Source organism: Streptococcus sp. 22.1, assembly GCF_016648645.1.
GTDB lineage: Bacteria > Bacillota > Bacilli > Lactobacillales > Streptococcaceae > Streptococcus.
Window position 1 is genome coordinate 1 of the sequence record NZ_JACLQK010000009.1, and the last position, 57,671, is coordinate 57,671.

General features: G+C 40.3%; 56 protein-coding genes, 1 tRNA gene and 2 pseudogenes (1 of these 59 running past the window's edge). 6 read left to right on the forward strand and 53 right to left on the reverse strand.

All coding sequences use genetic code 11. The annotated features are described in order from the left end of the window. From H7U04_RS05870 to H7U04_RS05885, 4 genes and pseudogenes are all read left to right on the forward strand, one after another. Window positions 1-216, forward strand: a pseudogene (locus tag H7U04_RS05870) (hypothetical protein); the annotation flags it as partial. A 252-nt stretch (window positions 217-468) separates the two neighbouring features. Then, a complete protein-coding gene (locus H7U04_RS05875; protein ID WP_201059403.1) occupies window positions 469-786 on the forward strand; it encodes a hypothetical protein in 318 nt (105 codons plus the stop codon). Between the two features lie 355 nt (window positions 787-1,141). After that, window positions 1,142-1,786 carry a recombinase family protein gene (locus H7U04_RS05880; RefSeq protein WP_201059405.1) on the forward strand — a complete coding sequence of 215 codons (645 nt, stop codon included), beginning with the start codon at window positions 1,142-1,144 and terminating at the stop codon, window positions 1,784-1,786. A 311-nt stretch (window positions 1,787-2,097) separates the two neighbouring features. Next, window positions 2,098-2,508: a hypothetical protein gene (locus H7U04_RS05885; RefSeq protein ID WP_201059407.1), complete on the forward strand. Its 411-nt coding sequence runs from the start codon at window positions 2,098-2,100 to the stop codon at window positions 2,506-2,508. A 537-nt stretch (window positions 2,509-3,045) separates the two neighbouring features. On the opposite strand, the gene H7U04_RS05890 is transcribed toward H7U04_RS05885, so the two are convergent. The 17 genes from H7U04_RS05890 to pbp1b all read right to left on the reverse strand — a co-directional run bounded on the left by H7U04_RS05890 (window position 3,046) and on the right by pbp1b (window position 22,029). Next, a complete protein-coding gene (locus H7U04_RS05890) occupies window positions 3,046-3,708 on the reverse strand; it encodes a CPBP family intramembrane glutamic endopeptidase (RefSeq protein ID WP_013991258.1) in 663 nt (220 codons plus the stop codon). Window positions 3,709-3,820: 112 nt separating this feature from the next. Next, the gene (locus H7U04_RS05895) at window positions 3,821-4,267 is read right to left on the reverse strand and encodes a hypothetical protein (RefSeq protein ID WP_013991259.1); all 447 of its coding nucleotides are present in this window, start codon (window positions 4,265-4,267) and stop codon (window positions 3,821-3,823) included. 77 nt (window positions 4,268-4,344) lie between these two features. After that, on the reverse strand, window positions 4,345-5,001 hold the full coding sequence (locus tag H7U04_RS05900; RefSeq protein WP_064523497.1) for a CPBP family intramembrane glutamic endopeptidase: 657 nt from the start codon (window positions 4,999-5,001) through the stop codon (window positions 4,345-4,347). Between the two features lie 11 nt (window positions 5,002-5,012). Next, entirely contained in the window at window positions 5,013-5,210 is a 198-nt protein-coding gene (locus H7U04_RS05905; protein WP_013991261.1) for a helix-turn-helix transcriptional regulator, read from the reverse strand. Window positions 5,211-5,460: 250 nt separating this feature from the next. Next, window positions 5,461-6,654 carry an acetate kinase gene (locus H7U04_RS05910; RefSeq protein WP_073689934.1) on the reverse strand — a complete coding sequence of 398 codons (1,194 nt, stop codon included), beginning with the start codon at window positions 6,652-6,654 and terminating at the stop codon, window positions 5,461-5,463. A 56-nt stretch (window positions 6,655-6,710) separates the two neighbouring features. Further along, window positions 6,711-7,667: a class I SAM-dependent methyltransferase gene (locus tag H7U04_RS05915; RefSeq protein ID WP_073689935.1), complete on the reverse strand. Its 957-nt coding sequence runs from the start codon at window positions 7,665-7,667 to the stop codon at window positions 6,711-6,713. Between the two features lie 44 nt (window positions 7,668-7,711). Next, on the reverse strand, window positions 7,712-8,029 hold the full coding sequence (comGG, locus tag H7U04_RS05920) for a competence type IV pilus minor pilin ComGG (protein WP_060973072.1): 318 nt from the start codon (window positions 8,027-8,029) through the stop codon (window positions 7,712-7,714). Further along, entirely contained in the window at window positions 8,007-8,444 is a 438-nt protein-coding gene (gene comGF, locus H7U04_RS05925) for a competence type IV pilus minor pilin ComGF (RefSeq protein ID WP_037600123.1), read from the reverse strand. Before comGF ends, comGG begins: the two co-directional genes overlap by 23 nt. Next, complete coding sequence (gene comGE / locus H7U04_RS05930; protein WP_073689936.1) at window positions 8,431-8,721, reverse strand: competence type IV pilus minor pilin ComGE; 291 nt, start codon at window positions 8,719-8,721, stop codon at window positions 8,431-8,433. Before comGE ends, comGF begins: the two co-directional genes overlap by 14 nt. Beyond that, window positions 8,693-9,121 carry a competence type IV pilus minor pilin ComGD gene (comGD, locus tag H7U04_RS05935; RefSeq protein ID WP_253183867.1) on the reverse strand — a complete coding sequence of 143 codons (429 nt, stop codon included), beginning with the start codon at window positions 9,119-9,121 and terminating at the stop codon, window positions 8,693-8,695. The genes comGE and comGD overlap by 29 nt, the downstream gene beginning before the upstream one ends. Next, on the reverse strand, window positions 9,081-9,407 hold the full coding sequence (comGC, locus tag H7U04_RS05940; RefSeq protein ID WP_070576715.1) for a competence type IV pilus major pilin ComGC: 327 nt from the start codon (window positions 9,405-9,407) through the stop codon (window positions 9,081-9,083). Before comGC ends, comGD begins: the two co-directional genes overlap by 41 nt. After that, entirely contained in the window at window positions 9,404-10,504 is a 1,101-nt protein-coding gene (gene comGB / locus H7U04_RS05945) for a competence type IV pilus assembly protein ComGB (protein ID WP_142236643.1), read from the reverse strand. The genes comGC and comGB overlap by 4 nt, the downstream gene beginning before the upstream one ends. Further along, the gene (gene comGA, locus H7U04_RS05950) at window positions 10,386-11,327 is read right to left on the reverse strand and encodes a competence type IV pilus ATPase ComGA (protein ID WP_002885658.1); all 942 of its coding nucleotides are present in this window, start codon (window positions 11,325-11,327) and stop codon (window positions 10,386-10,388) included. Before comGA ends, comGB begins: the two co-directional genes overlap by 119 nt. 80 nt (window positions 11,328-11,407) lie before the next feature. Then, complete coding sequence (locus H7U04_RS05955; RefSeq protein ID WP_002887019.1) at window positions 11,408-11,770, reverse strand: DUF1033 family protein; 363 nt, start codon at window positions 11,768-11,770, stop codon at window positions 11,408-11,410. A 155-nt stretch (window positions 11,771-11,925) separates the two neighbouring features. Continuing rightward, on the reverse strand, window positions 11,926-15,564 hold the full coding sequence (rpoC, locus tag H7U04_RS05960) for a DNA-directed RNA polymerase subunit beta' (protein ID WP_070437474.1): 3,639 nt from the start codon (window positions 15,562-15,564) through the stop codon (window positions 11,926-11,928). Between the two features lie 100 nt (window positions 15,565-15,664). Next, window positions 15,665-19,246, reverse strand: coding sequence for a DNA-directed RNA polymerase subunit beta (gene rpoB, locus H7U04_RS05965; RefSeq protein WP_002885744.1), 3,582 nt, complete (start codon window positions 19,244-19,246; stop codon window positions 15,665-15,667). Between the two features lie 359 nt (window positions 19,247-19,605). Continuing rightward, window positions 19,606-22,029: a penicillin-binding protein PBP1B gene (gene pbp1b, locus H7U04_RS05970; RefSeq protein ID WP_156685145.1), complete on the reverse strand. Its 2,424-nt coding sequence runs from the start codon at window positions 22,027-22,029 to the stop codon at window positions 19,606-19,608. Between the two features lie 101 nt (window positions 22,030-22,130). Here pbp1b and tyrS point away from each other — a divergent pair, with 101 nt between their 5' ends. Beyond that, window positions 22,131-23,387, forward strand: coding sequence for a tyrosine--tRNA ligase (tyrS, locus tag H7U04_RS05975; protein WP_003092098.1), 1,257 nt, complete (start codon window positions 22,131-22,133; stop codon window positions 23,385-23,387). Between the two features lie 154 nt (window positions 23,388-23,541). Here the strand turns inward: tyrS and ilvC are convergent, their stop codons facing one another. From ilvC to treP, 14 genes and pseudogenes are all read right to left on the reverse strand, one after another. Beyond that, window positions 23,542-24,564, reverse strand: a complete 1,023-nt coding sequence (gene ilvC / locus H7U04_RS05980; RefSeq protein ID WP_002885764.1) for a ketol-acid reductoisomerase — start codon at window positions 24,562-24,564, stop codon at window positions 23,542-23,544. Between the two features lie 75 nt (window positions 24,565-24,639). Beyond that, window positions 24,640-25,116 carry an acetolactate synthase small subunit gene (ilvN, locus tag H7U04_RS05985; protein ID WP_002892046.1) on the reverse strand — a complete coding sequence of 159 codons (477 nt, stop codon included), beginning with the start codon at window positions 25,114-25,116 and terminating at the stop codon, window positions 24,640-24,642. Further along, window positions 25,109-26,809 (reverse strand): acetolactate synthase large subunit, encoded by a 1,701-nt coding sequence (locus H7U04_RS05990; protein WP_080610978.1) that lies wholly within the window; start codon window positions 26,807-26,809, stop codon window positions 25,109-25,111. The genes ilvN and H7U04_RS05990 overlap by 8 nt, the downstream gene beginning before the upstream one ends. 133 nt (window positions 26,810-26,942) lie before the next feature. After that, window positions 26,943-28,664 carry a dihydroxy-acid dehydratase gene (gene ilvD / locus H7U04_RS05995; protein ID WP_037599310.1) on the reverse strand — a complete coding sequence of 574 codons (1,722 nt, stop codon included), beginning with the start codon at window positions 28,662-28,664 and terminating at the stop codon, window positions 26,943-26,945. Between the two features lie 168 nt (window positions 28,665-28,832). Then, on the reverse strand, window positions 28,833-30,500 hold the full coding sequence (locus H7U04_RS06000) for a DAK2 domain-containing protein (RefSeq protein WP_014635125.1): 1,668 nt from the start codon (window positions 30,498-30,500) through the stop codon (window positions 28,833-28,835). Continuing rightward, the gene (locus H7U04_RS06005; RefSeq protein ID WP_002885694.1) at window positions 30,500-30,865 is read right to left on the reverse strand and encodes an Asp23/Gls24 family envelope stress response protein; all 366 of its coding nucleotides are present in this window, start codon (window positions 30,863-30,865) and stop codon (window positions 30,500-30,502) included. Before H7U04_RS06005 ends, H7U04_RS06000 begins: the two co-directional genes overlap by 1 nt. 111 nt (window positions 30,866-30,976) lie before the next feature. Then, window positions 30,977-32,263 carry an MATE family efflux transporter gene (locus H7U04_RS06010; protein WP_201059409.1) on the reverse strand — a complete coding sequence of 429 codons (1,287 nt, stop codon included), beginning with the start codon at window positions 32,261-32,263 and terminating at the stop codon, window positions 30,977-30,979. Between the two features lie 60 nt (window positions 32,264-32,323). After that, complete coding sequence (gene thrC, locus H7U04_RS06015) at window positions 32,324-33,808, reverse strand: threonine synthase (RefSeq protein WP_201059411.1); 1,485 nt, start codon at window positions 33,806-33,808, stop codon at window positions 32,324-32,326. A 159-nt stretch (window positions 33,809-33,967) separates the two neighbouring features. Next, window positions 33,968-34,945 carry a hypothetical protein gene (locus H7U04_RS06020; RefSeq protein ID WP_080610986.1) on the reverse strand — a complete coding sequence of 326 codons (978 nt, stop codon included), beginning with the start codon at window positions 34,943-34,945 and terminating at the stop codon, window positions 33,968-33,970. Between the two features lie 29 nt (window positions 34,946-34,974). Further along, the gene (locus H7U04_RS06025; protein ID WP_107372406.1) at window positions 34,975-35,817 is read right to left on the reverse strand and encodes a hypothetical protein; all 843 of its coding nucleotides are present in this window, start codon (window positions 35,815-35,817) and stop codon (window positions 34,975-34,977) included. 160 nt (window positions 35,818-35,977) lie between these two features. Then, window positions 35,978-38,590 (reverse strand): annotated as a pseudogene (adhE, locus tag H7U04_RS06030) (bifunctional acetaldehyde-CoA/alcohol dehydrogenase); the annotation flags it as partial. A gap of 115 nt (window positions 38,591-38,705) precedes the next feature. After that, the gene (locus tag H7U04_RS06035; protein ID WP_201059413.1) at window positions 38,706-40,601 is read right to left on the reverse strand and encodes a M13 family metallopeptidase; all 1,896 of its coding nucleotides are present in this window, start codon (window positions 40,599-40,601) and stop codon (window positions 38,706-38,708) included. A gap of 81 nt (window positions 40,602-40,682) precedes the next feature. Continuing rightward, window positions 40,683-42,308 (reverse strand): alpha,alpha-phosphotrehalase, encoded by a 1,626-nt coding sequence (gene treC / locus H7U04_RS06040; protein WP_201059415.1) that lies wholly within the window; start codon window positions 42,306-42,308, stop codon window positions 40,683-40,685. Between the two features lie 62 nt (window positions 42,309-42,370). After that, the gene (gene treP / locus H7U04_RS06045; RefSeq protein ID WP_201059417.1) at window positions 42,371-44,350 is read right to left on the reverse strand and encodes a PTS system trehalose-specific EIIBC component; all 1,980 of its coding nucleotides are present in this window, start codon (window positions 44,348-44,350) and stop codon (window positions 42,371-42,373) included. A 156-nt stretch (window positions 44,351-44,506) separates the two neighbouring features. On the opposite strand from treP, the gene treR reads away from it, so the two are divergent. Then, window positions 44,507-45,217 carry a trehalose operon repressor gene (treR, locus tag H7U04_RS06050; protein WP_201059420.1) on the forward strand — a complete coding sequence of 237 codons (711 nt, stop codon included), beginning with the start codon at window positions 44,507-44,509 and terminating at the stop codon, window positions 45,215-45,217. A 53-nt stretch (window positions 45,218-45,270) separates the two neighbouring features. Here treR and H7U04_RS06055 read toward each other — a convergent pair whose 3' ends face one another. The 22 genes from H7U04_RS06055 to rplE all read right to left on the reverse strand — a co-directional run. Continuing rightward, a complete protein-coding gene (locus H7U04_RS06055; RefSeq protein ID WP_084915223.1) occupies window positions 45,271-45,831 on the reverse strand; it encodes a TIGR01440 family protein in 561 nt (186 codons plus the stop codon). Between the two features lie 15 nt (window positions 45,832-45,846). After that, a complete protein-coding gene (locus H7U04_RS06060; protein WP_201059422.1) occupies window positions 45,847-46,185 on the reverse strand; it encodes a hypothetical protein in 339 nt (112 codons plus the stop codon). A gap of 32 nt (window positions 46,186-46,217) precedes the next feature. Further along, the gene (locus tag H7U04_RS06065) at window positions 46,218-46,574 is read right to left on the reverse strand and encodes a hypothetical protein (RefSeq protein WP_002892073.1); all 357 of its coding nucleotides are present in this window, start codon (window positions 46,572-46,574) and stop codon (window positions 46,218-46,220) included. Window positions 46,575-46,874: 300 nt separating this feature from the next. Further along, on the reverse strand, window positions 46,875-47,756 hold the full coding sequence (locus tag H7U04_RS06070) for a class II fructose-bisphosphate aldolase (protein WP_002885816.1): 882 nt from the start codon (window positions 47,754-47,756) through the stop codon (window positions 46,875-46,877). A gap of 145 nt (window positions 47,757-47,901) precedes the next feature. Next, window positions 47,902-47,987: transfer RNA gene (locus H7U04_RS06075), tRNA-Leu, on the reverse strand. Between the two features lie 192 nt (window positions 47,988-48,179). Next, window positions 48,180-49,475: a gamma-glutamylcysteine synthetase gene (locus tag H7U04_RS06080; protein ID WP_110980795.1), complete on the reverse strand. Its 1,296-nt coding sequence runs from the start codon at window positions 49,473-49,475 to the stop codon at window positions 48,180-48,182. A gap of 248 nt (window positions 49,476-49,723) precedes the next feature. Further along, a complete protein-coding gene (gene rplQ, locus H7U04_RS06085; RefSeq protein ID WP_002885709.1) occupies window positions 49,724-50,110 on the reverse strand; it encodes a 50S ribosomal protein L17 in 387 nt (128 codons plus the stop codon). A gap of 17 nt (window positions 50,111-50,127) precedes the next feature. Then, a complete protein-coding gene (locus H7U04_RS06090; protein ID WP_002885793.1) occupies window positions 50,128-51,066 on the reverse strand; it encodes a DNA-directed RNA polymerase subunit alpha in 939 nt (312 codons plus the stop codon). Window positions 51,067-51,114: 48 nt separating this feature from the next. Then, a complete protein-coding gene (gene rpsK, locus H7U04_RS06095) occupies window positions 51,115-51,498 on the reverse strand; it encodes a 30S ribosomal protein S11 (protein ID WP_002885718.1) in 384 nt (127 codons plus the stop codon). Between the two features lie 26 nt (window positions 51,499-51,524). Then, complete coding sequence (gene rpsM / locus H7U04_RS06100; RefSeq protein WP_002885820.1) at window positions 51,525-51,890, reverse strand: 30S ribosomal protein S13; 366 nt, start codon at window positions 51,888-51,890, stop codon at window positions 51,525-51,527. Between the two features lie 17 nt (window positions 51,891-51,907). Continuing rightward, window positions 51,908-52,024 carry a 50S ribosomal protein L36 gene (rpmJ, locus tag H7U04_RS06105; RefSeq protein WP_000868345.1) on the reverse strand — a complete coding sequence of 39 codons (117 nt, stop codon included), beginning with the start codon at window positions 52,022-52,024 and terminating at the stop codon, window positions 51,908-51,910. 25 nt (window positions 52,025-52,049) lie between these two features. Further along, window positions 52,050-52,268 carry a translation initiation factor IF-1 gene (infA, locus tag H7U04_RS11390; protein ID WP_001040189.1) on the reverse strand — a complete coding sequence of 73 codons (219 nt, stop codon included), beginning with the start codon at window positions 52,266-52,268 and terminating at the stop codon, window positions 52,050-52,052. A 117-nt stretch (window positions 52,269-52,385) separates the two neighbouring features. Beyond that, window positions 52,386-53,024 (reverse strand): adenylate kinase, encoded by a 639-nt coding sequence (locus H7U04_RS06115; protein WP_048790850.1) that lies wholly within the window; start codon window positions 53,022-53,024, stop codon window positions 52,386-52,388. Window positions 53,025-53,155: 131 nt separating this feature from the next. After that, on the reverse strand, window positions 53,156-54,451 hold the full coding sequence (secY, locus tag H7U04_RS06120; protein ID WP_002892081.1) for a preprotein translocase subunit SecY: 1,296 nt from the start codon (window positions 54,449-54,451) through the stop codon (window positions 53,156-53,158). 16 nt (window positions 54,452-54,467) lie between these two features. Further along, window positions 54,468-54,908, reverse strand: coding sequence for a 50S ribosomal protein L15 (gene rplO, locus H7U04_RS06125; RefSeq protein WP_110980794.1), 441 nt, complete (start codon window positions 54,906-54,908; stop codon window positions 54,468-54,470). A gap of 127 nt (window positions 54,909-55,035) precedes the next feature. Continuing rightward, the gene (rpmD, locus tag H7U04_RS06130) at window positions 55,036-55,218 is read right to left on the reverse strand and encodes a 50S ribosomal protein L30 (RefSeq protein WP_002885773.1); all 183 of its coding nucleotides are present in this window, start codon (window positions 55,216-55,218) and stop codon (window positions 55,036-55,038) included. 14 nt (window positions 55,219-55,232) lie between these two features. Continuing rightward, window positions 55,233-55,727: a 30S ribosomal protein S5 gene (gene rpsE, locus H7U04_RS06135; protein WP_002885626.1), complete on the reverse strand. Its 495-nt coding sequence runs from the start codon at window positions 55,725-55,727 to the stop codon at window positions 55,233-55,235. A gap of 18 nt (window positions 55,728-55,745) precedes the next feature. Continuing rightward, window positions 55,746-56,102: a 50S ribosomal protein L18 gene (rplR, locus tag H7U04_RS06140; protein WP_002885810.1), complete on the reverse strand. Its 357-nt coding sequence runs from the start codon at window positions 56,100-56,102 to the stop codon at window positions 55,746-55,748. An 89-nt stretch (window positions 56,103-56,191) separates the two neighbouring features. Beyond that, window positions 56,192-56,728 carry a 50S ribosomal protein L6 gene (rplF, locus tag H7U04_RS06145; RefSeq protein WP_002887056.1) on the reverse strand — a complete coding sequence of 179 codons (537 nt, stop codon included), beginning with the start codon at window positions 56,726-56,728 and terminating at the stop codon, window positions 56,192-56,194. A gap of 125 nt (window positions 56,729-56,853) precedes the next feature. Beyond that, entirely contained in the window at window positions 56,854-57,252 is a 399-nt protein-coding gene (gene rpsH, locus H7U04_RS06150; protein WP_002885642.1) for a 30S ribosomal protein S8, read from the reverse strand. A 123-nt stretch (window positions 57,253-57,375) separates the two neighbouring features. Continuing rightward, entirely contained in the window at window positions 57,376-57,561 is a 186-nt protein-coding gene (locus H7U04_RS06155; protein ID WP_001085699.1) for a type Z 30S ribosomal protein S14, read from the reverse strand. A 17-nt stretch (window positions 57,562-57,578) separates the two neighbouring features. Beyond that, on the reverse strand, window positions 57,579-57,671 hold the 3' portion of the coding sequence (rplE, locus tag H7U04_RS06160) for a 50S ribosomal protein L5 (protein ID WP_002887058.1). It continues 450 nt past the right edge of the window; only the last 93 of its 543 coding nucleotides appear in the window; its start codon lies beyond the right edge, outside the window — the gene reads right to left on this strand; the stop codon is at window positions 57,579-57,581.

The window sequence follows — 57,671 nt, forward strand, 5'->3', positions numbered from 1 at the left end:
GTTAAAAGTTTCGCTTTATCTATAAAAGCCAGTTATGACTATACTGCTTCGAAAATGAAAGATATAATAACCTTGACAGAAAATGTTGTAAATTATCTAGAAAATAGAGCTTTCGCAAAACAAGATAAAATAGAGTTTACGGTGGGTTCAGGTGAAAAAATAAATAAAAATGAACTGGTATTCTTTTGTTTAATTGAACAAGTGTATGTTATTTGAAAAATATTGGGGCATTGACAACATTGTGTCACGTTATTTGACAAGAAAAAGATAATTTGTTATAATCAAGTTTACAGAAATATATAGACAGACATACTAGAGAGAAATGGAAGATGTTTAAGTTTAAAGCTTAGACTATAAGTTAACGAAAAGATTTAAGTTTTTACCTCCCTATTTCTTATGGTGTGGTCTGTCTATTATTTTTTATTCGTGATAGGTGTATTTTTTCAGTAAACACTGGAGGAATATATTATGAAGAATAAAAAAAATTCGTTCTGGAAGTATTTGGTTATCTTATTCTGTAATGTTTTGAAAATATTGGAGTCGTATAGTACTCCTGAAATAGGTTCAAATTTAGCGGAAGTACTGAAAAAAATCAGTCAGGACGTCAAAGAAATTTGCCTCTCTTATATTCAAACTCAAAAAGAGAATAGAACACAGATAATTAAAAATAAAGATTCAAAACCCATTTATCCACCCCCCATATTGTGGCGTGATAAATGTAAGCGAAAGCCAAACAAAAATAAGACAAAAAGAAAACGACGCAAGACTTACAAAAAGCGTCGTTAACAAATATTTATCAATACACCTATCACATCCGAATCATCTAAATATTGCAGTATTTAGATGATTTTTTATTTTATCAATTTCTTGAAAAATAAAATTGTAAATAAGTGGCAAAGAACTATTTTTATATAATATATAAAAATCCAAGTTATTTTAAATAAAATAACTATGATAGTATACCACACCCACGACACTGAGTCAACACTTTTATAGATTTGTATACGTTTTCAGTATATCGAAAAGTACTAATAATAGCAAATAAAATGTGGCTTTATTTAAAAATATTTCTCTTTTTTATTATTCTCTGAATTTTCTATAATTTATATACCTTGCTACAATAGTAAAGAAAGGAGAAATTTTGACAAATCATCACAAGAACAATTTAGAAAATATAAAAACCATAGCCATCGGATACGCCCGTGTTAGCTCAACAGATAATCGACAAGAATTAGGTCTATCTGTTCAAACTGAAGCTCTCAAATTCTGCGATAAGCTCTATATCGAAAAAGATTCAGGCGGAAATCAGGAGCGACAACAACTTGACAAAGCGTTAAAATTAGCCAAGAATTATGCTAAACAAGGGGTTGAAACAAATTTTGTCGTATATAAATTGGATAGACTTACCAGAAAGATGTTTCACCTCTCTGCTATTATTGAAGATTTAACCAAACATGGTATTCATCTTCAATCTATTCATGAAAATATTGAAACAGACTCTTTAACTGGGAAATTCTTTTGCTTGATGCTGGGTTATGTGGCAGAATGGGAGCTTCAAGCAATTTCTGAACGTACTAAAGACGGACTGCGTAAAGCGAAAGAAAAAGGTGTGAAGCTTGGCAATAAAGGGCTGTCTAAAGTTACCGAAAAACAAATAATCGAGCAATACCTACGAAACGAATTGCCTGTGCGCAAGATTGCGAATCAGCTGAATATTTCTACCGCAACTATTTATAATGTACTAAAGCGCAATGGTATTCAAATAAATAGAAAAAATCATCTATAATTGATTGACAAATCCTTAGAAAAATAGTAAATTTAACCTATCAACAGTTTTAGTAAACGGTCGTCAACTAAAACAATGAAAAATCAAAAAATGCCAACCTGACAGAGCCTATAAACCTTGTCAAATCAGCATTTTAAATATTTTTATTGGTAACTTTGATTGTTTTAATAAACGACCGTTCGCTAAAACAAACTCACACCTATTGTAGCAGGTATTTTTGAGTAAAAATAAAATAAGGAGGTTTTTCGTATTAAGATAAATACGATTTTTAATGTGCTACAAATGCTTAGAGGTTTTGTTAAGGAGAAAATATGGCTTTTTTGATATTGGTAATTGCGATTGTAGGTGGATTTTTTTGGTTTAAAATACAATCAAATGAGTCTGCTACAAAGGAATACAACGAAAAATTGGAACTAGCTAGAAGAGTGCTAGAAACAGCCCAAAATATCCGTTATGAACTTTTAGCTGACCTCAATGAAATTGGAGGAAAACTAGGTTCCGCAAATCGTGATGAATACAAGCAACTTTTTCGAGAAAAAGAAGATACCGAAAGATTTGTAAGAAGATTAGAAGTGGTCATACCAAACCTAGAGGAAGCTTTACGATGGAAAACGGAAGTCGAAGGGGGGCGTGAGAAAATAGAAATGGCTCTTTTAGATTTATCAACACAGAGTGGGCTAACTTTGGAAGAATGGGCGAAAAACTTTGGACTTAAAATATAAAACAAGGAGGAATCGTAATGGGAAACCCTAATGAATGGTATTGTGCTTGTGAACGAGCTTTAAGCGGTAATAAATGCGATTGGTGTAAAGAAGCTATTTACCACAATCTTTCTTACCATAACTGCAATTATGGAACTTGTCAAAAGAAATCTGGATGGTAATCATTATGATTAAACAAGTTAAAAAAATTCTTACAGCAACTATTGAATGCCCAACCTGCGGGCGAAAAACAAGCGACCGACCAGAACGGTGTTGTAACTGTGGTAATAAACTATAGGAGGACAAATATGACTGAAAGATGCACAAAATGTAACGAAGTTTTATGGTTTTATGCAGCAGATTATGCACGTGGTAAAGTTATAAAAGTTTGTAAAAATCCTAAATGTACAATGTATAATTTTCAAATATCCTTTAGTGAACGATAGTTGAATACATAAAAAAGACGGCTCATTTGAACCGTCTTTTAGCTTACATATAAGATGCGTGAACTCAGATTATTTTTAGAGTGCTGAGTGTCAGGCTGTCTGATTCCGAGCTTTATTTGATATATGGCGCTAAAAATTGTAAGAGTAACAACATTGAAACCGCAATGCTATTGTTAATGATATGGGCCATGATACAGTACTCTAACTTTTGAAACTTACGATATGCTATTCCAAGGGCAAGACCCATACCTGCATATACAATCCAAACACCGATACTATTCGGCATATGAACAAGGCCAAAAAGTAAACTACTAACAATCAAGCCAACAATAGAATATGGATTAAAGACGCGTCCCATGAGGAGCCCGCGAAAAACCAGCTCTTCCACAATCGGTGCCATAATTACCGTAAACGTTATGAGGAGGAAGGGATTCATATGGGCATTTTCTATGGCTGCCTGATTGGTGCTATTACTAACACCTTCCATCATCATGACCATAGAACCAATCCTAGTAACGATATAAATACCTAGGTAGGTCAAGCCAATCATACCCCAGGCCTTCAGGGAAGAAAGGGCCTTAAAGCCTTCGAAAAGCCCAAGACGTTTTCCTAAGAAAAGAGCTCCTGCGCTCATAAGAAGCAAGACAAAAATTAAGAGACAGACCAGCCTTATATCTTTGACACCTAAATAGATGGTTGGAACTTGATCAATAATTAGTATTAGGAAAGCTAGTAAAAAATAAAGAAAGCGTTTGAGAATTGACCCTTTGTTCATGAGAATCCACCTCTTTTCATCATTTATTTGTATCTTTATTATAATACAACAAAACTTACTTGACAAGACAAAAAGAGAACGAGAGGTGAATTTTTCAAGATAATATAGGCTCTTATCCTATTTTAGATAGGATGAGACGAATAAGAGCAAATCCCAATACTAAGCCATAGAGCAAGACTGATAAGACTGTAACATATGGCAACTGAATATTGACAAAGGCATATAGAGCAATCAAAGCAAAGATAAGCAAAAACTCTAAAATCAGAGTTGCAACTGCTGTCGCCATTAAAATCTGTTTATTTCGCTCATCATAGGCAGCAATATACATCTGGTGAAGACGTTTAGGATGAGTAAGCGTCGCAAAATAATAGATTGACAAGACATAAACCCCAATGGTAAGTCCTAAAACTAAGCCTAGAGCATAATCACTAAGACTGTTAGAGCGAATAATAAACAATCCCAAAACACCCAAAGACAAAAGAGAACAGGCTACTCGTGTAATGTATTTCTTAAACTCATCCTCTGTTTTTCTCTTTCCTACTAACATTTTTATTAACATATCTTAACACTCCCTTTATTATCCTTTATAAGAGCAATATAACTTTTTTCACTGACAACTTTAAACACTTATTCACCTTAAACGAAAAGACTGAGTAGTACACTTATGCTATTGTTTAAGATATGAACACCCATACTGTACTCGATACGCTTAGTCTTATAATATGTTATCGCAAGACCAGCTGACATAACACCATAGATGACAATTGTCTGAAGCGTAAATGCTGAGTGACCAGCCATAAAGAGAAGACTGGAAATAACAAGACCCGTCTTAAAGTATTTTCCAAAGAGCACCTTGGCTAAGAGTCCCCTAAAAATGATTTCTTCCATAATAGGAACGATAAAACCTACTACTGCAAACTTAAGATAGGTTGGTACGTGAATAAATATCTTATTTAAAGCATCTTGATTTTCCATAGTCGCATTGTGTGTTAACTGACCAACAAAATACCCTAGAAGATCACCTAGGAAAAAGATGACGAGATTAAGAGAAGCAATCGCAACGAGACGTCTCCAATTAATCTCTTTAAGCGATAAGAGTTTAAATCTATAAGCAATCACGATAAAAATAGCCAAACTCCCTAATGCCCAAATACCGTAACCTATTTGCTCCACAAGTGAAAACTTACCATCCTGAGTAAGTAGCGGGAAAGCACCTAATAGTGTTAAATCTAAGATTAGTAGAGTGAGCGCTAAAACAATAACACCAATTTTCTTCATTACCTGTTTAAACATATCTTTTCTCCTTAATCTTCCTCAAAAATAAAGACTTCTTCAATAGTCTTTCCAAAATACCTAGCAATTTTAAAAGCTAGTTCCAACGACGCATTATAGCGACCTTTTTCGAGTGAAATGATGGTCTGTCTCGTGACCCCCATCTCATCTGCTAAGTCTGCCTGACTAATCTTATTAGCCTTACGAAGTTCCTGAATTTTTGTTTCCATGTGGTACCTCAACTTTATCGTTTATTCTCAAATAGTTAAACTCCTTACTTTTCTTTGTTAAGTTTACTTTACATATATAGTATAGTTCACTTTACATTTTTTGTAAAGTCTCTTTTACATTTTTTATAAAGTTTTCTTTACTTATTGAATTACACATTTATAAACATAGGCGAATGATTCTGTCAGAGCATTCAAAAAAGCTGGCCAATCACTCAGCCAACTTTTCTGGTCTTATCAAATTTTTGATAACTTATTTAGTTTTAAGGCGCTCAACATCACGCGCAATCACCAACTCTTCATCTGTTGGGATAACAAATACTTTAACAGCTGACTCTGCTGTTGTAATGTCGCCTACATGTCCAAAGACATTCTTTTCAGGATCCACTTCAATACCAAACCAAGTGAGACCATCCAAGACTGAAGCACGAACTTCTGCAGAGTTTTCACCAATACCTGCTGTAAAGACGATAGCATCCGCTCCGTTCAACACACCGAAGTATTGAGCAATGTATTTACGCAAACGATCCACATAAAGATTATAGGCCAAGGCACATTTTTCATCGCCAGCATTCTTACCAGCAATGATATCACGCATATCACTTGATTTTTCAGAAATACCAAGGAGACCTGATTCCTTATTAAAGACGTGACGGATACGCTCTGCATCTGCCATTTCAGGCTCACGGTCGATAACAAATGGAATAATCGCAGGGTCAAGATCCCCAGTACGTGTTCCCATCATAACGCCACCAAGTGGTGTCAACCCCATTGACGTGTCTACTGATTTACCACCAGCAACGGCAGTAATTGAAACACCATTTCCCACATGGGCTGTGATAATCTTAGTTTCTTCAATTGGCTTACCTAACAACTTAGCTGCTTCTTGAGAAACATATTGGTGGCTAGTTCCGTGTGCTCCATACTTACGGACTTGGTAGTCTGTATAGTAACGATTAGGCACTGGATAACGGTAGGCCACTTCCGGCATAGATGTATGGAAGGCTGTATCAAAAACAGCAACACTGGTAATATCTGGGAGGAGCTCCTTAAAGGCCCGAATCCCTGAAGCTGCACCTGGATTGTGCAAAGGTGCTAAGGCTGACAATTCTTCAATCTTAGCCAAGGCATCTTCATCCACCAAGCTTGATTCTTTGAAATATTCTCCACCAGCAACCACACGGTGACCAACACCTGTAATTTCATCATAACTCTTGATAATATCAAAACGAATCAAATCATCAAGCAAGATTTTTACTGCCTGAACATGGTCAGCAATATCTAGGGTTTGCGATTCTGAACGGTCATCAAATTTTACTGTTGAAACAGAATCCTTCAAGCCGATACGTTCAATCAACCCCTTAGCAAGAACAACTTCATCTGGCATCTCATATAGTTGCCATTTCAAGCTTGAGCTTCCTGCATTAATTGCTATTGTTTTTGTCATAAGCCACCTCTTTGTAAAACGCTTTCAATAATATAGTCCTATTCTAACATGTTTTGCTAGAAAATGGAATTATCTGATTTCCATTTTTGGAAATTATCTGTAAAATCCTTGAGGATCTCTGGGTTTTGCAAATCGCTAAGTGGATAAACGAAGGTCTCTGGAGCATTTTCAGTTTGTTTTTTAAGCACGAAGATAGACTTCATGCTATGTTTATTGCCAAAAGCTGCTTCTGGAAGAGTGATAACGGCAATAATATCAGCATATCCTGATAGCCATTTCTTAAGCAAGTCACTTTGTGGGCTTGTCAAAAGATTAGTTGGTGCCAAAAGAATAGCAATACCATCTTTCTTCAGGTACTTGAGTGATTGCTCCATGAGAAGGTGATGGGCATAGGTGTGTTCACCAGTTGCTGCAACCTTGAAACGACTCGCAATCTCATCATTTGGGTAATACCCAACAGGTAGGTCACTGATAATAACATCACTCTCTTTGAGAATGTGTGGTCGAACAGCATCTTCTTGGATGTAAACTGCACTTGAATTCACCACATCAGCAATACTAGCTGACAAATCGATAAGGAGATCGTCAACCTCCATTCCCATATAATTAAGGGTTTTCTGACTATTATTTAGAAGAGTTTCAGCCAAGTTTCCTGTCCCTGAACCAATCTCCAAAATATCTAATTGGTCGTCCTTGGTCAAACCTTCGAGTAGGTAAAGAATGATAAATCCAATAGCATCTGGTGTAAATTGGTGATTGGCTTGTAAAGCTTCCAATTGCCCTAGTTTGATAAACAAGAACTGAAAAGCACGACGCCACTCCTCTTTACTTAGATCAAGAGCACGTAATTTCTCGTTGTTTTTGATGATGACTTCATTAGCTACCTCAGCCCCCAAATAATAGGAATTTTGCTCAATAAGTGCATCGTAAGCATGGGTTCCAAGATCATTTTCAATGGTTTGGACATTTTCTAACAATAGCTCAAAAGCTGTCTCAATTGCTTCAAAATTCATGATTTCCTCCGTCCTTCTATCATATCAAAAAGGGAAGAGAATTTCTATTTCTGCTCCTGTTTCTTCATATAACGATAGGTCTTGATTTGGCCTTTACTGGCAACTCTAACAATCACTTGTTTGTCCTTAACCTCATAAGTCGTAGTTCCCTGAGAAAAACTAAAAGCACCAGCTTCCTTGTCCGCCAAGTCCATGGTCATTTCTGCCATGAGATGACTTTGACTGGAAGTCATTTGCGCTTGGTTTTGTCTAGAGCTAGCAACCACCCGCTCCAGATAAACATGAAGAAGAAGTGTGAAAATGCCAGCCATAAAAAGAGCGTAGAGGAGAACGCCTCCCCTAACCTGTTTTTTCAAAAGCATAAACAAAACTCCTTTGTAGCCCATTTTTAAGAGTCACTTGGATAGTGACTATCTGGTTATTTTGACTAATCGTACTAGATTTTACATTGAAAAGCATTGGTTGGTAGCCTCGACCGTCAGCATTTGTTTTTCGAAAATCAGTAGCACTTGAAAGTCCAAAAGCCAGGTCTTGATTATCCTGCTTAACATAGAGTTTGTTCCCTTCTACCTTTACAAACTGACAACCTTCTAACTCTGCCTCCATTTGTTGAACAAATAGAAGCCAGTCTTGGTTTTCTTGTTGCTTGACCTGCTTAACATTGCTCACCAATACTGTGGTCAGACCTTGATAAACTTGAATTGAACCAGCAATCACCAACAAGGCTACTAGACATTCCAAGAGGGTAAAGGCGCGGACCTTACTATTTAGAGACATGAATAATCTCCTTTCCTGATTCATAAACCGCGATACCTTGCTTGCTACGTTTTACTGTCACTGTGATACCATTTAAGGTCAACTGATCCTGTTTGGTCTGAACTGCCATGGTTGCCACACTCAAAACCTCCTGTTGGTGGAGATTCCTAGCCATTAACCTACGATTGGTATTGATTTGATCTAATATAAGACCACTGACAAGCACTAAGACAGCCATTGCTACCAGGCTTTCGATAAGAATATAGCCTCTAAGAGACCGTCTTTTTATATTTACCACTGCCCATGTTAAGCTGATAGGTCACCACCTCCTTATCACTTGAAAAACGAATCTTGGTGAGGCTCGAGTTGCCTCCTTTGGCATCAAACATTAGCGTCTGCCCCTTATCAAGATGAATACTTTTAGGAATCACCAGACTGGATTTTCCGTTACTGATTTTATCCTTGGTCAACTGCAATTCAACATTGGCCCCTTCTGCCGCTGCCAAGCGCTGACTATCTCGGTATAGGTACTCAAAGCGCAGATAAAAAAGGTTAGTTTCAACCTGTTGAAAAATACCTGTCACTGAGCCTGACAAACTCAGAGTGAGAAAGGCAACCACTGCTAGTGTCACCAGACTCTCCAACAAGGTGAAGGCTCTAATTGGCCACTGAGCGGCTTTCGCCACCATGTTTCGCATAGTAATCATTGTATGAATCTGCCTGTTTTTGCGTGATTTGACCTTCTGAAACAAGAGCTGCTAAGCTAGCTGTCTTGTTATTCTTCATTTCATAAAGTTCTGCTTGAGAATCCACGACCTTGACCACAGCCGCATTTCCAGTCTCTTTAACAGAATCCTTCTGCTTACTCAAGTTAGGAACAAAAAGCAAGAGGAGAATACTGATAATGAGAAGCACGACTAGCATTTCAATTAACGTAAAAGCTCGTAGTTTAACGGCATTCAATTTTTTAAACATCATTTTCATGATATCATTCCTTCCATATTTTGATACATTGGTAATAGCATGGCTGCATAGATCATTACAATCACGACAGCAACAATAACAAAAATGAGGGGTTGCACAAAGGTTGTTGCCTTATTAAGACGGTTAAAGAAAGCCTGCCAAACCTCTTCAGCATAGACTTCTAACTCATAGCCCAACCTAGCATTAGCCTCTCCATAAGCAATAATCAAGGATAGTTCCTTAGTGAAAAAAGGGTGAGTAGCAATACGGTCAGGAAAACTCTGTCCTAGCATCAAGGCCTCTTCTAAATCAGCCCCCAGCTCACGAAAGAGCTTGGACTTTTGCTCTTGCATAAGAGAAACCAAGTCTAACAGGTCAATGCCTTGTCCTAAGAGATTTCCCCATTCCCTAGCATAATAGGCGGTCGTATATAGCCTGACAGTTTGGCCTATGAAAGGGATTTTTGCCATTCGTCGATAAAAGACAAGGGCTGGCTGGTGTTTGACCCATAGATAAAGAATTAAGCTTAATACAAGAAGTCCACACAAACCCACAAAGAAGAGCTGGGGAAAGATTTGAACCAACTGTACAGCCCAATTATCCTTACCATCACCCTCTAACAGTTGAGGCAAAAGATAATTTTTAAGTCCTAACATAATCAGAATCAGGAAACCCAGGAGTAGGATAGGGTAGGTCGCTACCTCCATGAGTTTCTTACGAACCTTGGTCATGCGAAGCATGTAGGTTTCAATCTTGGTTAAACTCCCTAGAAGATTACCGTGCTTATCAGCAAGGGCAATCTGAGTAACAATATTGTCCGAAAAACCCACTGACGCAAACATCTGGTCTAGCCTGTCGCCTCGCATTAAGCTTGCTTTCATAAGAGATAATGACGATTCTTTCAACAAGTGACTTCGCTCCAAAAAGGCTACGATTTCAGTTAAAGTAAACCCTGCCTTTAGAAGTTGTTTGAAAAGCTGGATAACCTTGACTTGCTGATTAATCTTTAATTTTTTCCCCTTGGATATCCCCTTCAGTGAGATATCCTTGTTGAACCAAGCCTTCCAACTGTTGGTTCCAGCTGGTTGACGAATGGCTTTGGAAATTTTCACTGGCAAAATCAATCACACCTCCTCCCTTAATCAAACGCATATAGGCAATCCCTTGAAGAGCATTATCCAACTCAGACTTATCTACACCAAGGTCCAGAAGACGCTCATAAACACCTGCCACACTCTTTGCGTGAATAGTTGAAAGAACAGTCACTCCTGTCAGACTAGCTCTAATAACCGCTCGAGCAGTCTCCTTATCTCGAATTTCTCCAATAATCAAAACATCCGGGCGGTGACGTAGTGATAGCTTAATCAAATTATCATAGGTCATGTCAATTGCCTGATTTACCTGGAGTTGCAAGACATTATCCTGTTTAATTTCCACAGGATCTTCAATCGAAATCACCTGCTGTCCCTTAAAACGCTCCTGAACCAATTCATGCATAAGCGTAGTCTTTCCAGAACCTACGGGACCTGCAAAGAGATACAAGCCACGATAATCCAAAGCATCCATAATCGGCTGGATTCCTTGATTCCAATACACCAATTCTCGACGTTCGGAATGTAGAACACGAATAACTAAACTTTCTAAGCCGCGATAATCCCCAACGGTTGATAAACGCAGAGAAACCCTTTGACCATCACCACAATCATAGTCACAGGAACCTAGTTGACTCCTACGCTTCTCACCCACCATCATTCCCGCCACAAATTTAAAGTGACCAATAAGACTAGCCATGAAATCAGGCCGATATACATCAATTAATCTCCTCTCCTGGCCAACTCGCATATAGAGCTCGTAATTATCCTGACGTGGAATGACATAGATGTCTTGAGCCCCACAACTATCAGCATTTTTGATCATTTCCTTAGCAAATTCTGTTACCATAAGGACCTCCTCATAGACCTATTCGTAAAAAGTTTAAGAAAATGAAAAGAAGCCCGAAAAAATTCGAGCTTCTGCATTGTTTAACGTTTAATTTTACAGTGGGCATGATTTGGAAGGTCATTTCGCTTTTCATATCCCGGACGGTATTTTTCCTCAGGAATTTCCTGCCAATCATCCAAAAGAGCAATCGATTGATAGACCTGCAGATATTCGTCACACTCCTCACACCAGTGTTTATCCTCTTGGTCCCAAAAAGCAGTCATGACACTACTACGGCTGATATAACTTGGCAAGGTTTCTTCCATGGCAAACCAAAGTTTTTTATAGTACTTGAGGGCATCATAAAAATTTTCAAATTCCTTAGTACTGATGATATCTTCTTGCCAGCCTTCTAAGAACCACCACGGTTCCAAATCCCCTTTCATTTCAACTACTTGGTACATTTTTCTTTCTCACTTCATCTTTGGTGTTCCTATTATACAAAATTTTCTGGAAAAGATAAAAAAAATGGTTTTATATTTATCAAAAATTGAAGAAATTCTAGTCATATAAATACGAAAAGAACTCACAATTCATTGTGAGTTCTTTTGATTTCGTTTTAGTCTTCAGATGATTCCACAATTGCTTCATCAACAGCAATGTTTTCAATAACTTCAACTTCGTTAACTGAAAGTGGTTCAATGTTACGGTAACGAGCCATACCTGTACCAGCAGGAATAGTCTTACCAATGATAACATTTTCTTTAAGACCAAGGAGATGGTCTTTCTTACCACGGATAGCTGCATCTGTAAGCACACGTGTTGTTTCTTGGAAGGAAGCCGCTGACAAGAATGAATTTGTTTCAAGTGAGGCTTTCGTAATACCAAGAAGGACTGGACGAGATGTTGCAGGAACACCACCAGAGATAACAATATCCTTGTTAGCATCTGTGAAGTCAGAAATGTCCATAAGTGTACCTGGAAGGAGATCTGTATCACCTGGATCCATAACACGTACTTTACGAAGCATTTGACGAACCATTACTTCGACGTGTTTGTCACCGATTTCTACCCCTTGGCTACGGTAAACTTTTTGTACTTCTGCAAGAAGATAAGTTTCAACTGACAAGGTATCACGCACTTCAAGGAGACGTTTAGGTTGGATTGACCCTTCTGTCAAGGCTGCACCACGGTGTACTTCGTCACCCACTTCAACTTTCATACGAGCTGTAAATGGAACAACGTATTCACCCATTCCAGTCTTACCTTGAACGAAGACTTTCTTAGTACGTGTTGCGGCATCTTCTTCGATTTCAATAACAGTACCTTTAACTTCAGTGATAACCGCTTCCCCTTTAGGGTTACGTGCTTCAAAGATTTCCTGAATACGTGGAAGACCCTGTGTGATATCGGTGTTTGAGGCTACCCCACCGGTGTGGAAGGTACGCATAGTAAGCTGTGTACCAGGTTCCCCGATAGATTGAGCGGCGATAGTACCAACTGCTTCACCAACTTCAACCGCATCACCTGTTGCCAAGTTGATACCGTAACAGTGACGGCAGACACCGTGACGTGTGTTACATGTAAAGACTGAACGGATAGTTACTTCTTCAACACCAGCATTGACAATAGCAGCAGCCATGTCTTCAGTAATCAAAGTATCTGGACCTACGATTACTTCACCTGTTGTAGGATTCTTAACTGATTTCTTAGTGTAACGACCTTGAAGACGTTCTTCAAGTGTTTCCGTAACTTCTTTACCGTCAGTAATCGCACGGATGAGAAGACCACGGTCTGTTCCACAGTCATCTTCACGGATGATAACATCTTGGGCAACGTCAACCAAACGACGAGTAAGGTAACCTGAGTCGGCTGTCTTAAGGGCCGTATCGGTCATACCTTTACGCGCACCGTGAGTAGAGAAGAACATTTCCAAAACGCTCAAACCTTCACGGAAGTTTGAAAGGATAGGCAATTCCATGATACGTCCGTTAGGAGCAGCCATCAAACCACGCATACCGGCAAGTTGAGAGAAGTTAGAGATGTTACCACGAGCTCCTGAGTCCATCATCATAACGATTGGGTTCTTAGGATCTTGTGTCTCAATCAGACGTTTTTCAAGTGCTTCTTTCGCTTCACGCCATGTTGTTGTAACAGCAACATAACGGTCATCATCTGTCATCAAACCACGACGGAAGGCCTTGTTAATTTCTTCAACACGGTGGTGAGCAGCATCAATAATTTCTTGTTTGTTATCGATAACTGGGATATCGGCGATACCCACTGTCAAACCAGCAAGTGTTGAGTGGTAGTAACCAAGGTCTTTCAAACGGTCAAGGAAGGCTGATGTTTCAGTCGTACGAAGACGTTTGAAGGTTTCAGCGATGATGTTACCAAGATTTTTCTTCTTGAATGGCGCATTAATTTCCAAACTATCAATAACTGTTTGGATATCTTGACCTGGTTCAAGGAAGTACTTATCTGGTGTACTATCTGTCAAGTTCTCATTTGTTGTTTCTTGAAGATATGGAATTTCTGCTGGAATGATTGAGTTAAAGAGAATCTTACCAACAGTTGTAACCAAAATCTTGTGAAGTTGGTTTTCTTTCCAAGGTTTATCAGGCATGCTGTCTACTGCGATACCGACACGGCTATGCAAGTGAACATAACCATTACGATAAGCCATAACTGCCTCATCAATATCCTTGAAGACCATACCTTCACCCTCACGGCCGTCTTCTTCCATAGTCAAGTAGTAGTTACCAAGAACCATATCCTGAGATGGCGTTACGACCGGTTTACCGTCTTTAGGGTTAAGGATGTGTTCAGCCGCAAGAAGGAGCAAACGTGCTTCAGCTTGAGCTTCTTCAGACAATGGAACGTGGATGGCCATTTGGTCACCGTCAAAGTCGGCATTGTAGGCCTCACATACCAATGGGTGAAGACGAAGGGCCTTACCATCAATCAAGACAGGTTCGAAGGCCTGGATACCCAAACGGTGGAGGGTAGGTGCGCGGTTAAGAAGTACTGGGTGTTCCTTGATAACATCTTCAAGAATATCCCAAATACGTTCATCACCACGTTCAACCATACGTTTAGCGGCTTTCACGTTACCTGCGTATTCACGCGCAACGATTTCACGCATCACAAATGGTTTGAAAAGTTCGATGGCCATCAAACGTGGCACACCACATTGGTACATTTTAAGTGTTGGACCAACGGCGATAACGGAACGTCCAGAGAAGTCAACACGTTTACCAAGCAAGTTTTGGCGGAAACGACCTTGTTTACCTTTAAGCATGTGGCTCAAAGATTTAAGTGGACGACTACCTGGTCCAGTGATTGGACGACCACGACGACCGTTGTCGATCAAAGCGTCAACCGCTTCTTGGAGCATCCGTTTTTCGTTTTGCACGATGATACCTGGGGCATTCAATTCAAGCAAACGAGCCAAACGATTGTTACGGTTGATAACACGACGATAAAGATCGTTCAAGTCAGATGCCGCAAAACGTCCACCATCCAATTGAACCATTGGACGAAGGTCTGGTGGCAATACTGGCAAGATGTTAAGCACCATCCATTCTGGTTTGTTACCAGACTTGTAGAAGGCATCAAGAACGTCCAAACGACGAACAGCTTTAACACGTTTTTGACCAGTTGCTGTTTTCAACTCTTCTTTGAGTTCAGCAATTTCAGCTTCCAAATCTACTTGTTTCAAGAGATCTTGGATAGCTTCGGCACCCATTTTAGCGACAAATGAACCATGTCCATACTCTTGCAATTTTTCACGATATTCACGTTCTGTCAAGAGAGATTTTGGTTCAAGTGGTGTTTCCTTTGGATCAATAACCACGTAAGCTGCGAAGTAAATAACTTCTTCAAGCGCACGAGGACTCATGTCCAAAGTCAATCCCATACGAGAAGGGATTCCCTTGAAGTACCAGATGTGTGATACTGGTGCTTTCAACTCGATGTGACCCATACGTTCACGACGAACCTTAGCACGTGTTACTTCAACACCACAGCGGTCACAAACGATACCTTTATAACGGATACGTTTGTATTTCCCACACGCACATTCCCAGTCTTTGGTAGGACCAAAGATCACTTCGTCGAAGAGACCTTCGCGTTCTGGTTTGAGCGTACGGTAGTTGATTGTTTCAGGTTTCTTAACTTCACCATAAGACCATGAACGGACCTTAGTTGGTGAAGCTAGTGTGATTTGCATACTTTTAAATCGATTTACGTCAACCACTAGTATTACCTTTCTTTTGTTCTATTGACAATAGCAGCGCTATTCTCACCTTTATCAGCTACCTTAGCAGAGAGAGTGAGCTCCCTCTCTAAAGCTTATTTTATTCTGTTTTATCTGAAGCTTCTTCTTTAGCTTTTTCTAATTCAGCAGCTTCTTTAGCTTGTTGTACACGTGCTTTTTCAAGATCATCAACGTGCATGACATCATCGTCTTCACCTTCATCAAGATCACGTAATTCAACTTCGTAGTCATCCTCATCAAGGACACGCATATCAAGACCAAGTGATTGCAATTCTTTAACAAGTACTCGGAATGATTCTGGTACACCTGGTTTTGGAATTGGTTTACCTTTAGTGATAGCTTCATAGGCTTTCAAACGTCCGTTAACGTCATCTGACTTGTAAGTCAAGATTTCTTGAAGGATATTTGATGCACCATAAGCTTCAAGGGCCCAAACCTCCATCTCACCGAAACGTTGTCCACCAAATTGTGCTTTACCACCAAGAGGTTGTTGGGTAACAAGTGAGTAAGGACCTACTGAACGAGCGTGAAGTTTATCATCAACCATGTGGTGAAGTTTGATCATGTACATGACACCAACTGACACACGGTTATCAAATGGTTCACCTGTACGTCCATCGTAAAGGATTGTCTTAGCATCACTATCCATACCTGCTTCACGAACAGTATCCCAGAGATCTTCTGAGCTTGCTCCATCAAAGACTGGTGTTGCGATGTGGATACCCAAGTTACGTGCAGCCATACCAAGGTGAAGTTCCATAACCTGACCGATGTTCATACGTGATGGCACCCCAAGTGGGTTCAACATGATATCAACTGGTGTACCGTCTGGAAGGTAAGGCATGTCTTCAACCGGAACAATACGAGAAACAACCCCTTTGTTACCGTGACGACCGGCCATCTTATCTCCGACCTTGATCTTACGTTTTTGAGCGATGTAAACACGAACAAGCATGTTAACACCTGATTGCAATTCATCACCGTTTGCACGTGTGAAGATTTTAACATCACGAACGACACCATCACCACCGTGAGGTACACGGAGTGACGTATCACGTACTTCACGAGATTTATCACCAAAGATAGCGTGGAGAAGACGTTCTTCAGCAGAAAGGTCTTTTTCACCCTTGGGTGTTACCTTACCAACAAGAATGTCACCTTCTTTAACCTCAGCACCGATACGGATAATACCCATTTCGTCAAGGTCTTTGAGGGCTTCTTCACCAACGTTTGGCAATTCACGTGTGATTTCTTCAGGCCCAAGCTTTGTATCGCGTGTTTCTGATTCGAATTCTTCCAAGTGAACAGATGTATAAACGTCATCTTTCACAAGACGCTCACTCATGATAACGGCATCCTCGAAGTTGTAACCTTCCCATGTCATGTATGCGACGATAGGGTTTTGACCGAGGGCCATTTCTCCACCTTCCATAGATGGACCATCAGCGATAAAGTCACCTTTTTCAACAATATCGCCAACCTTAACCAAAGTACGTTGGTTATAGGCAGTACCTGAGTTTGAACGACGGAATTTTTGAATAGTATAAACATCAAGAGAACCATCTTCACGACGAACTTCAACTTTATCAGCATCAGAGTAGACAACTTTACCGTCGTGTTGGGCGATAACTGCAGCTCCTGAATCGTGGGCAGCTTGATATTCCATACCAGTACCAACATAAGGTGCTTTAGGATCAATCAAAGGCACAGCCTGACGTTGCATGTTGGCACCCATAAGGGCACGGTTAGAGTCATCGTTTTCTAAGAAAGGAATACATGCTGTCGCAACGGCAACTACCTGTTTAGGAGAAACATCCACGAAATCTACAAGGTGTGATGGGTACTCTTGGTTATTACCTTGGTGACGACCCATAACGATTTCTTCTGCAAATGTTCCATCTTCGTTCAATTTAGAGTTAGCCTGAGCAACTGTGTACTCATCTTCTTCATCAGCAGTCAACCAAACCACTTCGTTGGTTACTTTACCAGTTGCACGGTCAACCTTACGATATGGTGTTTGAATGAAACCGTACTTGTTAAGGTGTCCGTATGAAGACAAGTTATTGATCAAACCGATGTTAGGTCCTTCAGGTGTTTCAATTGGACACATACGACCGTAGTGCGTGTAGTGCACGTCACGAACTTCATATCCGGCACGGTCACGTGTCAAACCACCAGGTCCCAAGGCTGACAAACGACGTTTGTGTGACAACTCTGACAATGGGTTGTGTTGGTCCATGAACTGTGACAACTGTGAAGAACCGAAGAATTCTTTAACAGCTGCAGTTACAGGGCGAATATTGATGATTTGTTGTGGTGTCAAGACTTCGTTATCTTGAACTGACATACGCTCACGTACGTTACGTTCCATACGAGCCAAACCAATACGGAATTGGTTAGCAAGCAATTCACCAACGGCACGGATACGACGGTTACCAAGGTGGTCGATATCGTCTACTTTACCGATACCTTCAGCAAGGTTGAGGAAGTAACTCATTTCAGCCAAGATATCCGCTGTTGTCAAAGCACGAACTTTGTCATCTGGGTTGGCATTACCAACAATTGTAACCACACGATCTGGATCATTTGGTGCAACAACCTTGAATTTTTGAAGAACAACAGGTTCTGTAACCACCGCATAATCGTTTGGTGTGTATACAAATTTGTTCAAATCACCATCCAAGTATTCTGCGATTGAATCAATCACATCACGTGTCATTTCAGTACCAGCTTCAACAAGGATTTCACCTGTTTCAGGATCTACCAAGTTTTCAGCAATTGTTTGTCCCAAAAGACGTGTCTTGATGTTAAGTTTTTTATTGACTTTGTAACGACCAACAGCAGCCAAGTCATAACGACGTGGATCAAAGAAACGAGCTACAAGCAAGCTACGTGAGCTGTCGGCAGTTTTTGGTTCACCTGGACGAAGACGTTCATAAATTTCTTTAAGCGCTTCATCAGTACGTGAATCTGCTGGGTTTTTGTGGATATCTTTTTCAATGGTATTACGAACCAACTCGCTATCACCAAAGATATCAACAATTTCGTCATCACCTGAGAATCCAAGCGCACGCACAAGCGTTGTGAATGGAATCTTACGTGTACGGTCGATACGAGTGTAGGCAATGTCTTTTGAATCTGTTTCAAGCTCAAGCCATGCCCCACGGTTAGGGATAACTGTTGATCCATAACCCACTTTACCGTTTTTATCAACCTTATCGTTAAAGTAAACACCAGGTGAGCGCACCAACTGAGAAACGATAATACGTTCACCACCATTGATGATGAAAGTACCCATCTCAGTCATAATAGGGAAATCTCCGAAGAAGACTTCCTGAGTTTTGATTTCACCAGTTTCTTTGTTAATAAGACGGAAAGTCACAAAGATAGGTGCTGAGTATGATGCATCGTGGATACGAGCTTCTTCAAGTGTATACTTAGGCTCTTTCAATTCGTAACCAACGAATTCCAATTCCATAGTGTCTGTGAAGTTTGAGATAGGAAGTACATCCTCAAAAACCTCTTTAAGACCAGTATCCAAGAATTCTTTGAATGAATCCGTTTGGATTTCAATCAAGTTTGGTAAATCAAGAACTTCTTTGATTCTTGAAAAACTACGACGGGTACGATGTTTCCCGTATTGAACGTCATGTCCTGCCAAGTCTTCTACTCCTTTTCTACATTCGAGACCTGCTTTGCAAGTCGTGCACTTTAAATATTTGTCTTCTGCCTTGTTCAGTCGCTTGTCCCATTAACAAGTGATTAAACACTAACATCCACTTATCTGATCAAGGATAAGCAAAACTCTTAGTATTTGAATTTTTAGAACCTTTAAATATGAGTTACAACACTTGAAAATCCTAAAAATAAGCACAAAAATAGCAGCTAAATCTGACCGAAAAAACGTTGATTTAACTGCTGTATCTCTTGATTGGACAATATTTCAACCAAGTAAGACGACAAATAGTTGTCTATATTATACCTAATTTTTTGCTTTTTTGCAAGTTTTCTTGGGAATTCCTAATGCCCTCCAAGAATGCTAGACCAGGCTTTTTGATAGTCACTGTCAGTTCCACCAATAGCAAATTTGTAGGTTGTATCTCCAGGCCCATTTTTAGCCCAATAAGTATCAACCATTTCACCACTTACAGAAACATTACGACCATTAACAGACACTGTTGCTGGTTTAAGGCCTGTTGATTTGAGCACACTTGCCTTAATAGCACTTGAATCGATATTAAACTTATCTCCCGTTTTAAAAATACCTGGATTGGCATTGTAGATGGCGGAAGTTAAACGAACCATATATTGCGCATTGTAGGTGTAACCCGTTTTAGAATTGGTTGGTGTATTATTGTCATAACCAGCCCAACCACCAAGAGTAATACCAGGCGTTGAGACGATCAACCAAGCATCCGCAAAGTTATCTGTCGTTCCTGTTTTACCCATCCAGTCAGCTGAGGCTGCTGCACCATTGACATTTTTCAATTCAGAATGAAATTGAGTTGTCGCTCCCTTAACCACAACTTCCTTGAGCAGGTTATCCATGATGCTAGCCGTAGCTCTTGAAAAGACTTGAACCCCTTCAGATTTATGCTGATAGATAACTTCGCCAGTCCGGTCAGTAATACTATCAATCATATGACCCTTCTCATAGACGCCACCATTTGAAAGCATCTGATAGGCATTTACTTGCTGGGCAACCGTGGTTTCAATTCCCCCGCCAAGAGGTAAACTCTCGATATTGTAGTTAGCAATCTTATAGCCCATCTTGGTCATGTAACCCTCAACGTCAACATCATGACGTTGAAGCATTTGATATGTCCAAAAGGCTGGAATATTCCACGAGGTATTGAGTGCCTCTTGTAGGTTCATCATAGCTGTCCCCTTATCACCATCATGGAGAATAGGCGTTCCACCCGTAAAATTAGTTGGGTAGTTAGAAAGGATACTTGAGCTACCCATCAAACCTTGATCAATAGCAATTCCATAAGCAATAATAGGCTTAATAGATGAGCCTGGGGAGCGTGCCGTATCAAAAGCATGGTTATTTTGATTATTTTCGTAACTACGACCACCAACAAATCCTAGAATTGCTCCAGTCGCATTATCCATGAGCACATTTCCGACTTCAACTCCACTATTTCCACCTTGGTCGAGGAGGCCACCATATTGACTCGCAGCATCTTGCATCGCATTATAAACTGCATTATCAATAGTTGTCTTAACGCTGTAGCCACCGGTTTGTAGCTCTTGTAGGGCCCTCTCACGATAGCTTTCCTTGGTCTTATCATTTTTCAAATCTTGACTCGATACCTTGTCACGTTTAACTAGATAATCATACATGACATCCTGAGCCTCAGACATGACAGAATAGTACAAATAGTCATGACTTACGGCATCAGACTTCTCACCAGCCTTGAAATCTTTAGTGATATCATAATCCTTATAGCTTTCATACTGCGACTTATCTAGATAGCCACCGCGATAAAGATTGTAGAGTACATCTTGCTGACGTGCTAAGCCATAAGAAAGATCCTCTGCATTTTTTAATTGACCGTCAGCTGTATAAGGTGAGTAGACAATCGGGCTCTGTGGCAAACCTGCCAGATAGGCCGCCTGAGGAACTGTCAAATCCGCTGCAGATACCCCAAAGATACCTTGAGCAGCCTCCTCAATACCAGCAATATTTTTCCCCTTGTTGTTACGTCCAAAAGGAGAAACATTCAGATAATCGGTTAAAATTTCATTTTTAGAAGCGCGACGCTCCAATTGTAAGGCATAGATAATCTCTGCCGCCTTACGTTTAAAGGTTGGCGCATCGCCTGTTACCTGTTGCTTGATTAACTGCTGCGTTAGCGTCGAACCACCACTTGAAGAGCCAACCCCCAAAACTGATGACACCAAAGCCCTAAAAACTGCCTTTGGTACAACACCCTTATGCTTTTTAAAATTTTCATCCTCAGTCGCAATGATGGCATTTTTGACATTGTTAGAAATCGCATCACTCTCAATAGGTGTTCTCAGCAAGTCAGTATCAATATCCGCAATCTTCTTGGAATCGGAATAGCTCATCGAAGATACCAAACTAACCTCACTAATCTGATTCAACAAGGTTTTGTCCTTAATCGATGGAACAGACTCAATTTGACTCCCCAGATAACCCAAACCAATTCCTGCACCGAATAAGGTAAGAACGATAATAACCACATAAAAGAAATCAGACAAGAGCTTTAAGGTTTTTAAGAAAACATCACCCATGTCTAAGAGTGTCATCCCATCCTCAGGCGACTTCCGTGCTTGCTTACGATTCCACTTAGATCCAGTCGTAGCTTTCCTTTCTTTAAAAGATTTATCTCCTCTTTTAGACCTAGAACCAGCGAACTTTGTACGAATAGTCTGCCCTAGTCGCCTAAAATAATTTATTATTTTTTCAAAATTCATAGAAATACCTCAAAGCCTATTATAACAAACTTTGACAAAGCTTGCATAGGGTTGCTTTCTTTTGGTATAATGGTCCAGAATATACTTTACTGGAGAATATCATGACAATTTTTGAAGAACTAAAAGCACGTGGCTTGATTTTTCAAACCACTGATGAAGAAGCCCTTGTAAAAGCCTTTGAAGAGGGACCAGTCTCATACTACACTGGTTATGACCCAACAGCAGACAGTCTCCACCTTGGACACCTTGTCGCTATCCTTACAAGTCGCCGACTTCAATTGGCTGGACACAAACCTTACGCCCTCGTTGGTGGTGCAACAGGTTTGATTGGTGACCCATCATTTAAAGATGCTGAACGTAGCCTGCAAACCAAAGAAACTGTTGAAGGTTGGGTTGAAAAAATCCAAGGACAACTCTCTCGTTTCCTTGATTTTGAAAATGGCGACAACAAAGCCGTTATGGTCAACAACTATGACTGGTTTGGTTCAGTCAGCTTCATTGATTTCTTGCGTGACGTAGGTAAATACTTCACAGTTAACTACATGATGAGTAAGGAATCTGTTAAGAAACGTATCGAAACAGGTATCTCTTACACTGAGTTTGCCTACCAAATCATGCAAGGTTACGATTTCTATGAACTCAACGATAAGTACGGCGTAACACTCCAAATTGGTGGTTCTGACCAATGGGGTAACATGACAGCAGGTACTGAGCTCTTGCGTCGTAAAGCAGATAAATCTGGACACGTCATCACTGTACCACTTATCACAGATTCAACTGGTAAAAAATTCGGTAAATCAGAAGGTAACGCTGTCTGGCTTGATGCTACTAAAACAACCCCTTACGAAATGTACCAATTCTGGCTCAACGTCATGGATGATGACGCCGTTCGCTTCTTGAAGATTTTCACTTTCTTGTCACTTGAAGAAATCGAAGAGATCGGTAAAGAATTTGACCAAGCTCGTCACCAACGTTTGGCACAAAAGGTTTTGGCTCGTGAAGTTGTTACTTTGGTTCACGGTAAAGAAGCCTACGAACAAGCTGTTCACATCACTGAACAACTCTTCGCTGGTAACCTTAAAGCTCTCTCAGCACGCGACCTTAAAGTTGCCCTCAACGGTGTCCCAACATATGAAATTTCAGCAGATGAAAATCTGAACATCGTTGAACTTCTTGTCAATGCAAAAATTTCACCATCTAAACGTCAAGCACGTGAAGATGTCCAAAACGGCGCTATCTACATCAACGGTGAACGTGTACAAGACTTGGATTACACTCTCTCAGATACAGATAAAATTGATAATGAAATTACTGTTATCCGTCGTGGTAAGAAGAAAAACTTTGTCTTGACGTACTAATTTATGGCTATTCTCACTCCTTAATGGAGTGAGTTTTTTTGTTGCACTATATTTTACAATTTATCTACCAAAAAAGAGCAGTAGGATTGATTCCCAACTACTCTCTTCAGAACACAAAAAAACCAGCACTAGGCTGGTTTTCGAGACTATCACATTAGTTATAGATTTTGAATGCGTCATCGTCGTTTTGACCAACGAATGGCATTGCTTTACGCAATTCAGCACCAACTTTTTCGATTTCAAGGTTAGCAGCTTCTTCACGGTAAGCAGTAAGTTTTGGACGTCCAGCCTTGTAGTCGTTAACGAAGTCGTTAGCGAATTTACCATTTTGGATGTCAGCAAGAACTGCTTTCATATTTTCTTTCACTTGTTCAGTGATAACACGTGGACCTGATACGTAGTCACCGAATTCAGCAGTGTTTGAAATTGATTGACGCATTTTCTTGAATCCACCTTCGTAAATCAAGTCAACGATCAATTTCATTTCGTGAAGCACTTCAAAGTAAGCCAATTCTGGAGCATATCCAGCTTCAGTCAAGACTTCAAAACCAGCTTCGATAAGGGCAGTCAAACCACCACAAAGAACTGCTTGTTCACCAAACAAATCTTCTTCAGTTTCTTCTTTGTATGTTGTTTCAAGAAGACCAACACGTGCTGCACCAACACCTTTACACCAGTCCATAGCGATGTCTTTAGCGTTACCTGTAGCATCTTGGTATACTGCGTAAAGTGCAGGAACACCAAAACCTTCTTCAAATGTACGACGTACCAAGTGACCTGGTCCTTTAGGAGCACACATGAAGACATCAACATCTTTAGGAACTTTGATGAATTCAAAGTGGATGTTAAATCCGTGTGCAAAACCAACAGCATTACCAGCTTCAAGGTTTGGAGCAATTTCTGCTTCGTAAAGTTCTTGTTGGATTTCGTCTGGAGCCAAGATCATGATAACGTCAGCCAATTTAGTTGCTTCTGCTACTGTGTAAGTATCAAAACCATCTTCTTTAGCTTTATCAAATGATTTACCTGGACGAACACCGATGATCACATCGTGACCTGTATCACGCAAGTTTTGTGCATGCGCATGACCTTGTGAACCGTAACCGATAACGGCGATTTTTTTACCGTCAAGTGCTGCTACTTTTACGTCTTTTTCATATTCCATTTGAACTGCCATAGTAATATGTCTCTTTTCTAAAAAAATAATTTATTGCCTTTTTAAGGCTGGGTTAACAAATTTAAGTTGGATTTTTTAATCACGGGTAAATCCAGTAGCACCCGTACGAGCGATATTTTTGATTCCGTAAGGACGAATAACTCGTAGAAGCGCCTCGCTCTTTTCAGCATCACCAGTCATCTGGATAGTGATAGAGCTTGGTGCCACATCAACCACCGAAGCACGGAAAGGTTGAATAATCGCCAAGATTTCAGCACGTTTAGAGGTTGGTGCTGATACCTTAACTAGGATAACTTCACGTTCCAAGTGTGGCTGATCCGTGATATCACGGATGCGAATCACATCAATCTGACGATTAAGCTGTTTGATGATTTGTTCCACTTCATTTTGAGTATTCACATCAATAATAATCGTAATACGTGAAACGTTAGGATCCTCAGAAGCCCCTACAGAGATACTTTCAATGTTAACTTGACGTCGTGAAAGAACACCTGTGAAGCGGTTAAGGACACCTGAACGGTTCTGAAGTTTAGCTGTTAACATTCTACGCATTGAACTTCACCCCCAACATTTCGTGATTACTCTTACCAGCCGGAACGATTGGCAAGACATGCTCTTTACGAGAGATATCCACCTCGATGAACATTGGCACGTCTTCCTTGATAACTTCCAAATCCTGATCAATTGTCTCTGGATTATCAAACTTGTAAGACTTAATGCCGTAAGCTTGAGCCATCAATTGGAAATCTGGAAGGGTATCAAAGACAGACTCTGATGTACGCCCTTCGTAGAAGGACTCTTGCCATTGACGTACCATACCAAGTGAGTGGTTATTCAACATAACAACCTTGATTGGCACCTTGTAAACATTTAAGATAGCCAATTCTTGATTCGTCATTTGGAAACCACCATCACCAACAAAGAGGATAACTTCTTTATCAGGATTAGCAATTTTAGCACCAATTGCTGCTGGAACACCGAACCCCATTGTTCCAAGACCACCTGAGGTCACCAATTGACGCTCATTTTGGTATGGATAATACTGAGCTGTCCACATTTGATGTTGACCAACGTCAGTAACAACAACCGCGTCACCCTTAGTCAATTCACCGATACGCTCGATAACTGCCTGAGGCTGTACCATACGTTCCTTCTTATCGTAAGAACGTACACGCTCTTTATCTTTTGTAACTTTTTCAATCCATTTTTCAGTGTTATTCTTAACCACTGGTTCTGCTAAGAGCATTTCAAGAGCTTGCTTGGCATCACCAACAACTGGAAGGTCCACTGCAATAATTTTACCAATCTCAGCTGGATCTACATCAATATGGACAACCTTGGCATTCTTGGCAAATGTTTTAGGATTACCTGTCAAACGGTCATCAAAACGACAACCAATGGCAATCATAAAGTCAGCATCGGTCATAGCAATGTTAGCTGCATATGAACCGTGCATACCACCCATACCCAAGAAGAGGGGGTGACTAGTAGCAATTGTCCCTTGACCTAAAAGACTTGTAACAACTGGGATTTGGTAGCGTTCTGCAAAAGCAACTAGCTCCTTAGCAGATTCAGAATAAGACACCCCACCTCCAGCTACAATAACCGGCTTCTTAGCTTTACCCAACTGCTTCAAGATTTTCTTGATTTGCATTTCGTTTGGTCTTAGCGTCGGTTGGTAACTTGGAAGATTAATTTCAGGATCGTTGATGAAAGCTGTTTCCTTAGCCACGACATCTTTAGGGAGGTCGATAACAACTGGACCAGGTCGGCCAGTTGTTGCAATATGAACCGCTTCCCTAATAATACGAGGAATATCAGCTGTATCGCGAATCTGATAATTGTATTTTGTAATCGGCATGGTAATTCCGACAATGTCAGCCTCTTGGAAGGCATCCTTACCAATACCTGGTGTTGCGACCTGACCAGTAAAAACTAGGAGAGGTACGCTATCACTCATAGCATCTGCAATCCCTGTAATAGCATTAGTGGCACCAGGACCACTCGTTACAAGAGCAACACCGAGTTTACCAGTTGATTTGGCATAACCTTCAGCTTCGTGCAGACTTCCTTGCTCATGACGAGATAAAATATGATTAATCTTGTCATTTTTGTAAATAGCATCATACAAAGGAAGAACCGCTCCGCCAGGATATCCAAAGATAGTTGAAATCCCAAGTTCAAGAAGTGTATCTAGAATCAAATCAGCACCAGAGCGTGCTTCTTCAAGTTCAATTTTCTTCACATGGACCTCCTTTAGTAGTTGTTTTTTTCGAATTGTCTAAAAATTCAAAACCTTGTATACTATGATAACATTTTTAACCAAATTTGCAAGGGTTTCGGAGAAAAATATCACAAACTCTTCGGAAAGAATGTTCTTAGTTTTTTTCTTGTGCTTGACGTTCTGCTTTACGTTCTTCGAATTCTTCGTCACTCATCAAAGTCCCGCCGACATTGGCTGATTTAGCAAAGGCTGTATAGCGACGCAACCAACCACTTGAAATTTTTGATTTGAAAGGTTTCAAATGTTTGCGGCGTTCTTCAAGGGTTGCTTCATCGACAAGCAGATCAAGGGTACGATTTGGTAGGTCAATCACGATTTCATCCCCATCTTCGATTAGGGCGATATTACCACCTTCTGCTGCTTCTGGAGAAACGTGACCAATAGCAATACCACGAGTAGCTCCTGAGAAACGACCATCCGTAATCAGAGCCACATCCTTACCAAGACCGCGTCCGACAATCTTAGAAGTTGGTGCCAACATTTCTGGCATACCAGGTCCACCCTGAGGACCTTCGTAACGAATGACAACGACATGGCCCTTCTTAACTGTTCCATTATCAATCAACTCAAGGGCCTGATCTTGTGAATCACAACAAATAGCTTTACCACGGAAAGTTTTAACAGATGGATCTACACCACCGACCTTGATAACAGCTCCATCCTGAGCAATATTACCGTAAAGGATAGACAAACCACCAACTGGTGAGATAGGATGCTCAATTGGATGGATAATTTCTTCATTCTTGATTTCAGCACCAGCTACGTTTTCTTTCAAAGTTTTACCAGTAACTGTAATACGATCACCCTTAATGGCTCCTTTTTTAATCAACTGATTGATAATGGCTGGAACACCACCAGCTTCATGGACATCATGCATAGTGTAAACACTTGAAGGTGCAATTTTAGAGAGGTAAGGTGTCTTCTTGGCAATCTCGTTAATGTCTTTAAGATCATAGTCAATACCGGCCTCACGCGCAATAGCAAGCGTATGAAGAACAGTATTGGTTGAACCACCCATGGCCATATCTAAAGCAAACGCATCATCGATGGCTTCTTTGGTCACAATATCACGTGGGCGAACATTATTTTTGATGTTATCCATCAATTTTGTGGCTGCTTGACGAACCAATTCACGGCGTTCATCTGAAACGGCTAGGATAGTACCGTTACCTGGAAGGGCAAGGCCCAAAACTTCCATCAAACAGTTCATTGAGTTAGCGGTAAACATTCCTGAGCATGAACCACAAGTTGGACAAGCATTTTTCTCCAAATAATCGAGCTCTTCCTTGCTCATATCTCCAGCCTGATAGGTACCTACAGCTTCAAACAAACTTGATAGCGTCGCTTGGTGACCAGTCATGTCAACGCCACCCTTCATAGGGCCACCAGAACAAAATACTGCTGGCACATTAGTACGCATGGCCGCCAAAATCATCCCTGGTGTAATCTTATCACAGTTAGGAATGTAGAAAACCCCGTCAAACCAGTGGGCATTAATAACTGTTTCTGCAGAATCGGCAATCAATTCACGAGATGGAAGACTGTAACGCATCCCAATATGCCCCATGGCAATCCCATCATCCACACCAATGGTATTAAACTCAAAAGGAATACCGCCAGCCTCACGGATAGCTTCCTTGGCAATATCTGCTAATTCACGCAAGTGAACATGCCCTGGAACAATATCAATATAAGAGTTACAAATAGCAATGAAGGGCTTTTGCATGTCATTGGCAGATTTAACTTGCCCAGTCGCATACAAAAGTCCACGTGCTGGTGCCTTATCAACACCAACTTTGATCATATCACTTCTCATGATGTTACCTTCAATCTATAAAATTTCTTACAACATATGTTACCACTTTGGAAAGTAATGTCAAGGAATTTTCAGAATATTTTTGTAATTTCAAAAAGATATCCCTGCTATATCAAAACTGACAAAACAAAAAGGAAGCCCTAAGACTTCCTAAATGATTATTCAAAATTATTCAACACTGAAGAGGTATGGATAAACTGGTTGGTCTCCTTGGAAGATTTCAACTTCGATATCTTCGTGAGCCTCTTCCAATTTTTCCGCAAGTGCTTGAGCTTGTTCTTGATTACCTTCTTCGCCGACGTAAATCATAACAATTTCACTGTCTTCGTCAATCATCTTGTCAAAGGTGTCAAGAAGGGCTTGGTCCATATCTGGTGTAGACACAAGAATCTTACCATCCACCATACCAAGGATATCATTTTCATGAATCTCAAGACCATCAATAGTTGTATCACGTACCGCCAATGTCACGCTACCACTTGTTACATCTGAAAGACTAGCTGTCATAGCTTCAACATTAGCTTCGATACTTTGGCTAGGATCAAAAGCGAGCAAACTTGTAAATCCTTGTGGAACTGTACGTGTTTCAACAACAGCCGCATTGACATCTACTACTTCAGCAGCTGATTGTGCTGCCATAAAGATGTTTTTATTGTTTGGCAAGATGATAACATTCTTAGCATTAACCTGCTCAATAGCCTTAACAATATCTTCTGTTGATGGGTTCATTGTTTGACCACCTGAAATCACATAGTCAACACCTTGTGATTTGAAGATATCTGCAAGTCCATCTCCGGCAACAACTGCAATAAGGGCAAAGTCTTTAGGAGCAGAAGGTGCAGCTTGGATAGCTTCTTCTTTTTGAACTTGTGCATCGTGTTGGTTACGCATGTTGTCAACCTTAACTTTGACAAGAGCCCCATATTTAAGACCTTCTTGCATGACAAGACCTGGATCCTCAGTGTGGACGTGAACTTTCACAATTTCATCGTCGTTAACAACAAGGAGAGAATCCCCAAGGTTGCTCAAGTAATTTTGGAACTCTTCATAGTCAAAGTCTTTCACATAAGTTGGACCTTGTTTGAGACCAATCATGATTTCCGTACAGTAACCGAAGGTAATGTCTTCTGTGGCAACATGACCAGCAACTGACTTATGATGTTCTGCATTGATCATCTCTGTCATCGTAGCAGGTGTCGCTTGGAAGTCCTCTGAAGCGATATACTCACCTGTGAGGGCTGACAAGAAACCTTCATAAATGAAGACCAAACCTTGACCACCTGAGTCTACCACACCAACTTCTTTCAAAACTGGAAGCATCTCTGGTGTCTTAGCCAAGGCAGCTTTAGCTCCATCGAGAGCTGCACGCATAACCTCAACAGCATCATTTGTAGATTCAGCTTTCTTAATCGCTGCTGAAGCTGCACCACGTGATACTGTAAGAATTGTTCCTTCGACAGGTTTCATAACAGCTTTATAAGCAACTTCAACCCCTGCTTGGAAGGCATGAGCTAGATCTTGGCCGTCAAGTTCCGTTTTATCCTTGATACTTTGACCAAATCCACGGAACAATTGTGACGTGATAACACCTGAGTTACCACGGGCACCCATCAAAAGACCTTTAGACAAAATCTGACCAACTTCACCAACTGTTGAAGCTGATTGATCTGCGACAGCTTTAGCTCCGTTATCCATAGTCATTCCCATGTTTGTTCCAGTATCTCCATCTGGTACTGGGAAGACATTGAGTGAATTCACATATTCTGCTTGCTTACCTAGACGTGTTGCTGCCGCTTGGACCATCTCCTGAAGCAAGCTTGTTGTAATTTTAGACACTAGTTTTCTCCTACGACTTTAATATTTTGAACGTAAACATTTACTGTTTCAGCCTTGATACCGAGTTGATTCTCAAGATTAAATTTCACACGTTCTTGAATATTTTTTGAAACCTCACTAATCTTAACACCGTAACTCATAACAGTGTATACATCCACAGTGATACCTGCATCAGTAGATTTCACGACAACTCCTTTTGCGTAGTTTTCTTTTCCAAGAAGTGCTTGAAAATTATCTCGGATAGCACTCTTACTTGCCATACCGACAACGCCAAAAATTTCTGTTGCTGAACCGCCAACTACTGTTGCGATGACATCATCTGACAATTCGATTTGACCATCTTTTGTATTGATTTTTACAGTCATAATTACTACCTCAAAAAGTTTTTATCAGCTTATTTTACCATATTCGAGCCTACTTGTAAAAAATAAGAAGAAGATACCCTTTGAATAAGAGTATCTCCTCAGTATTTATCCTTAAAACTTTCTCTTTACGAGATAACGACGGTACATCACGTAGAGGAAGATCGCACGCCATACATTATCAACAACGGTTGCAATCCAGACACCAGCAAGACCCATTCCCAGACTCACTCCAAGGAAGTATCCTGAAAAAATTCGGATGATCCACATCCCAATAGTCGTCGCATAGAAAGGCATCTTAGCCTTACCCAGGCCTTGCCAAACTGCTGTATAAACTAAAGTTCCCGAAGTCACAGGATTCCCAAGGAAAGAATAAAGAATAACTACCTGACTAGCCGCAATAGCTGCTTTATTATCTGTAAAGAGACCTGATAATCCTTGGCCAAAGAGCAAGATACTCCCTGAAACCAGAATCATCAAGAAGGTGGAAATCCAATAAGACTCTCGTATAATACACTTCATCTGCGTCTTATCCCCTCGACCCAGACTATTGGCAACCAAGATAACCGTAGCCGTAGCGACTCCCATACCAGGCATATAGTTAAACTGAGTGAGGTTTTCACCAATGGCGTTACCACCGACAACGGCTGTACCAAAGGTAACAATAATAGCCACGATGACCACATCTCCAGCACGCATCATCAGTCGCTCACCTGCTGCTGGCAGGGCAATGCCCAACAACTCTCTATTAAAAGGTTTGGTAATTTCAAGCTGCTTCACATCCAGTTTCATCGCTTGCCAGAGTATCACTGTCCCAACCAGACGAGAGAAAACCGTAGCTGTTGCGACCCCAATAATCCCCCAATGTCCCACAAAGATGGCTAAAGAAGATAAAATAGCATTAAGAACATTGGTCAAAAGACTGACGACCATGGAAATACGAGGTCGTCCCTTAGCTCGTAGGATGTTACCAAAAGTAGTCATCAAGGCTAGGAAGACCACCCCTCCACCGACAAGAGCAAGGTAGAGACTTCCAGCCCGGGTCACAGATTGCTCAGTACCGAGAAGATTGAGAATGGCTCCACCACCAAAAATGGAAAGTAGACCAAGAATGAGACTAAGAGCAAGGGTAATAATAATAGCATCCCAAGTGTCTCGGTTAGTCGCTTTAACATCACCTTTTCCTAAACTTCTGGCAATGACACTGGCACTTGAGGCTCCCAGAGCAATGAAGATAGCTTGGTAAATCGTGATTATATTATTGGCTACGGAAACCCCTGATATGGCGACAATACCAACCTGAGCCACTAGGTAAGAATCGACAACCCCCATCAACATTTGTAGAAGGTTTTCGGCCATAGCAGGCAAGGCTATGTTTAGAATTTTCTTTGTTTCTGTCATAATATTCTCTTCTATATTGATAAAAATAGGGCTGATTTCTCAGCTCCTATTTTTTTATTCTTATACACCAAGATAGCTTTCAACTGCTTTTTGCATATCAGCTGCCGCAACAACTGTTTTATGGCGGACTTCCGCATGTTCAAGTCCATTTACAGCAGCTGGGATAGCTACACCTGAAAGTTGGTGCAAATCTTCTACTGCTTTGAAATCATCCCCACTGTCTTTACCAGTGACAGCTGAAATAGCCACACGTGGGAATTTGTATGGGCTAGCTGTTGAAGCGATAACTGTAGGGGTGTGGTCATCTGTCTTTTGAACATATGCTTCGTAAACAGCTGAGGCAACCGCTGTATGAGGATCTTCGATATACTTGTTTTCATCATAGACACGTTTGATTTCAGCAGCTGTTTCATCCTCAGTTGCAAAACCTGCTACAAACAAATCAAGAATATCTTTATCTGCACCAGCCAAAGTATACTCGCCCTTAGTCACAAGTGCATCCATGAGCTCTTTAGTCTTAGCAGCATCATTACCAAGAAGGTGGAAAATCAAGCGTTCCAAGTTAGAAGATACCAAGATATCCATAGAAGGACTTGTCGTTACCTTGAAGTCACGTTTCTTGTCATAAGTACCCGTTGCGAAGAAGTCTGTGAGGACGTTATTTTCATTAGAGGCACAGATTAATTTGCCAACCGGAACACCAATCTGACGTGCATAATAAGCCGCCAAGATATTACCAAAGTTTCCTGTTGGTACTGTGAAGTTAACCTTATCTCCGTTTTGGATATGACCTGCCTTAACCAACTGCGCATAGGCATATACATAGTAAACCACTTGTGGTACCAAACGACCGACGTTCATTGAGTTAGCTGATGAGAATTGCGTATGATGAGCCAACAATTTCTCACGCAAGTCAACATCATTAAACATACGTTTCACATCGGTTTGGGCATCATCAAAGTTACCATCAATAGCAATAACGTGAGTGTTAGCTCCTGTTTGAGTGGTCATTTGCAATTCTTGGATTTTTGAAACACCGTCTTTTGGATAAAAGACAATAATTTCAGTTCCAGGAACATCTGCAAAACCAGCCATAGCAGCCTTACCAGTATCACCTGATGTCGCTGTCAAGATAACAATCTTATTATCAACACCTTGCTTTTTAGCTGATGTTGTTAGCAAGTAAGGCAAGATTGAAAGGGCCATATCTTTGAAAGCGATAGTAGAACCATGGAAAAGTTCAAGGTTGTAGTGGTTCTTAAGTTTAACTACTGGTGCAATAGCAGCTGTATCAAACTTGTCGTCATAAGCATTTGTGATACAGTAATCTAATTCCTCTTCCGTAAAATCATCCAAGAAAGCTGACAAGACCAATTTAGCAACTTCTTGGTAAGAAGCGTCTTTCAATTGATCAAAATCCAAAGCAACCTCAGGTGTTGACAATGGTGTGAACAAGCCACCATCTGTTGCCAAACCTTGAAGAATAGCTTGACTAGCAGTTACTTTATTATTTTCGTCACGTGTTGATTGGTATACAAGTGTCATGGTAAATCCTCTTTTTAGATAGTCTGTGGCTCTATTGTAGCATAATTGTCAGAATATTTCTACACGTATTGTGACTTGTGAGAAAATCATTCGGATATCACCTTATTCTCTTCCCTCAACGACATGAAAAAATCCGGAATAGCGATTCCGGATGTCATTTTAAAATTTATCTTTGGTGTCATTCTTAGTTGAGAAAGTAATATCTTTTGATTTACCATCACCACTAAGCGTTACTTTCTTGTCTTTTTTAGTCACTTTTAGCTCTTGGCCTTTTTTCACATTGAGACCATCGATATCAACATCTTTGTTGACAGAAGTAACAGTCATCTTATGTCCTAAACGACTAACCTTTCCTTTGAAAAGGGTTGTTGTTGTTTCGCCTGTCTTCGAATCATACTTTTGACCATTATCTTTCGCAGCTTTTTCAAGAGCTTCATCAAGTTCTTTTTCTATGGTTTCCTCACTATAATAGTTTTCAAAGGAATCTCCATAGAAGGCTTTAAATAAATCTCCAAAGGCTGAGAAGGACTTCTGAACCCTCTCACGATAGTCCTTGATATAGGTTTTCTTATCAAAAGTATAGCTAGCAGTCACCTTGGCATTGCTACCCTTTACTTTCATGGTTACAGCAGTATCTTTAAAGTACTTTTCAAGCTCCTTACTATCCAAGTCTGTCAAACTTTCAGACATGCTTGAGCTATACTCTCTACCTAGAGAACTACTGTACCATTTGCCATCAATATTACCTGTCACATAACGGTAAGTCATAAAGCCACCGATACATAAGAAGACAAGGACTACTGCTGACAAAACTGAGACTAGGATGCGTTTTTTCTTTTTGGGATCCATTGGTTTTTTAGGAGCCAAATTTGCCATAGCTGCTTGTCCTTCTGGAAAAGGAACTGTAGAAGGTGCAGTTGCTGTTACTACTGGTGCCGTTTCAGTTGGTAGAGGACTAGTACTTGTCTCGACGATTTCTGCCTCAACCTTAATAGGTTCAGTAGTAACTGTATCTTCAGTTTTAGCCGGTGCTTCATTAACAAACTCCCCAGCTTTCAAAGCATCCGCCATTTCCTGAACACTCGGCTTACGTCCGTTTACCGTTTCAAAATAGTCCAACCATTCTGCTCTTGTCATTTATATTCCCCTTTAATTTCCTTTTTTATTTATTTTTTTGTAAAGCTAATGTCACCAAATTCACTGTGTGCCTTAATAGTAAAGCCTCCATTGTTAGGCGTATAATCTAATACATCACCTTTTTTAAAAGCATCTGAATCTCCAGCCTTATCCACAGTGATTGTTTGCTCCCAACGGTTAATATCACCCGTAAAAGCAGTTGTTGTGACACGACCGGTTTTGGCATCGTAGGTATAACTCTTTGGAAGTTCTTTCTTCACTGTCTCATCAAACTGTTTATAGTAGTCTTTTTCTGACAATGAATAACTATCAAAAACCTCCGAGAACTCCTCGCCGTACTGACCTTTCAATTCAGTAACTCTACTCTGGTAAGCCTGATAAAGCCCTTTACGATTGTAAACAAAGCTCACTTTTAAGTGAGCCTTATTGTCAGTAATACTTATTACTGTATTGATATCGGTGATAAGATCTTGACCTTGTGGTAAAGCATTACTAACTTTATTCTTAGTATTAGCAGTATCTTTCAGAGTGGCTAACATTTTCTCACTAAAGGTTGGGCTTGTCCAATCGCCCTCAATGCTTGCGGCTCGATAACGGTATCCCATCACGAGACAAACAATCAAAAGTATGGTGAGTATCGCTGCAATCACACCTGATACCATCCCCACAATATTCTTTGAGGTTACTGGCTCCTTTGATTCTTTTACTTGTTGACTAGGATTGAATTGAACACTCACCATCCTATCAGCATTAAACTCTTTAAACTTATTAGTCGCTCTATTTCCTGCTGCAGAAGCCACTGGTGGCTTCAATTCACGAGACTTGAGAGGATGTGATGTTTCACCCAAACTAAGCCCTTCTTCTTTTGTCATAGGAATCTCCTTATCTCGCTGTAAGGTTATTATAACAATTCTTAAAGCGTTTTTCTATCTTATTCGGGAAAGTCCTTTATTTTTAATTTGGATAAACACTCTAATATAGAAGGTTTCTAGCAAAAAAAGTAGCCCCTATAGAGCTACTTTAGTCTATCGCTTATCCTTTATAATCAAAGGCAATTTCGATGATTTCTTTCAATTCTGAAATAAGTGGTTCTTTCGGATTAGCTGTTGTACATTGGTCTTCATAAGCATGTTCGGCCAAAGTATAGGCAGTGTCTTGAAGAAGTTTCTTAGTAACACCTTGTCCCTTCCAGTTCATGGCAATACCAACGGCAATACCCAATTCGTATACTTTTTGTGCCAAAACTTCAACCAATTCAGCATCTGATTGCTTGTCAGTACCCCATCCCATGAAACGAGCGATATCTGCGTAATCTTTGTCTGCACGGAAGTAGTCATATTTAGGGAACATAGCGTGTTTTTGAGGATCACGACCGTTGTAACGGATAACGTGAGGCATCAAAATCGCATTAGTACGTCCGTGTGGAATGTCAAACATAGGACCAACCTTATGAGCTAGTGAGTGGTTGATACCAAGGAAAGCATTGGCGAAGGCCATACCAGCCATTGTTGACGCATTATGCATTTTTTCACGTGATTCTTCATCACCAAAGCGGTAAGAATGTTCAAGATTTTCAAAAACAAGTTTAATTGCTTGGAGTGAAAGCCCACGTGTATAGTCGCTAGCCATGACTGATACATAAGATTCAATGGCATGAGTCAAAACGTCCATACCTGTATCTGCTGTAACGCTGGCAGGTACACTCATAACCAAAGCAGGGTCAACGATAGCAATGTCCGGAGTCAAAGCATAATCTGCCAATGGGTACTTGATATGAGTTTCACTATCAGTGATAACCGCAAATGACGTTACTTCTGAACCTGTCCCTGAAGTTGTTGGGATACAGATGAATTGTGTCTTCTGAGCGTAAGGAATCTTGTAAGTACGTTTACGGATATCCAAGAATTTTTGTTTAGCACCGAAGAAGCTTACATCTGGGTGTTCAAAGAACATCCACATAGCCTTAGCAGCGTCCATTGCAGAACCACCACCAAGAGCGATGATTACATCTGGCTGGAAATCTACAAAGCGTTCCAAACCTTTATAAACGGTATTAGTAGATGGGTTTGGCTCAACATCTGAGAAAACATCTACTGCCGGTCTGTGGCGGTTAAGTTCCAATTGGCGTTTAACCAAGTCTGCATAACCAAACTGAACCATACCAGGGTCGCAAACCAACATCACGCGCTCAGCTTCAATGTGACGCAAGTAAGTTATTGAATCTTTTTCGAAGAAGATTTTTGGTGGGACGCGAAACCATTGCATGTTATTGCGACGCTTTGACAATGTTTTAACATTCAAGAGATCAAATGAGCTAACATTGTGTGACACTGAGTTATGACCGTGTGAACCACAACCAAGAGTCAATGATGGGATCATGTTATTGTAGATATTACCGATACCACCTTCAGCTGATGGACTATTAACCAAGACACGGCAGGCTTTCATGCGGATACCATATTGGAGTTGGAGCTCTTCATTTTCAGTGTGGATAACAGCAGTGTGTCCAAGACCACCCAAATTGAGCATGCCTTCTGCTTTTTTGAATCCATCTTCAACACCATCAGATTTGATAAGAGCAAGTACTGGAGACAATTTTTCCAAGGCAAGTGGGTGTTCCATTGTTGCATCTGGAATTTCTGCCAAAAGCATTTTTGTACCTGCAGGAACTTTAAGGCCAGCTTTTTCAGCAATTTCAATAGCTGAGTGACCTACAATGGCACCATTTACAGCTGTACGCGCTTCATTAAGAACGACTTTTTCCAATTTAGCAATATCAGCTTTTTTAGAAATGATGACACATTGATGTGCTTCAAATTCAGCCTTAACTTCATCATAAATAGCTGCATCAACGATAGCTGCTTGTTCAGACGCACAAATCATACCATTATCAAAAGTTTTTGAAACGATGATATCGTTGACCGCACGTTTAACCTTAGCATCAGCAGCGATATAAGATGGGACGTTTCCGGCTCCTACACCAAGCGCTGGTTTACCAGTTGAATAAGCAGCCTTAACCATTCCAGGTCCACCAGTCGCAAGTACTGTGGCAATCTTAGGATGGTTCATCAAAAGACCAGTTGCTTCGATAGATGGCTCTTCAATCCACTGAATGCAGTCCTTAGGTGCACCTGCTTCAATAGCTGCATCACGAACAATACGAGCAGCCTCAGCAGATGATTTCTGAGCTGATGGGTGGAAGGCAAAGATGATAGAGTTACGTGTCTTAAGAGCAATGAGGGCTTTGAAAATGGTTGTTGAAGTTGGGTTAGTTGTTGGTGTAACCCCACAGATAACACCAACCGGCTCAGCGATAGAAACCAAACCTTGTTCTTTATCTTCAGCAATAACGCCTACAGTTTTGTCATATTTAATACTATTCCAAATGTATTCAGAAGCATACATGTTCTTGATGGCTTTATCTTCGTAAATACCGCGCCCTGTTTCATCAACGGCCAATTTAGCCAAATACATGTGTTTATCTAGAGCAGCAATCGCAGCTTGGTGAACAATATGGTCCACTTGCTCCTGCGTAAAGTTAGCCATAGCATCAAGGGCTTCAACCCCTTTTGTTGCCAATTCATCTATTACTGTTTGAACATCTTTAGTTTGTTTAGTCATATGAAACTCCTTTGAATACTTGTTAAAAACTTCACAAGCTTTAACACAAGTATATTATAGCGTTTTCTAGTCACTATGTAAACCCTTACAATGACAAAAATAAAGAAATCCGTCCATTTTTGGACAGATTTCATCATTATTACCAAATAATCACGCGATCTTCTGGGGCACGCCACATGCCGTCGCCCTCTTTAACGTCAAATTCCTTGTGGAATTCGTCGAAGTTTGGTAGTTGAACATTGGTACGGAGTTTTCCTGGTGCGTGGACATCAACACTTGCAAGAAGTTGCATATATTCTGTCCGAGCTTTCATGCGCCAGATGCGAGCAAAGTTGGTGAAGAATTCTTCTGCTGAAAAATTCTCCTCTTTCTTAGCGGCTTCAAGGGCTGCAGCGATGCCTCCAAGGTCCGCTACGTTTTCAGAAACAGTCAATTTCCCATTAATCTTAGCACCATAAGAGTCTTGGCCTTCAAACTGATCGATAACTTTTTGGGTACGAGCGGTAAAGGCTTCGTAATCTTCTGGCTTCCACCAGTCTTTCAAGCTACCATTCTCATCAAAGGAAGCACCATTGGTATCAAAGGCGTGTGAAATTTCATGAGCAATGACCGCACCAATTCCACCGTAGTTAGCTGAGGAAGATTGATGAAGGTCATAGAAAGGTGCCTGCAAAATCGCAGCGGGGAAGACGATTTGATTTTGTTGCGGATCATAGTAGGCATTGACCATATTTGCTGACATGTGCCACTCGCTCCGATCAACTGGTTGGTTCCACTTACTCCAGCTATGAGCAATTGAAATTTCATAAAGGGCTTGAGCATTTTCCACCAAGGTCTTGCTCTCGTCGATGATCTTCTTGGCATACGTTTCTGGTAATTTTTCAGGGTAGCCAATATGAGGTGTGATGACATTGAGCTTGACAATGGCTTTTTTACGAGTCTCAGGAGCGAGCCAGTCTGCTTTTTCTAGACGATCCTTGTAGACCTCAATCATGGTCGCTACTTTATGCTCCACGTCTGCTTTTGCTTCTGGTGAGAATTTTTCACCTGCATACCAGAGTCCAAGCGCTTGGCTATATGGTACTTCTGCTATTGATAAGGCTGCTTTTTCTTTTGGACGAGGTTCTGGAATACCTGCAATCGTACGACTATATTCACCAGCCAAAACACGGATTTCTTCGGTCAAGAATAAAGTCCAAGAAAGAGCTGCACCGAGTTTCAATTTGGCATGAATGCTCTCCCAGTTGGTTGCTGAGTAGAACTTTGGCGCGAATTCCTTCCAGAAACGCTCTTCTGGGACGATAATTTTATCTGGTGTTTGTCCAATGACTTCCGTAAAGAAGGCATCGAGTGGCAATTCTGGAACCAAGGCCTTAAAATCTGCCCATTCATAGGGATGATAGAGTTTGTTGTACTCTGATTTTTCTTCGTTTGACAAGACATACTTGGCCAATTCTACATCCGCTGCAATGACCTTATCCAAGATATCCTTGATTTCTGCCTCTGAGAAGTCAAATTTTGGTAAGAGTTTTTCCATCATCTGGCGCCAGATAGCCAACAATTCTGGACCTTTTTCATTACCTTCTTCATAATAGGTTGTATCTGGCAAAATCAAACTAAGCGCTTCTCCCCACAGGACATTCATTTGCGCATTCATAAAGTCTGGTGACACGCCAAATGGCATGAGATTAGGTTTGCCAGCTAGTTCATAGGTGCCCAACTTGCTGGTATAGTCTTCAAAAGAAGACAGAGCCTTGATTTCATTGATCAAGGGCATGGCTGGAGCCACACCAGCTGCTTCTCGTGCATCAAAATCAGCTACCATCTTGTGGTATTTGACAAAGTTTTGCAGAATGCTATCTTCAGGCAATTCTTCTCCTCTTTGCCATTTTCCAGTGATATCCAACATCAAGTTTTCGATATCTCGATCCAAGTCCATAAAGCCACCAGTCGAAGGTTTATCATCTGGAATGACTGCTGTCTCAGCCCATTCCCCATTGACGTAATCATAAAAATCATCTTGTAAGCGTGTCATTACACTTCCTCCATCAACATTAAAAGTGCTTTCATTATAACAAAATTCCCCAGCAAAAGCATTTACTGAGGAAAGTTTGGCTTATTTTACTAAGATTGCTAGGGTTTGATAAGGCTTCAAAATTATCTTTTCAGCAAGCTCTGCATCGTCATAGTTTGACAAGAGCACACGCCCTGCTTGGTATTCTGCTGGAATCGCCACTTCAGCTTCACTTCCATAGAAATGATTGAGTACCAAGAGTTTTTGACCGTCTAAGTAGCGTTCAAAGGCGTAGACTTCTTGACTATCCTCAAATGCTGGCTGATAGCTTCCTTCTGAAATAATAGGCATTTCTTTGCGCAAGCGAATCAATTCTTTATAGAATTTAAAGATTGGTCCATCGATTTCATTTTCAACGTTGATGTCTTTATAAGATTTACCAACTTTCAACCATGGAGTGCCTGTTGAAAAACCTGCATTCTCAGAAGCATCCCATTGCATGGGTGTACGCGAATTATCTCGTGACTTAGCTTGAATAATCTTAAAGGCTTCCTCAGGAGACTTACCTTGGTCCAAAAGCATCTGGTAGGCATTGATGGATTCCACATCCACGTAATCTGCCATAGAATCATAATCTGGATCTATCATCCCGATTTCTTCACCCATGTAGATATAAGGTGTTCCACGTGATAGGTGAAGGCTAGCTGCTAGCATGGTCGCTCCTTCATTACGAAAGTTCTTAATATCCACAAAGCGATTCAAGGCACGAGGTTGGTCATGGTTATTCCAGAAAAGGGCACTCCAACCACCTCGTTCACTCATTTCCTTACCCCAGGTATGATAGAGACGTTTGAGCTCTTCAAAATCAAAGGGAGCAATAGTCCATTTTTGACCATCTTCATAATCTACTTTAAGATGATGGAAGTTAAAGGCCATAGACAACTCGTGACGCTCCGGTGCTGAATAGAGAACACAGTTGTCAATGGTTGTCGAGGACATCTCTCCAACTGTCATAAAGCTATCATCAGAACCAAAGGTCGCTTCATTCATCATACGAAGATAGTCATGGACAATTGGTTTATCCGTATAAGCTGGTTTCCCTTCATTTTCAGGGCAATCCACTAAGACTTCATCTTTCCCAATCAAATTGATCACATCGAAACGGAAGCCTTTGACTCCCTTGTCACGCCAGAAGTTGACCACCTTGAACAACTCCTTACGGACATTGGGATTGCGCCAATTAAGGTCCGCCTGTGTTTCATCAAAGAGGTGAAGATAGTATTTCCCTGTATCTCCAAAAGGAGCCCAGGCAGAACCACCAAATTTAGACAACCAATCGGTTGGTTGGTCCTGAATAAAGAAGAAATCTTGATAATACTGGTCTCCAGCCAAAGCTTTTTGGAACCACTCATGCTCCGTTGAGCAATGGTTGAGCACCATATCTAACATGAAATCAATCTTGTGCTCTTTTCCGACACGGACCATTTCTTCAAAATCAGTCATGTCTCCAAAGACAGGATTAACGGCTGTATAGTCTGAAATATCGTAACCATTGTCACGTTGTGGGCTCGGATAGAAAGGATTGAGCCAAACCATATCCACGCCTAACTCTGATAGATAAGGAATTTTTTCAATGATGCCTCTGAAGTCACCGATTCCATTTCCTGTAGTGTCCTTATATGATTTTGGATAAATTTGGTATACAACCTTTGTTTTATCTAATGCCATGTAATTTTCCTCTTTTGTTCTTTATATGTAGAGGTGGAACCGTAACGTCTCCACCCCTTAGCTTATTTTGTTCGATGAGCAATCATGAGAGCATCACCACGTTTGATATCACGTGGAAGATCCCCTTCAACATCTGCTTGGAAATCATCTTGATTTGTAATGATAACTGGAGTCTCAGTGACCAAACCAGCCTTTTTAATAACATCCATATCAAAACTAATCAATTGTTGACCAACAACAACTTTATCACCTTGTTCAACATGAGCCACAAAACCTTTTCCGTCAAGGCTAACGGTATCCATACCAATGTGCATTAGCATTTCAACACCTTCTTCAGAAACGATGCCTACGGCGTGCTTAGTTGGGAAGAGTACTGTCACTGTACCATTTACTGGTGAAACCAATTCGCCTTGACTTGGTTCGATGACTACCCCCTGTCCCATGACACCTGATGAGAAAACTGGGTCTGTGGCTTGGCCAAGTGGTTTAACTTGACCAGCAAGTGGGCTAACAACCTCTGCTGATTCAGCAAGAACTGTTGGAGTCGCAGTATGTGATGCAAATTCAGCCTCTTCTTGAGCTGCAAATTCTTCCTTAAGTTCTGTATCATCTTCTGTCTTAGTAAAGAGACCCGCCTTGCGGAAGAAGAAAGTTAGGACCATAGGTACAATGATAGCAACAAGCATTATTGCTGCAAATGGAATCATATATTTAGGTTGAATTGATAGGATACCAGGCAAACCACCAATACCGATAGAGGCCGCTGTAACGTTAAAGGTTACTGATAAAAGACCTGCGATAGAGGAACCAATCATACCCGCAACAAATGGGTAAATATATTTGACGTTAACCCCGAAGAGGGCTGGTTCTGTAACACCAAGATAAGCTGAAATAGTAGCTGGAAGTGAAATTTGAGCCTCACGTTCATCATGACGATGCATAATATAGTAAGCAAAAACAGCTGAACCTTGAGCAATATTTGATAGAGCAATCATAGGCCAAAGAGCTGTTCCACCAGCATCTGCAATTAACTGAGTATCGATAGCATTGGTCATATGGTGAAGACCAGTAATAACGAACGGCGCATAAAGTGCACCAAAAACAGCACCGAAAAGCCATTTTACAGGACCTGTCAAACCAGCAAGAACCACTGTTGAAAGGGCTTGGCCAATAGTCCAACCAATAGGACCTAAAACAGTATGAGCCAAAATAAGGGCTGGAATCAATGACAAGAACGGTACAAAAATCATTGATACTACTTCTGGTACATGTTTACGCCAGAAAATTTCAAGATAAGAAAGTGATAAACCAGCAAGAAGGGCTGGAATAACTTGCGCTTGATAACCTATACGATTAACAGTAAAGAATCCAAAATCCCAAACCCAATTCTTAGCAATTTCAGACGCTGGTGTCGATGCTACTGAATAAGCGTTAAGCAATTGTGGTGACACCAGACAGATCCCCAAAACAATTCCAAGAATTTGGCTAGTTCCCATTTTACGAGAAACAGACCAAGTAATACCTACAGGCAAGAATTGGAAAATAGCTTCACCAGGTAGCCATAAGAAATGATTCACACCTGACCAGAACTGCGAAACCTCGGTAATTGTCTTACCGTCAAGCATTGACCAATGCACACCCTCAAGAACGTTACGGAAACCAAGAATCAATCCCCCAACGATAAGGGCTGGAATAATAGGTGTAAAGATCTCCGCTAAGGTTGTCATAACACGCTGAACTGGATTTTGGTTGCTCTTAGCAGCTGATTTAGCAGCCTCTTTAGAAACACCTTCAATCCCTGATACAGCTGTGAAATCGTTATAAAAGATTGGCACATCATTACCAATGATAACTTGGAATTGACCTGCATTGGTGAAAGTCCCCTTAACAGCAGGAATGGCTTCGATTGTTTTCACATCTGCCTTCTTGTCATCACCAAGAACGAAACGCATACGCGTCGCACAGTGAGTAACAGCAGTCACATTTTCTTTACCACCGATTGCAGCAAGCAGATCTTTGGCTTCTTGTTCAAATTTACCCATTTGAATCTCCTTTTCTTTTTTGACAATATCTGATTGACTTGATAAACTAATTGTAAACGGTTGCAAATTTGTCTGCAAGTGTTCCGGAATTTTTTTAACATATTTTTTGAAAAAAACATTAGTTGTATGTTTTTTTACCTACAAATGAGGAGAGCGATGAAAAAATACCAGATTATTTATAAGGATTTAGAGATAGCTATCCATGATCAAAAATATCAAGTGGGAGACTTTCTCCCGACCGAGCAAGAACTGGGTCAATCTTACCAGGTTAGTCGAGACACTATACGAAAAGCATTAACCTTACTCGTTGAAGAAGGCTTGGTCAAAAAGATTCATGGCTCTGGCTCCCAGGTTATTAACCAGGAACAAATCAACTTTCCTGTGTCTGACCTTACTAGTTACCAGGAGCTAATAGTACAACAAGGCCTTAATTCGCAAACCAACGTTATTTCTCTGGATAAAATCATCGTTGATTCCAAACTCTCAGAAAGAACTGGGTTTTCTAATAGCCGACAGGTCTGGCGTGTTGTTCGTCAAAGAGTCGTCGATAGCTGCGCCTCTGTTATAGATATTGATTACCTAGATACTAGCCTTGTTCCTCAACTAAACCGTAGCATTGCTGAACACTCTATTTACGACTACATCGAGAATCAGCTCAACCTTAGCATTTCCCACGCCTTTAAAGAAATCACTATTGATAATGCTACCGATCAAGATAAGATTCTTATCGACCTAGGTAAAGACCAGCACGTTGTTTGTATCCGTTCTAAAGTTTATTTAACTAATGGAAAACAGTTCCAATTTACGGAAAGTCGCCACAAACTTGAAAAATTCAAATTTGTCGATTATGCCAAGCGTCGTCATTGAAAGAAAGGGCTCTGCTCACAGAAAAAGTATCGGACAAGAATGTCCGATACTTTTTAGTTTTTACGGATAGGATCTGCTAGATACTCAGCACGAGCTCCACCAATTAACTTAGGACGACTCGCCAAAGCAGTCACATGAGCACCACCTAATTCTGGAGTAATCGGGCGAAGAGGAACTTGGACCCTCTTCACATGCATACCAATAGAGGTATCCCCAATATCGATACCAGCCTGAGCGACAATTTCCTCCACCTCAACAGGATCCTTCATATAGTCGAAAGCAGCCAGCTGACCACTTCCCCCAGCATGCAAGGTCGGAAGAACATTAACAATTTCCAAATCTTTAGCCATGGCGAGCTCACGCTCAACAACCAAAGCACGATTCAGATGTTCGCAGCCTTGAACAGCCAGGTAAATTCCTTTAGATTCCAAAACTTCAAGAATCGTTTTCACAATTCGTTGGCCAATTTCACGGCTAGAGGCTTTTCCGATTATCCCACCAGCGACCTCACTGGAAGACAATCCCAAGACAAAGATAGCTCCTCGCCCAATAGCGGAACGTTCAACAATATCTTCTACAAGCACACGTGTCTTCTCTTCTAAATCTAGCAACATCACAACAGCCCTCCTTTAGACAACAGCTGTATTCAGGATTCGCACAATAAGATAGTACAGAATCACAAAAAAGATAAGGAAAAATCCCCCTAATAATAATAACTGCCCACGGCGTTTCTTACTTAGATCCCAAGAGAAACCAAATCCCATCAAAAAAGGACCAACACTATAACTTAACATAAACCATAAATCTACGCGTGCTATATGCCAAAAAGAAGAAATAAAGGCCACTAAACCTATTAAGGATAATATCCAAGAAAACTCCCAACAATCTGATTTAGCAAAAGCCAAGCCTATTAAGAAGCAGCCCAAGGCAGGCATGATAATAAATGATAGGGTCATAAAATAAAACATGCCATTATTATAGCATGTTTTACAGTTTCATGTTAGTGGCGGTTAATGACACCATAAGCAATAGTGAATGCAATAGCAGCAATACCCACAACGATTGCCATGACAGCCCAGAAAATAGTCATCGCACGGCGTCCCTTGCGATTGTTGAAAGGAAGTCCCCAACCAATCATGATGACACCTAGCAATCCAAGCCAGATTTTATAAGTGATAACAATCGCCGCATCAAAATAGGCAAAAGCAACCAAACCTAAACCTAGCAAAGAAATCAAATAAGACCACTTACCCTTCAAAAATGAAGGCAAGGCCCAACCAAATAACACTAAACCTAGTAGAGCAAGAGCTCCACCACCAAAAAATACAGGTACAATATAATTATCAAACATATTCATATTATAGCATATCTTAAAAAGTTAGGAAATAGAATCTATCAACCAAAGCCATATCCAATCTTTAAAATTTGTTTCCTCTCAATCACAGATTGATTCGCAGATACTAACTATTTATTTGGGTACAAAAAAACAAGACCCAGAAAGGACCTTGTTTTAATAGCCTAATTGCGCTTTGTTTGCACTACATCTATAATCAAAAGGAACTGAGATTTAGAAAGTGTGGCAAATTTGTGGCAAAACATAAGAAAAAGGCTTGTCCATATTGGACAAACCCTTTATTTTCAAGCTTATATAGTCTAATTAAGCTTTGTTTGCTGAACCGAATACGTCGATACGTTCTTCAACAGCTTCTGTAATAGCTTCGAAACCTGGTTTCAAGAATTTACGTGGGTCGAAGAGTTTCTTCTTGTCGTATTCTGCTTCATTTGCTTCGTATTCAGCAACAAATTTACGTGTTGCGTTAGCAAATGCGATTTGACATTCAGTGTTAACGTTAACTTTAGCAACACCAAGTTTGATAGCTTCTTGGATTTGATCATCAGGAATACCTGATCCACCGTGCAATACGATTGGGAAGTTAGGAACAGCTTCTGTCAATTTTTGCAAGTGGTCAAGGTGAAGTCCGCTCCAGTTTTCTGGGTAAGGACCGTGGATGTTACCGATACCTGCTGCAAGGAAGTCGATACCAGTTGCAACCATAGCTTTAGCATCTTCGATTGGTGCCAATTCACCATCACCGATGATACCATCTTCTTCACCACCGATTGTACCAACTTCAGCTTCAACTGATACACCGTTAGCGTGTGCAAATTCAACAACTTTAGCTGCTTTTTCAAGGTTTTCTTCAACTGGAAGGTGTGAACCGTCAAACATAACTGAAGTGTAACCTACACGGATACATTCCAAAGCGTCATTGTAGTGACCGTGGTCAAGGTGAATAGCAACTGGTACAGTGATACCCATTGATTCAACCAATTCTTCGATAAGGACTTTACACAATTTGTAACCACCCATGTACTTAGCTGCACCCATAGAAGTTTGGATAAGTACTGGAGCTTGTTTAGCTTCTGCTGCACGCAAGATAGCTTGAGTCCACTCAAGGTTGTTTGTGTTAAATCCACCAACTGCGTAACCATTATCACGAGCTGCTTGGACAAATTTTTCTGCTGAAACGATTGCCATTATAAAGGCCTCCTATATTTTTTTGGGTTTGAACCCGTTTACAAGTTTATTCTATCACAATTGAACTCAAAAAACTAGCTTTTCTACAATTTGTAAGCGTTTTGATTTTTTAATACAAAAAAACCAGTCATGTGACTGGTTACTCTGCGGAAAGAGGGACTTGAACCCTCACGACCTAAAGCGGTCACAGGATCCTTAGTCCTGCGCGTCTGCCAATTCCGCCATTTCCGCTAACAACATTAGTTATTATATCAAGATTGACAACTCGTGTCAATACTTTTTTGAAAGTTTTTTAATAACTTTCTCTTGTCTCTTTCGAAACAACTATTATATAATACCATTTATTGTTTGCTGACGTCAATACTTTTTTGACTTTTTTTAAATTTTTTAGCAAAAACTATCTATCATATCTCTTGTCAAAGGTTAAGCTAAACTCTTATTCAGCCTATCTAATTTCTCTCTAAGGGGAGCTAAGTAAACTTCTTCTCCAAAACCACGCAATTTTAAGCCATCCTCAGCACAAGACAATAACGATTCTGTCAAAGGTAAAATCATTTTGAGGTCTGTAGCAGAAATATCTTTTTTCGAAAATAAACGACGAATTCTAGGGTAATCATAGTCAAGTGCTTCAAAAAAAGGTGAGTCATTTAAAATATTTTCTAGATTTACCAAATTGACTAAAAGACCAAGGTGAAAGGCTGCTGGCGCAAAGGTTGATGAGAAAGGTTGGGTACAAACACTGCGAAACTCAACGGTTCCCCTAGTCGTTAAGTCTTGAAATTGATAAGAACGGTGAGTCTTAAAATCTTCCTCACTTGGTTCAATAGTGACTACTTCGCCACGAATAGAGTGTGCTTTGATAGATGGCGTACTCAGATAGTCTTTAGCGCGTATTGGTTCAAAATAGTAAGTTTCGTCACCACGCTTAGCAGTAAAAAGGGCTGTCTCAGACAAGTAAGAAAAATAGTCATCTTCATTCTTAAATACCTTAGGAAATACTCCTGCATTTTCCTCAAACACACCATGCATGGAATTCTCCCAGAAAACATCACGGGAAAGCGCTAAATCCCAATCAGAACCCCAAAACTCAGAGTTTGCCAATAATACTGCCTTGGGTCCCTCTATTTGGTTAAAAGCATTTAAGACTCTTAAATAGGATGTTTTTGAAACATCTAATTGTACCTGACTCCCACAGATGAAAGAAGCATATTCTGGATAATCATGAAAGAAAGGATCGTTCTTTGCTTTAGATAGCTCGAGAAAATCCATAAGCATTTCATAACGAGGAGATTTAACAGGTCTGTTGTCATTTTTTGCCCAGTTTGGATTCACTCCCCAACCTTGCAACTCATGATTATGATTCTGAAGATAGGATTGGATTATACTGAGGTAAGTATCCAGACGTTCCTCAACCTCAGAAATTCTCTCAGCCTTTGCAAAAGCAAACTCGATCGTATTGTACGAAACTTCAAAAAGAATCATGTCTCCAGAAACTTTATCGATAAGCTGAATAGGATTATTATAAGAATCATACTTATCAGCTTGAAAATCAAAATTATCCAAAAGATAGACTAGTAACTGTTTTGTAAGAGAGACATCTGTAGCATTACCACTCAAATTAACAACTGGGTATTCCAACTCAATCCCCACAAATAATTCGGGTTGCTCCTTAATTGGCTCATAGTACCTTTGCTTAAGCAGTTCCTTGGCTGTTGTCAAAATAATGTCCCCCTTTTTAAAATAAGCTTATTCCATTATATCAAAATATTCAGACGATTTATAGACAAAAAAACGCCTGCTTACGAAAAATAACCGTATTACCTTTCGTAAACAAGCGTTACATGCTTATTTATTCCCATTTTTATGATGAGTGTTCCCGCTAGGCGTATGCCCAGCGGTAGACCAGAGCTAGACTAAGAAAAGCTAAGCTATTCCATCATCATAACACTCAACAAAATTGATAAAAATTAAACAAGTTCGATGATTGCCATTGGGGCAGCATCGCCACGACGTGGTTCTGTTTTAAGGATACGAGTGTATCCACCGTTACGTTCAGCATAACGAGGTGCGATTTCTGAGAAAAGTTTTTGAAGAGCAGTTGTTGATGTATATTTATCAGTTGCTTCATCATAGCTTTCAGATGCAATTTCGTTACGTACAAATGCAGCTGCTTGACGACGTGCGTGCAAATCACCACGTTTACCAAGAGTAATCATTTTTTCAACTGTTTTACGGATTTCTTTAGCACGTGCTTCAGTTGTAACGATTGCTTCGTTAATGATAAGATCTGTAGTCAAATCACGAAGAACCGCTTTACGTTGTGAGCTTGTGCGTCCAAGTTTACGGTAAGCCATGTTATCCTCCTATATTATTATTTATCGTTTTTGAGTCCAAGTCCAAGATCAGCCAACTTAACTTTGACTTCTTCAAGAGATTTACGACCTAGGTTACGGACTTTCATCATTTCAGGCTCAGTTTTTTCTGTCAAATCATGAACGGTATTAATACCGGCACGTTTCAAACAGTTATATGAGCGTACAGACAAATCAAGTTCTTCGATGGTACGGTCAAGCACCTTTTCATCGTTCACTTTTTCAGTTTCTTTCATTACATCAGTAGCTTTAGCAACATCAGTAAGGTCAGTAAACAAGTTCAAGTGTTCAATCAAAACGCGAGCCGAGAGACCGAGGGCATCTTCAGGGATGATTGTTCCGTTTGTCATGATTTCGATTGTCAATTTATCAAAACCATCATTGCTACCTACACGGGCAGGTTCAACTTGATAATTGACTTTTTTCACTGGTGTGTAGATTGAATCTACAGCCAATGTTCCCACTGGTGCATCGTCTTTCTTGTTTTCATCTGCTGGAACATAACCACGGTTTGTAGCTACTGTCATAGTCGCTTTCAAAGAAGCGCCGTCAGCGATAGTGAAAAGATAATGATCAGGGTTAACAATTTCAATGTCGCTATCAGTCAAGATGTCTCCAGCAGTAACTTCAGCTGGACCTTGGACATCAAGTTCAATTGTCTTTTCGTCTTCGACGTAAGATTTTACAGCAAGTCCTTTAATATTAAGGATGATTTGCATCACGTCTTCACGGACGCCTGGTACGGTATCAAATTCGTGGAGTACTCCATCAATCTTAATTGATGTTACGGCAGCACCTGGAAGTGATGACAAAAGTACACGACGAAGAGAGTTACCCAAAGTTGTACCATAACCACGTTCTAGTGGTTCGATGACAAATTTGCCGTAATCTTTATTTTCATCAATTTTTGTTATTATTGGTTTTTCAAACTCAATCATTTATTATACTCCCTCGAAACGAACCTTGTGTACTATTGTTATTAAAGATTACACACGACGACGTTTTGGAGGACGACAACCATTATGTGGTACAGGTGTTACATCACGGATTGCTGTTACTTCAAGACCTGCAGCAGCAAGAGCACGGATAGCAGACTCACGACCTGAACCAGGACCTTTAACAGTTACTTCAACTGTTTTAAGACCATGTTCTTGTGCAGATTTAGCAGCAGCTTCTGAAGCCATTTGTGCAGCAAATGGTGTAGATTTACGAGAACCTTTGAAACCAAGAGCACCAGCTGATGACCATGCTACAGCGTTACCATGCACATCTGTAATCATAACAATAGTGTTATTGAAAGTAGCGTGAATGTGAGCAATACCAGATTCGATATTCTTTTTCACACGACGTTTACGTGTTGGTTTAGCCAATGTTTTTACCTCCTATTTTATTTTAATTATTTTTTCTTACCTGCAATCGCAACAGCTTTACCTTTACGAGTGCGGGCATTGTTTTTAGTGTTTTGTCCACGGACAGGAAGTCCACGACGGTGACGGATACCACGGTATGAACCGATTTCCATCAAACGTTTGATGTTAAGGTTAACTTCACGACGAAGGTCACCTTCAACTTTGATTGCATCCACTTCGCGACGGATAGCGTCTTCTTGATCATTTGTCAAATCTTTAACGCGGATGTCTTCAGAAACGCCTGCAGCAGCCAAGATTTTCTTAGATGTTGCAAGTCCGATACCGTATACGTAAGTAAGTGAAATTACTACACGTTTATCGTTTGGAATGTCAACTCCAGCAATACGAGCCATGATTTCTCCTTTCTATATTATCCTTGACGTTGTTTGTGTTTTGGATTTGTTGGACAAATTACCATAACACGACCGTTACGACGAATAACTTTACAGTATTCGCAAATTGGTTTAACCGATGGTCTTACCTTCATGTTTCAATCCCTCCAATTATTTCGATTATTTAAAGCGGTATGTGATGCGTCCACGTGTCAAATCATAAGGACTCATTTCAACAGTCACACGGTCACCGACCAAAATACGAATGTAGTTTTTACGGATTTTACCAGAAACTGTCGCCAAAATTTGGTGTCCATTTTCCAATTCAACAGTAAACATAGCATTAGGCATAGTTTCTACAACTTTACCTTCAATTTCAATCACGTCTTCTTTTGCCACGCAAAAGTACCCCCTAAAATTTCGATTTGATTTCCTCTGAGCACAGAGGTAACAATTATAAGTCAGACTAAAGTATTATAACATGCTTAAGTCTGATACGCAAGTAAGATTATATAATTATTTAATTGCTGCAATCGCTTTTTTAACATCAGCGAATACATCGTCGATATCTTGGTTACCTTGAATATCTGATACAAGACCAAGCTCACGGTAATGTGCAATAATTGGCTCACCTTGAGCAATATTCACATCCAAGCGGCGTTTCACTGTTTCTGGTTTGTCATCTTCACGTTGGTAATAGTCTTCTTCCTTGTAGTCAGCTGGTGGGTTGAATACTTTATGGTAAGTTTCACCTGTTTCGCGGTGAATAATACGACCACTCAAGCGTTCAAGAAGGCAAGATGGATCCACTTCGATATTGATTACTCCATCAAGCTCCAAACCAAGATCAACCAAGATTTGATCCAAGGAATGAGCTTGTTCGATTGTGCGAGGAAAACCATCCAAAAGGAATCCTTTTTCCTTAATGTCGTCTTGAGCCAAACGCTCTTTAACGATTCCGTTTGTTACTTCATCTGGTACCAATTCACCTTTATCGATGAATGATTTGGCCAAAACACCCATTTCAGTTTGGTTAGCCATAGCAGCACGGAACATATCACCAGTTGAGATGTGAGCTACACCAAATTCTTCAACAATTTTTGCAGCTTGAGTCCCTTTACCAGCACCTGGTAGACCCATAATTAAAAGATTCATCTTACGAACTCCTTATTTTTGTTTTCAAATAACTCTATCAAGGTTTTAACACATTGGTAGAGTTATCAAAAAACAAAAGAGAAGGGACAGAAAGTAACCTTTCTTTCCCTCTCAATTGTTCATGAGAAGACTTAGTCTTCAAGATTCATAAATCCAACGTACTGACGTTTCAATAGGTAACCTTCGAGTTGTTTCATACCTTCGATACCAGTTGAAATCAAGATCAAGAGAGATGTACCACCAAGCGCGATTGAGCTTGTAAGGTGCATAAACTGTTGAGCCGCAATTGGAGCCAATGAAATAAACGCGAGAAATACAGCCCCGATTGTTGCCAATCTCTTAAGCAATGAAGACATGTACTTTTCAGTCTCACGACCTGGACGAACACTAGGAATGTAAGACCCATTCTTTTGAAGATTTTCAGCAGTTTTTTCAGGATTTACTTGGACAAATGTGTAGAAGAATGAGAATAAGATAATCAATATCGCATAAGTAATCATTCCACTAGGTGTATTATACGAGAGTAGTCCTTGTAAGTGTGATAACCATGTAACCTTCGAGAAGAATGGAAGAATAGTACTAGGAATTGTTGTAATCGAGCTAGCAAAGATAACGGGAATAACACCAGCTGGATTTACTTTCAATGGAAGGTAAGAACTCGTTGGAGCCCCTTGAACCAATTTAGTATATTGAATTGGAATTTGATATTCTGCCTGTTGAACAAAGGTCGTAAAGAAGACAATCGCCAAACCTACCACAATTAACAAAGCAACTATGATATATGAACGAGTCAATTCTCCTGAACGAACATTGACAAAGAAATCCTCGTAAATCGTTGAGAACATTTTTGGAATAGAAGCAATAATCCCTGAAAAGATAATCATTGACACACCATTACCAAAACCTTTATCTGTGATTTGTTCACCAAGCCATGTCACAATTATGCTACCAGCAGTTAGAATTGTCCCAATCAATAGGTAGGTTGAAACATTTGGTGTTTTAACCAATGAAATTGATGAGAGAGTATTAAAACTTGCTGTAATACCAATCGATTGAACAAAGGCTAAAACAAGAGTAATATAGCGAGTCGCTTGGTTCAATTTACGACGACCAACTTCCCCTTGTTTGCCCCACTCCACAAATTTCGGATAGATATCCATCTGCAAAAGTTGGACGATGATTGATGCTGTAATGTAAGGACTAACCCCCATCGAGAAGATTGAGAAGTTATTCATGGCATTACCAGACACCAAGTTAAGCATGTTCAAGAAAGGTAAATCGCTTAATTGTTTCAAACTTTCCGCATTGATACCAGGAACTGTTACATGAGTCCCTACACGAAAAACGAAAATAATGAAGATTGTAAATAAAATCTTATTACGAACGTTTTTGACTTTCAATGCGTCTTTTAATAGTTTAAAGAACATAATGAGTTACCCCTCATTAGATGACTTCGATTGAACCACCTTTAGCAGTGATAGCTGCTTCAGCAGATTTTGAGAATTTAGCTGCTTTAACAGTCAATTTCTTAGTCAATTCGCCGTTACCAAGAACTTTAACGCCTGATTTTTCAGCACGAACGATTCCAGCTTCTTTAAGAACTGCTGGAGTTACTACTGTACCATCTTCAAAGACGTTCAATTGATCAAGGTTTACAAGTGCGTATTCTTTAGCGTTGATGTTAGTGAATCCGCGTTTTGGAAGACGACGGAACAATGGAGTTTGTCCACCTTCAAATCCTGGACGTACGCCACCACCGCTACGAGCTTTTTGACCTTTTTGACCACGGCCTGAAGTTTTACCGTTACCAGATGAAGTACCACGACCTACACGGTTGCGGACTTTACGAGAACCTTCAGCAGGTTTCAATTCATGAAGTTTCATTATTATTTTCTCCTCTTTTTGTAAAATGCTAGCGCCTCTAACCAAGTAAGGTAGCTTGATTAGAAACTCGCCTATACATGAAATTCAGTTTAAGTCGCAAGGTAACCCTCACGACTTAAATCAATTTTTATTTAACGTCTTCTACAGTTACCAAGTGAGATACTGCGTTGACCATACCACGGATAGCAGCGTTGTCTTCTTTAACAACTGAGCTATTCAATTTACCAAGTCCAAGAGCAACAACTGTTTTACGTTGTTCTGGTTTGCGTCCGATTGGAGACTTAGTCAAAGTAATTTTAATTTGAGCCATTGTTATCTCCTTTCTTATGCCAAGTCAGATACTGAGATGCCACGAAGAGCCGCAACTTCTTCAGCACGTTTAAGTTGTTTCAATCCTTCAACAGTCGCACGAACGATGTTGATTGGAGTGTTTGAACCGAGTGATTTAGATGTTACATCAGCAACACCAGCCAATTCGATGACGGCACGAACTGCACCACCAGCGGCAACCCCAGCCCCTTCAACAGCTGGTTTCAACAATACTTTCGCTCCACCAAATTCTGAACGAACTTCGTGAGGAATAGTTGTACCAACCATAGGAACTTCGATAAGGTTTTTCTTAGCTGCTTCAACTGCTTTACGGATAGCTTCTGGAACCTCTTGAGATTTACCAGTACCAAATCCTACGCGACCATTACGGTCACCAACAACAACAAGAGCAGCAAAACGCATGTTGCGTCCACCTTTTACAACTTTAGTAACACGGTTGATAGCAACTACGCGTTCTTCAAGTTCTACTGCATTATCTTTAAATGCCATTATTAAGTGTCCTCCCTATTAGAATTTCAATCCGTTTTCACGAGCTGAGTCAGCCAAAGCTTTAACACGTCCGTGATAGAGATATCCACCGCGGTCAAACACCACTTCAGAAATACCTTTAGCTACTGCGCGTTCAGCAACAAGTTTACCGACAACAACGGCTTGTTCTGTTTTAGTTCCTTTAGAAACTTCTTTATCAAGAGTTGATGCACTTGCGAGCGTTACACCCGCTACGTCATCAATAACTTGAGCGTAGATGCCTGTATTAGAACGGAAAATGTTCAAACGTGGGCGATCAGCAGTTCCAGAGAGTTTTCCGCGAACGCGACGGTGGCGTTTTTGGCGGAGTTTGTTTTTATCTGGTTTCGAAATCACAATTTTCACCTCTTAATTATAATGCTAGCTCATGAGAGCTTTTGGTAAAGTGACAATCCACAAAGAATTGCCATAAGGATAGAATCCTATTATTTACCAGTTTTACCTTCTTTACGACGTACGTATTCACCAACGTAACGGATACCTTTACCTTTGTAAGGTTCTGGTGAACGAAGGCTACGGATGTAAGCTGCTGTCTGACCAACAACTTCTTTGTTAATACCACTTACAACGATTGAAGTTGCAGATGGTACTTCAAAAGTAATACCTTCTGGAGCTTCAACTTCGTCTTGGTGAGATTTACCAACTGAAAGAACAAGTTTTGTTCCTTGGAGTTGCGCACGATATCCGACACCGCGCATTTCAAGTTCTTTTTTGAAACCTTCAGAAACACCAACAACCATGTTGTTCAAGTTTGCACGTGAAGTACCGTGGATTGTTTTGTTTTCTTTTGAGTCGTTTGGACGGTGAAGTGTAACTTCATTGCCTTCAACTTTGATTTCAATGTTTTTGTTAAACTCACGAGTGAGTTCGCCTTTAGGTCCTTTAACAGTAACAACGTTATCGTTGTTTGTTACTTCAACACCAGCAGGCAAAGTAATAACTTTATTACCAATACGTGACATAGTATTTAATTCTCCTGTTAGATTATCAAGCCACAAAGTGACTAGTTTTCACGGGGATGAGTTTCATAGAATATAATCAACGAAACTCGCACAAATCATTGAGATAAGTGCTTAGTATCAACTTCTTACCAAACGTAAGCGATAACTTCTCCACCAACGTTCTTTTGACGAGCTTCTTTATCAGTCAAAAGACCTTCTGAAGTAGAGATGATCGCGATTCCAAGTCCGTTAAGAACTTTAGGAACATCTTCACGTTTAGAGTAAACACGAAGACCTGGTTTAGAAATACGTTTCAAGTTAGTGATAACACGTTCACCGTTTTGTCCGTATTTCAAGAATACGCGGATGATACCTTGTTTGTCATCTTCGATAACTTCAACATTTTTTACGAAACCTTCACGTTTAAGGATTTCAGCGATACCTTTTTTAATGTTTGATGCAGGTACTTCAAGTACTTCGTGTTTAGCTTGGTTAGCGTTACGAATACGTGTCAAGAAATCTGCAATTGGGTCAGTCATAACCATTTTATATTTTCTCCTCTTACTAGTAGTTTGAATAATTCACTTGCTAGTTAATGATTGAGCTAGGCTCAGATTGTGTTAAATACATTCAAATTAGGTGAAACTAACTTAAATGTACCATGTTTTTTACCAAGAAGCTTTGGTAACACCTGGAATTTGACCTTTGTAAGCCAATTCACGGAAGCAAACACGGCAAAGTTTAAATTTGCGATAAACTGAGTGTGGACGTCCACAACGTTCGCAACGAGTGTAAGCTTGCGTAGAGAACTTCGCAGGGCGTTTGTTCTTAGCAATCATTGATTTTTTAGCCAATTTATTTACCTCCTAGATTATTTTGCAAAAGGCATTCCAAGGCCTTTAAGCAATTCACGACCTTCTTCGTCAGTGTTAGCAGTAGTTACGATAACGATATCCATACCACG

What these genes read in the sequence shown, in the direction of transcription:
- rplO (WP_110980794.1), bottom strand. Translation starts at nt 54,908, where the DNA reads ATGAAACTTCATGAATTGAAACCTGCTGAAGGTTCTCGTAAAGTCCGC.
- comGA (WP_002885658.1), bottom strand. Translation starts at nt 11,327, where the DNA reads ATGGTAACAGAATTTGCTAAGGAAATGATCAAAAATGCTGATAGTTGT.
- H7U04_RS05905 (WP_013991261.1), bottom strand. Translation starts at nt 5,210, where the DNA reads ATGGAAACAAAAATTCAGGAACTTCGTAAGGCTAATAAGATTAGTCAG.
- H7U04_RS06115 (WP_048790850.1), bottom strand. Translation starts at nt 53,024, where the DNA reads ATGAATCTTTTAATTATGGGTCTACCAGGTGCTGGTAAAGGGACTCAA.
- H7U04_RS05915 (WP_073689935.1), bottom strand. Translation starts at nt 7,667, where the DNA reads ATGAATTTTGAAGCAATTGAGACAGCTTTTGAGCTATTGTTAGAAAAT.
- comGC (WP_070576715.1), bottom strand. Translation starts at nt 9,407, where the DNA reads ATGAAAATGATGTTTAAAAAATTGAATGCCGTTAAACTACGAGCTTTT.
- tyrS (WP_003092098.1), top strand. Translation starts at nt 22,131, where the DNA reads ATGACAATTTTTGAAGAACTAAAAGCACGTGGCTTGATTTTTCAAACC.
- H7U04_RS06025 (WP_107372406.1), bottom strand. Translation starts at nt 35,817, where the DNA reads ATGACAAAAGAAGAAGGGCTTAGTTTGGGTGAAACATCACATCCTCTC.
- rpmJ (WP_000868345.1), bottom strand. Translation starts at nt 52,024, where the DNA reads ATGAAGGTAAGACCATCGGTTAAACCAATTTGCGAATACTGTAAAGTT.
- treC (WP_201059415.1), bottom strand. Translation starts at nt 42,308, where the DNA reads ATGGCATTAGATAAAACAAAGGTTGTATACCAAATTTATCCAAAATCA.
- rpsH (WP_002885642.1), bottom strand. Translation starts at nt 57,252, where the DNA reads ATGGTTATGACTGACCCAATTGCAGATTTCTTGACACGTATTCGTAAC.
- H7U04_RS05890 (WP_013991258.1), bottom strand. Translation starts at nt 3,708, where the DNA reads ATGAACAAAGGGTCAATTCTCAAACGCTTTCTTTATTTTTTACTAGCT.
- H7U04_RS06035 (WP_201059413.1), bottom strand. Translation starts at nt 40,601, where the DNA reads ATGACACGCTTACAAGATGATTTTTATGATTACGTCAATGGGGAATGG.
- H7U04_RS06070 (WP_002885816.1), bottom strand. Translation starts at nt 47,756, where the DNA reads ATGGCAATCGTTTCAGCAGAAAAATTTGTCCAAGCAGCTCGTGATAAT.
- H7U04_RS05955 (WP_002887019.1), bottom strand. Translation starts at nt 11,770, where the DNA reads ATGTACCAAGTAGTTGAAATGAAAGGGGATTTGGAACCGTGGTGGTTC.
- thrC (WP_201059411.1), bottom strand. Translation starts at nt 33,808, where the DNA reads ATGACACTTGTATACCAATCAACACGTGACGAAAATAATAAAGTAACT.
- H7U04_RS05875 (WP_201059403.1), top strand. Translation starts at nt 469, where the DNA reads ATGAAGAATAAAAAAAATTCGTTCTGGAAGTATTTGGTTATCTTATTC.
- H7U04_RS06090 (WP_002885793.1), bottom strand. Translation starts at nt 51,066, where the DNA reads ATGATTGAGTTTGAAAAACCAATAATAACAAAAATTGATGAAAATAAA.
- rplF (WP_002887056.1), bottom strand. Translation starts at nt 56,728, where the DNA reads ATGTCACGTATTGGTAATAAAGTTATTACTTTGCCTGCTGGTGTTGAA.
- H7U04_RS05895 (WP_013991259.1), bottom strand. Translation starts at nt 4,267, where the DNA reads ATGTTAATAAAAATGTTAGTAGGAAAGAGAAAAACAGAGGATGAGTTT.
- rpsE (WP_002885626.1), bottom strand. Translation starts at nt 55,727, where the DNA reads ATGGCATTTAAAGATAATGCAGTAGAACTTGAAGAACGCGTAGTTGCT.
- treP (WP_201059417.1), bottom strand. Translation starts at nt 44,350, where the DNA reads ATGGGTAAATTTGAACAAGAAGCCAAAGATCTGCTTGCTGCAATCGGT.
- H7U04_RS06020 (WP_080610986.1), bottom strand. Translation starts at nt 34,945, where the DNA reads ATGACAAGAGCAGAATGGTTGGACTATTTTGAAACGGTAAACGGACGT.
- H7U04_RS05900 (WP_064523497.1), bottom strand. Translation starts at nt 5,001, where the DNA reads ATGTTTAAACAGGTAATGAAGAAAATTGGTGTTATTGTTTTAGCGCTC.
- pbp1b (WP_156685145.1), bottom strand. Translation starts at nt 22,029, where the DNA reads ATGAATTTTGAAAAAATAATAAATTATTTTAGGCGACTAGGGCAGACT.
- rpsM (WP_002885820.1), bottom strand. Translation starts at nt 51,890, where the DNA reads ATGGCTCGTATTGCTGGAGTTGACATTCCAAACGATAAACGTGTAGTA.
- H7U04_RS06060 (WP_201059422.1), bottom strand. Translation starts at nt 46,185, where the DNA reads ATGTTTTATTTTATGACCCTATCATTTATTATCATGCCTGCCTTGGGC.
- comGD (WP_253183867.1), bottom strand. Translation starts at nt 9,121, where the DNA reads ATGCGAAACATGGTGGCGAAAGCCGCTCAGTGGCCAATTAGAGCCTTC.
- comGF (WP_037600123.1), bottom strand. Translation starts at nt 8,444, where the DNA reads ATGTCTCTAAATAGTAAGGTCCGCGCCTTTACCCTCTTGGAATGTCTA.
- rplQ (WP_002885709.1), bottom strand. Translation starts at nt 50,110, where the DNA reads ATGGCTTACCGTAAACTTGGACGCACAAGCTCACAACGTAAAGCGGTT.
- H7U04_RS06065 (WP_002892073.1), bottom strand. Translation starts at nt 46,574, where the DNA reads ATGAATATGTTTGATAATTATATTGTACCTGTATTTTTTGGTGGTGGA.
- treR (WP_201059420.1), top strand. Translation starts at nt 44,507, where the DNA reads ATGAAAAAATACCAGATTATTTATAAGGATTTAGAGATAGCTATCCAT.
- rpmD (WP_002885773.1), bottom strand. Translation starts at nt 55,218, where the DNA reads ATGGCTCAAATTAAAATTACTTTGACTAAGTCTCCAATCGGACGCAAA.
- ilvD (WP_037599310.1), bottom strand. Translation starts at nt 28,664, where the DNA reads ATGAGAAGTGATATGATCAAAGTTGGTGTTGATAAGGCACCAGCACGT.
- H7U04_RS06010 (WP_201059409.1), bottom strand. Translation starts at nt 32,263, where the DNA reads ATGACAGAAACAAAGAAAATTCTAAACATAGCCTTGCCTGCTATGGCC.
- ilvN (WP_002892046.1), bottom strand. Translation starts at nt 25,116, where the DNA reads ATGCGTAGAATGTTAACAGCTAAACTTCAGAACCGTTCAGGTGTCCTT.
- ilvC (WP_002885764.1), bottom strand. Translation starts at nt 24,564, where the DNA reads ATGGCAGTTCAAATGGAATATGAAAAAGACGTAAAAGTAGCAGCACTT.
- secY (WP_002892081.1), bottom strand. Translation starts at nt 54,451, where the DNA reads ATGTTCTTTAAACTATTAAAAGACGCATTGAAAGTCAAAAACGTTCGT.
- H7U04_RS05910 (WP_073689934.1), bottom strand. Translation starts at nt 6,654, where the DNA reads ATGACAAAAACAATAGCAATTAATGCAGGAAGCTCAAGCTTGAAATGG.
- H7U04_RS06005 (WP_002885694.1), bottom strand. Translation starts at nt 30,865, where the DNA reads ATGACTGTAAAAATCAATACAAAAGATGGTCAAATCGAATTGTCAGAT.
- H7U04_RS05885 (WP_201059407.1), top strand. Translation starts at nt 2,098, where the DNA reads ATGGCTTTTTTGATATTGGTAATTGCGATTGTAGGTGGATTTTTTTGG.
- comGG (WP_060973072.1), bottom strand. Translation starts at nt 8,029, where the DNA reads ATGCTTTTGAAAAAACAGGTTAGGGGAGGCGTTCTCCTCTACGCTCTT.
- H7U04_RS06055 (WP_084915223.1), bottom strand. Translation starts at nt 45,831, where the DNA reads ATGTTGCTAGATTTAGAAGAGAAGACACGTGTGCTTGTAGAAGATATT.